General features: G+C 39.6%; 55 protein-coding genes and 1 pseudogene (1 of these 56 running past the window's edge). 17 read left to right on the top strand and 39 right to left on the bottom strand.

Features of this window, described 5'->3' with window-relative positions; all coding sequences use genetic code 11:
• The 3 genes in view from AC07M3_RS00280 to AC07M3_RS00270 are tightly spaced (each overlapping or abutting the next) and all read right to left on the bottom strand, a layout consistent with a single transcriptional unit that may run on beyond the window.
• A protein-coding gene (locus AC07M3_RS00280) for a histidine phosphatase family protein (RefSeq protein WP_494566149.1) crosses the window boundary here: on the bottom strand, window positions 1-182 show its 5' portion. It extends 547 nt beyond the left edge of the window; only the first 182 of its 729 coding nucleotides appear in the window; it begins with the start codon at window positions 180-182; the stop codon falls past the left edge of the window.
• On the bottom strand, window positions 175-519 hold the full coding sequence (locus tag AC07M3_RS00275) for a hypothetical protein (RefSeq protein WP_494566148.1): 345 nt from the start codon (window positions 517-519) through the stop codon (window positions 175-177). Before AC07M3_RS00275 ends, AC07M3_RS00280 begins: the two co-directional genes overlap by 8 nt.
• Window positions 516-1,505: a phosphotransferase family protein gene (locus AC07M3_RS00270; protein ID WP_494566147.1), complete on the bottom strand. Its 990-nt coding sequence runs from the start codon at window positions 1,503-1,505 to the stop codon at window positions 516-518. The genes AC07M3_RS00275 and AC07M3_RS00270 overlap by 4 nt, the downstream gene beginning before the upstream one ends.
• Before the next feature lie 235 nt (window positions 1,506-1,740).
• Between AC07M3_RS00270 and AC07M3_RS00265 the strand changes: the two genes are divergently transcribed.
• Both AC07M3_RS00265 and AC07M3_RS00260 read left to right on the top strand, forming a co-directional pair.
• Complete coding sequence (locus AC07M3_RS00265) at window positions 1,741-2,547, top strand: type 1 glutamine amidotransferase domain-containing protein (RefSeq protein ID WP_494566146.1); 807 nt, start codon at window positions 1,741-1,743, stop codon at window positions 2,545-2,547.
• 198 nt (window positions 2,548-2,745) lie between these two features.
• Window positions 2,746-3,789 carry an acetoacetate decarboxylase gene (locus AC07M3_RS00260; protein WP_494566145.1) on the top strand — a complete coding sequence of 348 codons (1,044 nt, stop codon included), beginning with the start codon at window positions 2,746-2,748 and terminating at the stop codon, window positions 3,787-3,789.
• 355 nt (window positions 3,790-4,144) lie between these two features.
• Here the strand turns inward: AC07M3_RS00260 and AC07M3_RS00255 are convergent, their stop codons facing one another.
• Both AC07M3_RS00255 and AC07M3_RS00250 read right to left on the bottom strand, forming a co-directional pair.
• Complete coding sequence (locus AC07M3_RS00255; RefSeq protein WP_494566144.1) at window positions 4,145-5,665, bottom strand: catalase; 1,521 nt, start codon at window positions 5,663-5,665, stop codon at window positions 4,145-4,147.
• Between the two features lie 76 nt (window positions 5,666-5,741).
• On the bottom strand, window positions 5,742-6,572 hold the full coding sequence (locus AC07M3_RS00250; RefSeq protein ID WP_272377295.1) for an alpha/beta fold hydrolase: 831 nt from the start codon (window positions 6,570-6,572) through the stop codon (window positions 5,742-5,744).
• Between the two features lie 421 nt (window positions 6,573-6,993).
• On the opposite strand from AC07M3_RS00250, the gene AC07M3_RS00245 reads away from it, so the two are divergent.
• The 3 genes from AC07M3_RS00245 (at window position 6,994) to AC07M3_RS00235 (ending at window position 10,452) form a co-directional block, all read left to right on the top strand.
• Complete coding sequence (locus AC07M3_RS00245; RefSeq protein ID WP_494566143.1) at window positions 6,994-7,887, top strand: acetoacetate decarboxylase family protein; 894 nt, start codon at window positions 6,994-6,996, stop codon at window positions 7,885-7,887.
• A gap of 49 nt (window positions 7,888-7,936) precedes the next feature.
• Window positions 7,937-9,382 (top strand): coniferyl aldehyde dehydrogenase, encoded by a 1,446-nt coding sequence (locus AC07M3_RS00240; RefSeq protein ID WP_494566142.1) that lies wholly within the window; start codon window positions 7,937-7,939, stop codon window positions 9,380-9,382.
• Between the two features lie 83 nt (window positions 9,383-9,465).
• A complete protein-coding gene (locus AC07M3_RS00235; RefSeq protein WP_494566141.1) occupies window positions 9,466-10,452 on the top strand; it encodes an NAD(P)H-quinone oxidoreductase in 987 nt (328 codons plus the stop codon).
• A gap of 56 nt (window positions 10,453-10,508) precedes the next feature.
• On the opposite strand, the gene AC07M3_RS00230 is transcribed toward AC07M3_RS00235, so the two are convergent.
• Complete coding sequence (locus AC07M3_RS00230) at window positions 10,509-11,303, bottom strand: TorF family putative porin (protein ID WP_494566140.1); 795 nt, start codon at window positions 11,301-11,303, stop codon at window positions 10,509-10,511.
• 81 nt (window positions 11,304-11,384) lie between these two features.
• Entirely contained in the window at window positions 11,385-12,299 is a 915-nt protein-coding gene (locus tag AC07M3_RS00225; protein WP_005040228.1) for a LysR family transcriptional regulator, read from the bottom strand.
• A gap of 100 nt (window positions 12,300-12,399) precedes the next feature.
• Between AC07M3_RS00225 and AC07M3_RS00220 the strand changes: the two genes are divergently transcribed.
• The 7 genes from AC07M3_RS00220 to pcaD (AC07M3_RS00190) all read left to right on the top strand — a co-directional run bounded on the left by AC07M3_RS00220 (window position 12,400) and on the right by pcaD (AC07M3_RS00190) (window position 18,774).
• A complete protein-coding gene (locus tag AC07M3_RS00220; protein WP_494566139.1) occupies window positions 12,400-13,506 on the top strand; it encodes a muconate/chloromuconate family cycloisomerase in 1,107 nt (368 codons plus the stop codon).
• Between the two features lie 23 nt (window positions 13,507-13,529).
• Window positions 13,530-13,820, top strand: coding sequence for a muconolactone Delta-isomerase (gene catC, locus AC07M3_RS00215; protein WP_003651954.1), 291 nt, complete (start codon window positions 13,530-13,532; stop codon window positions 13,818-13,820).
• A gap of 162 nt (window positions 13,821-13,982) precedes the next feature.
• Window positions 13,983-14,903, top strand: coding sequence for a catechol 1,2-dioxygenase (gene catA / locus AC07M3_RS00210; RefSeq protein WP_494566138.1), 921 nt, complete (start codon window positions 13,983-13,985; stop codon window positions 14,901-14,903).
• Window positions 14,904-15,037: 134 nt separating this feature from the next.
• Window positions 15,038-15,709: a 3-oxoacid CoA-transferase subunit A gene (locus AC07M3_RS00205; RefSeq protein ID WP_045431259.1), complete on the top strand. Its 672-nt coding sequence runs from the start codon at window positions 15,038-15,040 to the stop codon at window positions 15,707-15,709.
• A gap of 18 nt (window positions 15,710-15,727) precedes the next feature.
• Window positions 15,728-16,378, top strand: a complete 651-nt coding sequence (locus AC07M3_RS00200; RefSeq protein ID WP_494566137.1) for a 3-oxoacid CoA-transferase subunit B — start codon at window positions 15,728-15,730, stop codon at window positions 16,376-16,378.
• Window positions 16,379-16,769: 391 nt separating this feature from the next.
• The gene (pcaF, locus tag AC07M3_RS00195) at window positions 16,770-17,984 is read left to right on the top strand and encodes a 3-oxoadipyl-CoA thiolase (protein ID WP_494599129.1); all 1,215 of its coding nucleotides are present in this window, start codon (window positions 16,770-16,772) and stop codon (window positions 17,982-17,984) included.
• A 10-nt stretch (window positions 17,985-17,994) separates the two neighbouring features.
• Complete coding sequence (gene pcaD / locus AC07M3_RS00190) at window positions 17,995-18,774, top strand: 3-oxoadipate enol-lactonase (RefSeq protein WP_494566135.1); 780 nt, start codon at window positions 17,995-17,997, stop codon at window positions 18,772-18,774.
• Window positions 18,775-18,839: 65 nt separating this feature from the next.
• Here pcaD (AC07M3_RS00190) and AC07M3_RS00185 read toward each other — a convergent pair whose 3' ends face one another.
• The 13 genes from AC07M3_RS00185 to AC07M3_RS00125 form a co-directional block, all read right to left on the bottom strand.
• Window positions 18,840-20,327: an NAD-dependent phenylacetaldehyde dehydrogenase gene (locus AC07M3_RS00185; RefSeq protein ID WP_494566134.1), complete on the bottom strand. Its 1,488-nt coding sequence runs from the start codon at window positions 20,325-20,327 to the stop codon at window positions 18,840-18,842.
• 33 nt (window positions 20,328-20,360) lie between these two features.
• Entirely contained in the window at window positions 20,361-21,638 is a 1,278-nt protein-coding gene (locus tag AC07M3_RS00180; RefSeq protein WP_494566133.1) for a hypothetical protein, read from the bottom strand.
• An 82-nt stretch (window positions 21,639-21,720) separates the two neighbouring features.
• The gene (gene tynA / locus AC07M3_RS00175) at window positions 21,721-24,036 is read right to left on the bottom strand and encodes a primary-amine oxidase (RefSeq protein ID WP_494566132.1); all 2,316 of its coding nucleotides are present in this window, start codon (window positions 24,034-24,036) and stop codon (window positions 21,721-21,723) included.
• A 209-nt stretch (window positions 24,037-24,245) separates the two neighbouring features.
• Window positions 24,246-25,160: a transcriptional regulator FeaR gene (feaR, locus tag AC07M3_RS00170; RefSeq protein WP_005046790.1), complete on the bottom strand. Its 915-nt coding sequence runs from the start codon at window positions 25,158-25,160 to the stop codon at window positions 24,246-24,248.
• Window positions 25,161-25,357: 197 nt separating this feature from the next.
• Window positions 25,358-26,314, bottom strand: coding sequence for a p-hydroxyphenylacetate 3-hydroxylase reductase component (locus AC07M3_RS00165; RefSeq protein ID WP_199989574.1), 957 nt, complete (start codon window positions 26,312-26,314; stop codon window positions 25,358-25,360).
• 45 nt (window positions 26,315-26,359) lie between these two features.
• The gene (locus AC07M3_RS00160) at window positions 26,360-27,313 is read right to left on the bottom strand and encodes a PDR/VanB family oxidoreductase (RefSeq protein WP_092710628.1); all 954 of its coding nucleotides are present in this window, start codon (window positions 27,311-27,313) and stop codon (window positions 26,360-26,362) included.
• A gap of 34 nt (window positions 27,314-27,347) precedes the next feature.
• Entirely contained in the window at window positions 27,348-28,085 is a 738-nt protein-coding gene (locus AC07M3_RS00155) for an SDR family NAD(P)-dependent oxidoreductase (protein WP_494566131.1), read from the bottom strand.
• A 9-nt stretch (window positions 28,086-28,094) separates the two neighbouring features.
• Complete coding sequence (locus AC07M3_RS00150; protein ID WP_016137987.1) at window positions 28,095-28,580, bottom strand: aromatic-ring-hydroxylating dioxygenase subunit beta; 486 nt, start codon at window positions 28,578-28,580, stop codon at window positions 28,095-28,097.
• Window positions 28,581-28,590: 10 nt separating this feature from the next.
• A complete protein-coding gene (locus AC07M3_RS00145) occupies window positions 28,591-29,868 on the bottom strand; it encodes an aromatic ring-hydroxylating oxygenase subunit alpha (protein WP_494566130.1) in 1,278 nt (425 codons plus the stop codon).
• A 29-nt stretch (window positions 29,869-29,897) separates the two neighbouring features.
• Window positions 29,898-30,425 (bottom strand): nuclear transport factor 2 family protein, encoded by a 528-nt coding sequence (locus AC07M3_RS00140; protein ID WP_494566129.1) that lies wholly within the window; start codon window positions 30,423-30,425, stop codon window positions 29,898-29,900.
• Window positions 30,426-30,435: 10 nt separating this feature from the next.
• Window positions 30,436-30,795 carry a hypothetical protein gene (locus AC07M3_RS00135; protein WP_000387554.1) on the bottom strand — a complete coding sequence of 120 codons (360 nt, stop codon included), beginning with the start codon at window positions 30,793-30,795 and terminating at the stop codon, window positions 30,436-30,438.
• 26 nt (window positions 30,796-30,821) lie between these two features.
• Window positions 30,822-31,970: an acyl-CoA dehydrogenase family protein gene (locus AC07M3_RS00130; protein WP_494566895.1), complete on the bottom strand. Its 1,149-nt coding sequence runs from the start codon at window positions 31,968-31,970 to the stop codon at window positions 30,822-30,824.
• Between the two features lie 36 nt (window positions 31,971-32,006).
• Window positions 32,007-33,116, bottom strand: a complete 1,110-nt coding sequence (locus tag AC07M3_RS00125) for an amidase (RefSeq protein ID WP_494566128.1) — start codon at window positions 33,114-33,116, stop codon at window positions 32,007-32,009.
• Window positions 33,117-33,265: 149 nt separating this feature from the next.
• On the opposite strand from AC07M3_RS00125, the gene AC07M3_RS00120 reads away from it, so the two are divergent.
• The 3 genes from AC07M3_RS00120 to AC07M3_RS00110 all read left to right on the top strand — a co-directional run bounded on the left by AC07M3_RS00120 (window position 33,266) and on the right by AC07M3_RS00110 (window position 36,883).
• A complete protein-coding gene (locus AC07M3_RS00120; RefSeq protein WP_004642999.1) occupies window positions 33,266-33,733 on the top strand; it encodes a MarR family winged helix-turn-helix transcriptional regulator in 468 nt (155 codons plus the stop codon).
• A gap of 428 nt (window positions 33,734-34,161) precedes the next feature.
• Complete coding sequence (locus tag AC07M3_RS00115) at window positions 34,162-35,511, top strand: spinster family MFS transporter (RefSeq protein ID WP_092710646.1); 1,350 nt, start codon at window positions 34,162-34,164, stop codon at window positions 35,509-35,511.
• Window positions 35,512-35,626: 115 nt separating this feature from the next.
• Window positions 35,627-36,883, top strand: a complete 1,257-nt coding sequence (locus tag AC07M3_RS00110) for an OprD family outer membrane porin (RefSeq protein WP_494566127.1) — start codon at window positions 35,627-35,629, stop codon at window positions 36,881-36,883.
• Between the two features lie 39 nt (window positions 36,884-36,922).
• Here the strand turns inward: AC07M3_RS00110 and AC07M3_RS00105 are convergent, their stop codons facing one another.
• Genes AC07M3_RS00105 through AC07M3_RS00090 form a run of 4 tightly spaced genes read right to left on the bottom strand, consistent with a single transcriptional unit; the run spans window position 36,923 to window position 40,758 of the window.
• The gene (locus AC07M3_RS00105; protein ID WP_005040180.1) at window positions 36,923-37,666 is read right to left on the bottom strand and encodes an SDR family oxidoreductase; all 744 of its coding nucleotides are present in this window, start codon (window positions 37,664-37,666) and stop codon (window positions 36,923-36,925) included.
• Between the two features lie 16 nt (window positions 37,667-37,682).
• Window positions 37,683-38,381, bottom strand: a complete 699-nt coding sequence (locus tag AC07M3_RS00100; RefSeq protein ID WP_092710652.1) for a histidine phosphatase family protein — start codon at window positions 38,379-38,381, stop codon at window positions 37,683-37,685.
• On the bottom strand, window positions 38,378-39,499 hold the full coding sequence (locus AC07M3_RS00095; RefSeq protein ID WP_494566126.1) for a phosphotransferase family protein: 1,122 nt from the start codon (window positions 39,497-39,499) through the stop codon (window positions 38,378-38,380). The genes AC07M3_RS00100 and AC07M3_RS00095 overlap by 4 nt, the downstream gene beginning before the upstream one ends.
• 17 nt (window positions 39,500-39,516) lie before the next feature.
• Entirely contained in the window at window positions 39,517-40,758 is a 1,242-nt protein-coding gene (locus AC07M3_RS00090) for an acyl-CoA dehydrogenase family protein (protein WP_494566125.1), read from the bottom strand.
• Between the two features lie 89 nt (window positions 40,759-40,847).
• Between AC07M3_RS00090 and AC07M3_RS00085 the strand changes: the two genes are divergently transcribed.
• Window positions 40,848-41,768 carry a LysR family transcriptional regulator gene (locus tag AC07M3_RS00085; protein WP_375038254.1) on the top strand — a complete coding sequence of 307 codons (921 nt, stop codon included), beginning with the start codon at window positions 40,848-40,850 and terminating at the stop codon, window positions 41,766-41,768.
• Window positions 41,769-41,811: 43 nt separating this feature from the next.
• Window positions 41,812-42,624 (top strand): IclR family transcriptional regulator PcaU, encoded by an 813-nt coding sequence (gene pcaU / locus AC07M3_RS00080; protein WP_003652006.1) that lies wholly within the window; start codon window positions 41,812-41,814, stop codon window positions 42,622-42,624.
• Window positions 42,625-42,718: 94 nt separating this feature from the next.
• Here pcaU and AC07M3_RS00075 read toward each other — a convergent pair whose 3' ends face one another.
• The 15 genes and pseudogenes from AC07M3_RS00075 to AC07M3_RS00005 form a co-directional block, all read right to left on the bottom strand.
• A complete protein-coding gene (locus AC07M3_RS00075) occupies window positions 42,719-43,585 on the bottom strand; it encodes an MBL fold metallo-hydrolase (RefSeq protein WP_494566124.1) in 867 nt (288 codons plus the stop codon).
• Window positions 43,586-43,589: 4 nt separating this feature from the next.
• Entirely contained in the window at window positions 43,590-44,003 is a 414-nt protein-coding gene (locus tag AC07M3_RS00070; RefSeq protein ID WP_494566123.1) for a DUF6691 family protein, read from the bottom strand.
• A 4-nt stretch (window positions 44,004-44,007) separates the two neighbouring features.
• A complete protein-coding gene (locus AC07M3_RS00065) occupies window positions 44,008-44,421 on the bottom strand; it encodes a YeeE/YedE family protein (protein ID WP_494566122.1) in 414 nt (137 codons plus the stop codon).
• 134 nt (window positions 44,422-44,555) lie between these two features.
• Window positions 44,556-45,014 carry a DUF6438 domain-containing protein gene (locus AC07M3_RS00060; RefSeq protein ID WP_494566894.1) on the bottom strand — a complete coding sequence of 153 codons (459 nt, stop codon included), beginning with the start codon at window positions 45,012-45,014 and terminating at the stop codon, window positions 44,556-44,558.
• 648 nt (window positions 45,015-45,662) lie between these two features.
• Window positions 45,663-48,092 (bottom strand): glucose/quinate/shikimate family membrane-bound PQQ-dependent dehydrogenase, encoded by a 2,430-nt coding sequence (locus AC07M3_RS00055; protein WP_494566121.1) that lies wholly within the window; start codon window positions 48,090-48,092, stop codon window positions 45,663-45,665.
• 81 nt (window positions 48,093-48,173) lie between these two features.
• Entirely contained in the window at window positions 48,174-49,493 is a 1,320-nt protein-coding gene (locus AC07M3_RS00050) for a carbohydrate porin (protein WP_494566120.1), read from the bottom strand.
• A gap of 66 nt (window positions 49,494-49,559) precedes the next feature.
• The gene (locus tag AC07M3_RS00045) at window positions 49,560-51,011 is read right to left on the bottom strand and encodes a NosD domain-containing protein (RefSeq protein ID WP_005046743.1); all 1,452 of its coding nucleotides are present in this window, start codon (window positions 51,009-51,011) and stop codon (window positions 49,560-49,562) included.
• Between the two features lie 19 nt (window positions 51,012-51,030).
• Complete coding sequence (gene aroD / locus AC07M3_RS00040) at window positions 51,031-51,858, bottom strand: type I 3-dehydroquinate dehydratase (protein ID WP_133748164.1); 828 nt, start codon at window positions 51,856-51,858, stop codon at window positions 51,031-51,033.
• A gap of 70 nt (window positions 51,859-51,928) precedes the next feature.
• Entirely contained in the window at window positions 51,929-52,558 is a 630-nt protein-coding gene (pcaG, locus tag AC07M3_RS00035; protein WP_005040150.1) for a protocatechuate 3,4-dioxygenase subunit alpha, read from the bottom strand.
• Window positions 52,559-52,572: 14 nt separating this feature from the next.
• On the bottom strand, window positions 52,573-53,298 hold the full coding sequence (pcaH, locus tag AC07M3_RS00030) for a protocatechuate 3,4-dioxygenase subunit beta (protein ID WP_003652026.1): 726 nt from the start codon (window positions 53,296-53,298) through the stop codon (window positions 52,573-52,575).
• A gap of 10 nt (window positions 53,299-53,308) precedes the next feature.
• Window positions 53,309-53,722, bottom strand: a complete 414-nt coding sequence (pcaC, locus tag AC07M3_RS00025) for a 4-carboxymuconolactone decarboxylase (RefSeq protein ID WP_005040148.1) — start codon at window positions 53,720-53,722, stop codon at window positions 53,309-53,311.
• A 15-nt stretch (window positions 53,723-53,737) separates the two neighbouring features.
• Window positions 53,738-55,093, bottom strand: a complete 1,356-nt coding sequence (gene pcaK, locus AC07M3_RS00020) for a 4-hydroxybenzoate transporter PcaK (protein WP_005040146.1) — start codon at window positions 55,091-55,093, stop codon at window positions 53,738-53,740.
• 42 nt (window positions 55,094-55,135) lie between these two features.
• Entirely contained in the window at window positions 55,136-55,921 is a 786-nt protein-coding gene (gene pcaD, locus AC07M3_RS00015) for a 3-oxoadipate enol-lactonase (protein ID WP_494566119.1), read from the bottom strand.
• Window positions 55,918-57,273, bottom strand: a complete 1,356-nt coding sequence (gene pcaB / locus AC07M3_RS00010) for a 3-carboxy-cis,cis-muconate cycloisomerase (RefSeq protein ID WP_494566118.1) — start codon at window positions 57,271-57,273, stop codon at window positions 55,918-55,920. Before pcaB ends, pcaD (AC07M3_RS00015) begins: the two co-directional genes overlap by 4 nt.
• Window positions 57,274-57,275: 2 nt before the next feature.
• Window positions 57,276-57,671, bottom strand: a pseudogene (locus AC07M3_RS00005) (acetyl-CoA C-acyltransferase); the annotation flags it as partial.

Genomic DNA, 57,671 nt, shown 5'->3' with positions numbered 1-57,671 from the left:
ATGGTAGATGAGTAAATTTTTTCAAAACTAACATCTTGTAGTTGATGAGCAAGTTGTTGTATTTGCTCTATTCCTCGTTCGGATAACTGCGCAAACTTAGGATTAATCGGGTTCTTATCAGCATCAAAATATGAAACGTGCCCATGTCGAACCAAATAAATTCGTAGCCGATATTTATCCATGTTGTGCTGCCTTTGGTTCAGTAATTTTTAAGTCTTCCGAATTAAGAGCTTTTAATATCTCAAATGTTTGATCCGATTGTTTACCTTCACGGATATCGCTAATAAACAATTGAATTGCCTCATCAACATCTTTAATTGGAAAAGAAAAATAATCTTGCACAATGCCTGAACGATGCAATGTAGAAATATCCTTTTGCAAAATATAAGCCTGCAAAATTTCCAAGCTTCTCATGAGCATTAACAAGTTATATTTCTGACTGCCCAATTGCGGTAAAAGCTCATTCTTAATGACGGCCTGGCTGGCTTTGAGGAGGTCAATTATTTTTTGCTCGCTCATTCTTTTTCTCCCAATATTTCCAAGATATTTTTCTCAAGGCGGGGCACTAAAAATTCCGTTAGGGCTAATTCGAGTGATGGAGTATCCGTCTCGTTATTTCGATCAGATTGCTGCATGGCAATAATTGCCCATCGAACATGAGACAGCACATGCCAAAACTTCATTTCAAATTCAGGAATATAAATATCGGAAATTTCAGCGTAAGCTTTCGCAAAGTCTTTATATGAACCTATTCCCCCCGCTATATTTTCATCTTGACCAAAACGCCAACATTTAGAGGTAAACCACCCTAGGTCTTCTCTACGATCACCCCATTGAGTAAATTCCCAATCTAAGATTCCTGAAATTTGATCGTCATTAACCATGATGTTACCAATGCGGTAATCACCATGGACTAGTACCAAATCATCGACTTTTGGAAGATTGTTAAACATCCATTGAATAGCGTACTCAAGGATTGGACGCTGTCTTTTTAAGTGATCCAGTTGTTCTAGAAAACCTGTAAGCTTATTTTCCAAATACTGATCTTTATCTGGCTTAGGAAGTAGTTTCTCTAATACTTCATCTGATTGAATGGCGTGAATTAAGGCAAGTTGCTTGCCAATGTCTTTAGTAATCTTTTTACGTTTTTCTTCTTCTGTAATTCGTACTAGTTTATGGCCTTCTGTTACACCGTCGATTTTTTTCATAATGAAGAAATCACTATTTAAGAAATTAGGTGACTTTTCAAAATAAAGTGGCTCTGGCACTTTAATGCCAAAGTGATATAACCGATCTAAAAGTAAAAATTCCTGCTCCCGATCTGAACTAGCCTCTACACTAGATTCAGCATTTTTACGCAGTACTAATGCAAAATCTTCAGATTGAACTAACCAATTTTCTTGGATAGCCCCACCACTCATTTTTTTTAATTGAATTTCATGAGGGATTAGCCCTAAATTCTGCTGCAATATTCCACTCAATTGCAGTATATGATTCGCATTCATTATTTACTCCTTGTAGCTAATCAGACTGGAGCAAATTACATGCCATTATTTTTACATTTAAATTCAATAACTTAAAAATTTATTATTATTTCAAATATGAACTCTATTTCATATTTGAAATTTCTTACTATAAAACTCATCATTTTGCCATTCATCGGCGATTTTTGAAAAAACCTTGACCTTAAACCTTACTTTAAGCATAGGATGCTCAATAGGTAAATATGAGGAGCCTACCATGCCTAAAGTTTGGAGTTTTCAGCGTTGGTTCATTGCCATTTTTATGGCTTTTTTATCAGTAAGCTATGCAAATGCATCTGACCAAGTTCAAAATCAAGAAACGGCTAAAAGCAAAGGTAAAATTTTAGTCGTCATGACAAATCATTCAGCCTATCCGACTCGTTCAGATAAAACTGGCTTATGGCTTACTGAATTAACTCATTTTTATGATGTCGCTAAAGCTGCTAGCTATGACATGGATTTTGTCAGTCCTCAAGGTGGAGTTGTACCACTTGATGAACGTAGTATGAAGCCTATTTACGTTGATAAATCAGCTAGAAAACTTTTAGCTGATCGTCAGTTTATGTATCGCTTAAACCACACTTTGGCACCAAGCAGTATCGATCCAACACGCTATAAAGCAATTTATTATACGGGTGGACATGGAACAATGTGGGACTTCCCAGATAATAAAGAACTAAAAAATATTAGTGAAAGCATTTATCGCCAAGGTGGTATCGTTTCAGCGGTTTGTCATGGTGTGGGAGGCTTATTACCTTTGGTAGGTGAAGATGGTAAACCACTCATTTCAGGTAGAACTGTTACTGGGTTCGCTAATAAAGAAGAAACTTTATCTGGAATTAAATCTCAAGTTCCATTTTCCTTACAAAATAGCTTAATTAACCACGGCGCTAAATATAAACAAGGCTTTCTTCCATTTACTTCATATGTAGTATCGGATGACAGAATCATTACTGGACAAAACCCTCAATCTAGTAAAGAAATTGCCGAAGCCGTTGTTAAACGCTTAAGTACTCTTAAGTAATTTATTAAAATAGTTTGAAAAAGAGAATCAGAATTTTATATTCTGATTCTCTTTTTTTAATTCATAAAAAATCATATCTTTTATTTTTAATACTCTAATTTTCTTTTTAATAAAATTTAAAATAATGATAAAAATGCTTGACCTTAAACCTCACTTTAATCTTAGCATTAATACATGGTCTATAGGAGGAACATATCAATGTTCAACAAGCTTAATCTACCTCGAACAGTTACTGCGTTATCCGTAAGTTTATTATTGAGTTTTTCAGCTCAAGCGGTTGAGACTAACTCAAGTTCTGTACAACAACCATCAAACTCAAGCACTTCACAGGAAACAACTGTTGTAGAGTTTGGGCCATATAAAGTTAATGTTCCAAAAGGTGGCTATTACGATCGTTTTCGTATGAACCCGAATCTAGACGAAGTTGCAAAAGATCCGGCAGCTGGAAATATTGACTATTTCCGTACTATTCCCAAAAAGCTTGTAGATACTAGAGTGGGTAAAGTATGGTCTCCGAATTTTTATTACCGTACTAGTAATATCCAACTCTTGATGCTTGCTCCGATTTCTAAAGTAAAAGCAAAACTCCCTGCTCCACTTGAACCATTACAACCTATCCCAGGCTATGGTTTGGTTTCATTAACATTTTTCTCTTATGCAGTTGGTGATGTCGACCCATATGACGAAGTTTCGGTTGCTGTGGTCGTACGCCAACCGGGTGCTCATCATTTCAATACCACAGAATTATTGAGCTCAATGCGTAACCATAAATATTATGGCCATGTACTCGCATTACCAGTAAATACAGAAATTGCTCGTGTTCGTGGTGTGTATGGTTACCAATTACCAAAATGGTTAACACCTATTGATATGAAAATTGGCGATAAATCAGTTCAAGCTCATATTTATAATACTGATGGTAAACCTGATTTAAGTATAGCTGCACCATTGCCAGAAATTAAAACTGTGAAACCACAATCTCATATTGAAACAAAAACCATGTATCAAATGGTAGATGGGAAATGGCACAGCACTTCTGTAGAGTCTAATACTTTGGCATTTGGACAAAAGCTTTTTCCAAAGAACGTTCAAATTGTAAAAAGTGGTGGGCCGCTGAGTAAGTTGCTTGATGAACTAGGAGCCAATAAAGTTTTACGTTTTGATGTAGTGAAAGATGCACAATTGGCATTAAATATGCCTGTTCCATATCCATCACTCGATAAATCGACAGCTAAAAAATAATTTTAAATAGCCCTTTCTACTTATTATGAGAAGAAAGGGCTACGATTATTTCTGTTATATATAATAATAATTTTTATATTTTAATTTATTTATAAAAAATCTAGTTAATTTAAATATATACTATCTGGAAACAATAAATTTCTATTTACTTTTAAATAATATTATTTAAACCGAAGCTTTGAAGATGAATTTTGAGTTAATGTACCAAAATCTAAATCTAGTAAAGGTATGGCTGTTTCAGGTAATGATTGAATACCGAGGCTGAGTGTAAAGATTAATTTTTTCATTAGATGCTATAAAATAGTTAAGTACATAAAGCTATTATTTACATAGCCTTATGTACTAATTTAAAGGTTTAAATAAAACTTGATAAACCACGTGCAGGGTCAGTTTCTCTAGCTGCTTGAGCATTTTCAACTGTCAAACCAAGCGCCTTAGCCACACCTTCGCCATAAGCGGGATGACATGCATAGCAGTTACGAATGTGGCGATATTTAATGAAATCAAGAGCATCACCCATTGCGCGTGCAGTATTATCAAATAAAGCCTGTTGTTGTTCAGGAGTCATAAGTTCAAACAAAGCACGAGGTTGACTGAAATAATCGTTGTCATCTTCACGATAATTCCAGAAATCAGCATCCCCATTGATTTTTAACGGTGGTTCTTTGTACTGCGGCTGTTCTTGCCATTGTCCAAAACTATTTGGCTCGTAATGTGGAAGGCCACCATAATTGGCATCGATGCGTCCTTGACCGTCACGGTGATTACTATGAACTGGGCAACGCGCTGCATTTACAGGTATTTGCTGATAATTCACACCTAAACGATAACGCTGAGCATCAGCATAGTTAAATAAACGGGCTTGCAGCATGCGGTCTGGTGAAGCGCTAATGCCTGGAACCAGATTACTTGGTGCAAAAGCGGATTGTTCCACATCTAGGAAGAAATTTTCAGGGTTTCGATTCAGCTCAAACTCACCCACTTCAATTAATGGATAATCTCCATGAGGCCAGACTTTTGTTAAATCAAATGGATGATATGGAACCTTTTCAGCATCTTGCTCAGGCATTACCTGTACATACAAAGTCCACTTAGGGAAATCTTTTCGTTCAATCGCATCGAATAAATCACGTTGATGACTTTCACGATCATGCCCCACTAATTCACCAGCTTCGGCATCTGTTAAATTTTTAATTCCCTGTTGGGTCCGGAAATGAAATTTCACCCAGAAACGTTCATTTGCACTATTGATGAAACTATAGGTATGGCTACTAAAACCGTGCATATGGCGATAAGAGGCAGGAATACCACGATCAGACATGACGATAGTAACCTGATGTAAAGCTTCAGGTAATAAAGTCCAGAAATCCCAGTTATTCGTTGCGCTACGCAAGTTAGTTTTAGGATCTCGTTTTACTGCTTTATTTAAATCTGGAAATTTACGTGGATCACGTAAGAAGAACACTGGTGTATTGTTACCCACCATGTCCCAGTTACCTTCCTCTGTATAAAATTTTAAAGCAAAGCCGCGAATATCTCGTTCAGCATCTGCGGCTCCACGTTCACCAGCTACTGTGGTAAATCGGGCAAACATTTCCGTTTTTTTACCAATTTCGCTAAATATTTTAGCGCGGGTATATTGAGTAATATCATGTGTCACAGTGAAAGTGCCGAACGCACCTGAACCTTTTGCATGCATACGACGTTCTGGAATTACTTCACGAACAAAGTTAGCTAATTTCTCGTTTAGCCATAGGTCTTGAGCAAGTAGAGGTCCTCTTGCACCTGCCGTCATACTATTCTGGTTATCTACAACTGGAGCCCCAAAATCAGTAGTAAGTTGGGAAAAAGGACATTTTTTAGTATCGTCATTCATTAATATGCACCCGAAAATAATCAATCGATTCAATATAAAAAAGGGCAGTCAATTTTGGCTGCCCTCTTTTTAAAACTTAACTTCTAATAAATGCTAAAAGATCTTTATTAATTGTTTCTGCTTCTGTAGTTGGCATTCCGTGAGGGAATCCTGGGTAACTAATTAATTTACCGTTTTTAACGAGTTCTGCAGATTTTTTACCAGAAATTTCAAAAGGAACTACCTGATCATCTTCACCATGTAAGATGAGAACTGGAACTTCGATCTTTTTGAGATCTTCTGTAAAATCTGTTTGAGAGAAGGCAACAATTCCATCGTAATGAGCTTTTGCTCCGCCCATCATGCCCTGACGCCACCAATTTAACACCACAGGCTCTGATACTTTCGCTCCTGGGCGGTTATATCCATAGAATGGACCTGCTGGTACGTCGTGATAAAATTGTGAACGATTTTTAAAAAGTTGATTTTGAAGATCATCAAAAACTTCTTTTGGTAAACCATCTGGATTACTTTCAGTTTTTACCATGAGTGGAGGAACAGCACTAATTAAAACAGCTTTAGCTACAGGGTCATTAGGATAACGAGCAACATAATGAGCTACTTCACCACCACCTGTTGAATGCCCTACATGTACCGCGCCTTGTACACCTAAATGCTCAACCACAGCAGCAACGTCATCTGCATAATGGTCCATATCATGACCATCCCAGACTTGAGTTGAACGACCATGACCACGGCGGTCATGAGCAACTACACGAAAACCTTCTTTAAGGAAAAAAAGCATCTGCGCATCCCAGTCATCTGAACTGAGTGGCCAACCATGGTGGAAGAAAATTACAGGAGCATCGCGAGGGCCCCAATCTTTATAAAAAATATCTACGCCGTCTTTTGTTGTGACATATCCCATTTTTGTTTCTCCTGTGTAAAAGTTACACTATCGATTTACTATGTATGCTCTAATTAATTCGTAATAAGTACATGTAAATTTTCAATCCTACCCTCATGGATAGTCATAACATAGTAAGGTTAAAGTTCACTTTAAGGTCAATAGATTTTAGTAAAAACAACGTTTAAAAAGTGTAAAAAAATAATTTCTACAATACTAAAAACTAAGGATTTTCTTTAGACAATCTTGAAAATAATCAGCTCTATCTATTCTTATCAAAAGTTATTTTAAATTCGTTACAACCAGTTTTTAATTTTTAGAAAAATAGCATATTGACATTCAAGTGAACTTCAAACTTATAGTAAACCTACAGGCAGAAAGTTGATATCTGCTTTTAAAGATTATCAGCTACTCAGTCGATCAATTTAAAGGTTAACCAATTATGAATACAAATAAAGCGTTCACTGAAGTTGAATTTGGTCAACAGAAAGTTAAAGTTCCAAAAGGTGGTTACTATGACCGCTTTAGAATGAATCCTGATTTAGATGAAGTTGCAAAAGATCCTGCAGCTGGAAATATTGATTTTTTCCGTAGCATTCCTAAAAAATTAGTTGAATCAAGAGTTGGACCTGTCTGGGCTCCCAACTTTTATTATCGTAGCGGCAATGTGCAAGTGTTGATGCTTGCTCCAATTAAGCTGTTAAAGAAAAAATTACCTTCACCTCTGGTACCTTTGGAAGCTTTCCCAGGTTATGGACTAGTTTCTCTCACCTTTTTCACTTATTCAGTTTGTGATAATGATCCATACAATGAAGCGTCTGTCGCTATTGTCGTGCGTAAACCTAAAGCTCATGGTCCGCATGCTTTAGAGCTGATTAACTCGATTCGTAAACGTCACTTTTATGCGCATGTATTGGCTTTACCTGTCGACACTGAAATAGCTCGTGTACGTGGCGTATATGGTTATCAACTTCCAAAATGGCTAGCTGAAATTGATGTAAAAATTGATAAGAAAAAAGTTGAAGCAACACTTTCAACTTACAACAAATTAGATATCAGCCTAACAACCGCAACTCCGTCATTAAAAAGAGTTAAGTCTGAATCACGCATGGGTAAAGCCACGATGTTGCATTTAGTCGATAACGAGTGGCATCAAACTCTAGTGCAAACCAATGTTCTCTCATTTGGTGAAAAACTTTTCCCACGCAAGGTAAAAGTGACACGCCATGGCGGCCATGTAAGCCAGCTTCTAGATCAGTTGGGCGCATCTACTATTCTTCGTCTCGACGTTATTGAAGATGCTCAGGTCGTATTAAATCTACCGACTAAACTTTAATCATCAGTCAGTTAGCTTAGGATCGTTAAGCTATGTTTTGAGGTTTAAGATGAATACTCTCAATGAAGTAAGCAGCACTTTAAATGCATCAGAGATACTCTCTCGACAACGCAAAGCTTTTTTAAAAGCTGAACCTCCAACACTTCAACAGCGTAAAGCAAATCTTGCAAAGCTTCGTGCTGCAGTCATTGAATATCGTAGTGAATTACAAGTTGCTGCAAGTGAAGATTTTGGACACCGTTCATATCATGAAACAGATGTCATGGAGCTTGTTGGTATTGTTCAGTCCATCGATTATTTAACGCGTAATTTACGCCGTTTCATGAAGCCAGAAAAGCGTCATGTCAGCTTATTCTATCGCTCGGCTAGTGCTCACATAGAATATCAGCCTAAAGGGGTTATTGGGGTCATGGCTCCTTGGAACTACCCTATTTCTCTTACGCTTATTCCTCTTGCTACAGCGATTGCTGCCGGCAACAGAGCAATGCTTAAACCATCAGAACTCACCCCTCGAACAAGTGAAGTGATTTCACGCATGCTTGCAGCTAACTTTTCTATAGAAGAAGTTGCGGTTGTTTTAGGCGGACCTGAAGTTGGTGCTGAATTTAGTGCACTGCCTTTCGACCATTTATTGTTTACAGGAAGTACACCTGTAGGCCGTAAAGTCATGAAAGCAGCAAGTGATAACCTCGTTCCGCTCACTCTTGAATTAGGTGGTAAAAGTCCAGTCATCGTGGGACGTGGGCATATAAATTCAAGAACTATGACCAGTATTGCCTATGGAAAATTATCCAATGGTGGACAAACCTGCGTTGCTCCAGATTATGCCCTTGTTCATGAAAACGATTTAGAAGCATTTATTCAAGAATACAACGCGACGGTTTCTCGATTCTATCCAAACGGACCCGATTGCGATGATTACACATCAATTGTAAATGAACGGCATTATGCTCGATTGCAAGGTTTGCTTGAAAATGCAAAACAAAATGGTGCACGAGTAATTGAATTAGGAATCAAACCTGAATCTGCAAAAAATCGTACTCGCAAACTTGTACCTACACTTGTTGTGGGAGCAAAAGATGATGATGCAATTATGAGAGAAGAAATCTTTGGCCCAATTCTACCTGTGCGTACCTACCGTGATATTGATGAAGTAATTAACTACATCAATGAACGAGACCGCCCACTCGCCTTATATTATTTTGGTGAAAAAGATGCAGATTGCAAAAAACTGCTACGACGTACCACTTCAGGTAACGTTGGTATTAACAACACCATAATTCATGTGGCACAAGACGATCTACCGTTTGGAGGCATCGGTCCAAGTGGTATGGGTGCTTATCACGGAATTGAAGGTTTCCGTTCTATGAGCCATGCAAAAGGTGTCTTTGATCAGGGCCGCTGGAATTTCCCAAGCTTCTTACATGCTCCTTTTGGAAAATTCATGGAATTAGCACTTGCCATTACTTTAGGTAAGAAAAAAGCTAAATCTTAATTATTTTTCATCCTAAGCGGGATTGAGCATTAAGTCTAAATTCCGCTTATTTAATAAACAATATCTAATAAGGAAACAACTTTATGAAATGTATTACTTTTAACGGTGCTGGCGGTCCTGAAGTTATTACAGTTAGTGAAAGACCTATGCCTGAATTAACAGATGATGGGATATTAATTGAAGTTGTTGCAGCAGGTATTAACGGTCCAGATGTAATGCAACGAAAAGGTTTGTATGCTCCACCGCCTGGTGTGACGGACATTCCTGGACTCGAAGTTTCCGGAATTGTTAAACAAGTGGGCAAGCAAGTCACTAAGTTTAAAGCTGGCGATGAAGTCTGTGCTTTAGTTCCGGGGGGGGGCTATGCTGAATATGTAGTTGCTCATCAAGACAACGTACTCTTTATTCCTGGAGGTCTGACTTTAGTTGAAGGTGGAATTTTACTAGAAACCTTCATGACAATTTGGTCACACCTTTTCCAGCATGCAAAATTTCGCCCAAACAGTTCAATTTTAATACACGGCGGTACTTCTGGAATTGGTACTACTGCAACAATGTTAACTCGAGCTTTTGGAGCAACCCAAATTTTTACAACCGTATCAAGCAAAGAACATCAAGAAGCGAGTTTAAAAATTGGTGCTGATGTAGCCATAAATTATAATGAAGATGACTTTGTTGAAGTTGTAAAAAAACATACTGATGGTAAAGGTGTGGATTTTGTCTTAGATATTATTGCTGGTGATTACATCCAGCGAAATTATGAAGTCGCTGCAATGAACGGCACAATATTGCAAATAGGTGTGCTTAAAGGGCTAGCTGACAAAGTCAATATTTTTCCGATGCTCGCTAAACGCTTAACTCATACAGGCGCAACACTACGCTCTCAATCTGCAGAAGCTAAAGCTGAAGTGATGGCAGCACTTCAAGAAAAGGTATGGCCTTTAATTTCAAAAGGACAGCTAAAACCATTATTGTATAAAACATTCGATCTTGAAGAAGCTCACCAAGCTCATGAGTTCCTAGATCAAGGGCAACATGTAGGTAAGTTAGCTTTAATTATCAAGAAATAAAAACTGAAAAATAAGGCCAGTAAATACTGGTCTTATTTTTGCTTAATCAATTTAACTTAGAACACCTTTTTTACAGACACTGTAAAAGTCGAATCGATTGGATTTGAAACAGGTGCGCCTGCCTCACCATTGCTATACTTTTTATAATAAGCATTTTTATCCCATGCTTTTGTATAAGCTAGTCCTGTAGTCCAGCCATCACCTAAATCTTTAATAAGTTCAGCTTTAACATCCTGAAAGTTTGACTCTGAAAAGTTTTTGATTCTTTCATAGCCATAGTGGGCGCCAAAAGTCCAAGTCTCATTGATAGGCTGTGTAAAATTAAGGTCTAAATAACTTGATCCTCTTGATCGCTTGCCTGCTGGGCCACCCATGGTATTTGAGTTATAACCCGCATAATCTGGTGTGTAGGTAACAAAGTATTTAAGGGTGAAAGGTCCATAACCAATTTGAGGCACAATTTCGCCATAGCTATAGCTGGTACTACCTGTTTCAGGCGTGCTTTCAGCTCCCGGATAATAGTAATAAAAAACTGTCATTCCAGCCGAAAACTTATCGAAAGTTTTTATATAACCTGCATAAAAATCCCACTCAACTGAAGCATCTCTAAGATAGTTAGAACTCACATTCGATGCCCAAGTACCCACAAATAATCCATTTGGATTTGCATAATCTAAACCAATCTGTAAAGCTGGCTTACCCCATGTTTGTTGGAAACCACGTGATATATATTGACTCGCGAAGGTTACATTTGCACTGTATGGAGAAATTTGTTCTTGTTCATTTAATTGTTCAGCATGTACAACACCAGTAGACATAATGAGAGAAGCTAGTCCTAAAATTTTTCTCATTCAATAATTCCTTTTACATATTACCTATAGGTTTAAAGTTTTAAAATAACATGAAAATTCAATCTTAATCGTATTAAAAATTTATAAATTCAAATTTCTAGACACTTCTTCTTGGCTATAGATCTCTTCAATACAATCTAAAATTTTAGGAATATACGAACTTTGGTCCATGTTACGCATAGATAGAGAAATCGGACTATAGGCTTCTAAGTCTAAGATATTTAAGTAAGTTAGATTCTTCATGCCAATATCACAGGCACTTTCCGGAATAATACAAATACCCTCCCCAGATGCCACCAACCCAAGTGCCATATGGATTTCTCGTACTTCGGTGAGTTTGGCTGGAATTAAACCTAACTTGGTAAATAAAGCTTGAATGGTGGTCGAAAAATTCGGCTTAGGCGTAGTTGGATAAGAAAAAATCGTCTCATTAATGATTTGAGATAAGTAAATTCCTGAATCTTGAAATTCACTTAAGGGATGCTTTTTATGAATCGCTAATTTTAATTTTTCTTTTCTGAGTAAAAGTCTCTTAATGGCCGGATCACTAATAGGTAATCGACCAAAACCTAAATCGATTTTGCCTAACTTTAAAGCTTCAACCTGATCTCGTGTTCCACACTCAATAAGCTCGACATGAATGTCAGGATTTTTTTGTCTAAACAGATAAATGACTTGGGGTAACCGCCCGTAAAGCAGTGAGCTAACATAACCTACTTTGACAATGTTATCGACCAGCTTCATTTTTTTGGCCATAGAAGCCGCTTGAGCAGTATGCGTTAGAATCTGCACAGCATGTTGGTAAAAAAACAGGCCTGCTTCTGTCGCTTTTAATGGACGAGAGCCTTTCACAAACAAATCAATCCCTAACTCTTCCTCTAGTTTCTTGATTTGACGTGTTAAAGGAGGCTGGGCAATAAAAAGCTTTTCTGCAGCCTTAGTCAGACTTTGTTCTTCAACAACGGTAACAAAATAACGTAGATGTCTTAATTCCATTAATATACCTTTTTAGTATCTTAAAATACCGTTCTATATCTATTTTAGGCTATTACATTCTTCTATGGTATGTAAACAAGTTTGAAATAGTTGAAACTTCATGTATAGAACCATAGAAACCATACTTGTGGATATTCCAACTATCCGTCCTCACCAGTTATCTGTGACTACGATGCGTACTCAGACTTTGGTGCTCGTTAAAATTACGACCACGGATGGTATTGTCGGTTGGGGTGAAGCGACCACCATTGGTGGATTGAACTATGGTGAAGAAAGTCCTGAAAGTGTCAAAGCCAATATTGATACTTACTTTGCACCATTACTCGCATCAGTTAAAGATTTAAACGTTGCTCAAACATTAAAACTGATTCGTAAAAATATTAATGGTAACCGCTTTGCGAAATGTGCCATTCAGACTGCCCTACTTGATATTCAGGCAAAACGTTTAGGCGTGCCATTAAGCGAAGTTTTAGGTGGCCGTCTACGTAATAGTTTACCTGTACTTTGGACGCTCGCGTCTGGCGACACAGAAAAAGATATTGCTGAAGCTCGAAAAATGATTGAGTTGAAACGTCATAACACGTTCAAACTCAAAATTGGTGCACGCCCTTTGCAACACGATGTTGATCATGTGATTGCAATAAAAAAAGCACTAGGTGCAGAGATTAGTGTACGTGTCGACGTAAATCGTGCATGGTCAGAGCTGGAATGTATTCAAGGTATTCAACAGCTGCAAGATGGCGGAATTGATTTAATTGAACAACCTTGCGCTATTCAAAATACTGAAGCACTTGCTCGTTTAACACATCGTTTTGATGTCGCAATCATGGCGGATGAAGCTTTAACTGGGCCAGACAGCGCATACCGTATTGCAAAAAGCCATGGGGCTGACGTATTTGCGGTAAAAATTGAACAATCTGGTGGTCTGATCGAAGCATGTGAAGTGGCCAAGGTTGCAGGTTTGGCTGGAATTGATCTTTATGGCGGCACCATGCTTGAAGGCCCTGTAGGTAGCATTGCTTCTGCTCATGCATTTGCGACCTTTGAAACATTAGCCTTTGGCACTGAATTATTTGGTCCGTTATTACTTACTGAAGAAATTTTGAAAGAACCGCTACGCTACGAGAACTTTGAATTGCATTTGCCAACGGCTCCGGGCCTAGGCATTGAAATTGATGAAGATAAAGTTGAGAAGTTACGTCGTTAAGGCAACAGGATAAGGAGTTTCCCATGTTATTTCATGTACGTATGGATGTGCATATTCCACTTGATATGCCAGCCGACAAAGCAAATGAAATTAAGGCCGTTGAAAAAGCCTATTCGCAAGACTTACAACGCCAAGGTAAATGGCGTCACATCTGGCGAGTTACAGGCCAGTATTCAAACATCAGTATTTTTGATGTAGAGAGCAATGAAGAGTTGCACAATATTTTACAGGGATTACCTCTCTATCCTTACATGAACATCGAAGTGATGGCACTTAATCGTCACCCTTCATCTGTTCGTGATGATGATTCGTAATTTAAGAAAATAGTTTGAGTGTGTGGTCTGAAAAGCACATTCAAAAACTAAATACATTTATTCAGAAGGTAACAAGGAACGTGGCAGCAATATTCGCTAGCAAAATAAAATGCCAGCACCACTGCCACCCAAAACCGTATTGCATACTTAAGGAGTTTTAGTATGAACCGTCAACAAATTGATGCGCTTGTAAAACAAATGAATGTCGACACTGCAAAAGGCGAAGTCGATGCACGTGTTCAGCAAATTGTAGTGCGCCTTCTCGGAGATTTATTTCAAGCCATCGAAGATTTAGACATCCAGCCTTCAGAAGTATGGAAAGGTCTGGAATATTTCACAGATGCAGGTCAAGCCAATGAACTTGGACTTTTAGCAGCTGGCTTAGGTTTAGAACACTATCTTGATTTACGTGCAGATGAAGCAGATGCAAAAGCAGGCGTTACTGCTGGCACACCTCGTACCATCGAAGGCCCACTTTATGTCGCTGGTGCACCTGAAACTGTTGGTTTTGCACGTATGGATGATGGTACTGAAACAGGCAAAATCGATACCTTAATTATTGAAGGTACGGTAACCGATACTGATGGCAATATCATTGAAAATGCCAAAGTTGAAGTATGGCATGCCAACAGTTTGGGTAATTACTCATTCTTTGATAAGTCTCAATCTGACTTCAACCTACGCCGTAGTATTTTGACTGATGCTGATGGTAAATATGTTGCATTAACTACGATGCCAGTTGGCTACGGTTGCCCTCCAGAAGGTACAACTCAGGCCCTTCTTAACAAGTTAGGCCGTCATGGTAACCGTCCATCTCACGTTCACTACTTCGTGTCTGCGCCAGGTTTCCGCAAGCTTACAACTCAATTCAATATTGAGGGTGATGAGTACTTATGGGATGACTTTGCTTTCGCAACTCGTGACGGTTTAGTTGCAACAGCAGTTGATGTAACTGACCCATCTGAAATACAACGCCGTGGTTTAGATCACGCTTTCAAACACATCACATTTAACATCGAACTTGTAAAAGATGCCGCTGCTGCACCTTCAACTGAAGTTGAACGTCGTCGCGCTAGTGCTTAATTGAAAGTGTATGTGAGTTAAAAGTTCGCTTTTGACTCACAAAACTTATTCCATATATTACTACCCTTAAGAATTTAGATAAATTTTTAGCGGTAGTAATACATCACGTTACCTCATGCTCTAAGGTTTCTCACATGATTGACAAAAGTAAGTCCTCTCTTAGCGAGGTTCTATCACAGATTAAAGATGGAGCAACCATCCTGATTGGTGGTTTTGGTACCGCAGGACAACCCGCTGAACTCATTGACGGACTGATTGAACTGGGTGTTAAAGGCCTAACCATTGTCAGTAACAATGCCGGTAATGGCGATTACGGTCTGGCTAAACTGCTTAAGGCTGGTTCAGTTAAAAAAGTCATCTGTTCTTTCCCACGTCAGTCAGACTCTTATGTGTTTGATGAACTATACCGTGCCGGAAAGGTCGAGCTTGAAGTGGTACCGCAAGGTAATCTGGCTTGCCGTATTCAGGCAGCGGGTATGGGACTTGGGGCCGTGTTTACCCCAACAGGCTTTGGAACACTTCTAGCTGAAGGTAAAGAAACTCGCCAGATCGATGGTAAAGACTACGTACTCGAATATCCAATTAAAGCAGATTTCGCACTCATTAAAGCCTACAAAGGCGACCGCTGGGGCAATCTGGTTTACCGTAAATCTGCCCGTAACTTTGGTCCGATCATGGCCATGGCGGCTGATGTCACGATTGTTCAGGTCTCTGAGGTAGTTGAGTTAGGTGGATTAGATCCAGAGCACATCATTACCCCAGGTATTTTTGTACAGCATGTTGTTCAAGTACAGCCCGCACAATAAGCAATAAGGAGAAATAACATGAGCTACCAGAAACTCAGCCGTGACCAGATTGCAAAACGTGTGGCACAAGATATTCCAGATGGCGCCTATGTAAACCTAGGCATTGGCTTACCAACCAAGATCGCGAGCTACCTACCTAACGATAAAGATATTTTCCTTCATTCTGAAAATGGTCTGTTGGCTTTTGGCCCACCGCCAGCGGCAGGTGAAGAAGACCCTGAACTGATTAATGCGGGTAAAGAATTTGTGACCATGCTTGAAGGTGGCAGCTTTTTCCATCATGGCGACTCATTTGCCATGATGCGTGGTGGTCATCTTGATATTGCTGTACTGGGTGCTTTTCAGATTGCAGCGAATGGTGACTTGGCGAACTGGCATACCGGTGCGCCAAATGCGATTCCTGCTGTAGGTGGTGCGATGGATTTGGCTGTGGGTGCCAAGAAAGTATTTATCACCACGGACCACGTGACCAAGCAAGGTGAACCGAAGATTGTAGCTGAACTGAGCTATCCGGTTACGGGTAAACACTGTGTTGACCGTATTTACACCGACCTATGTGTGATTGATGTGACTACCGATGGTTTAAAGGTGATTGAGAAAGTAGAAGGTCTTAGCTTTGAAGAGTTACAGGCTTTGACTGGTGCAACTTTGATTGATGCCACGAATTAAGTTTGTAAATGATCTAATCGCTACATTTAATAAATAGCATCACGGCCTTGAATTACATTGATATTCAAAAGCCTTTTGTATAGGCAATACCTTACTTTTCAAAGATGAAAAGTAACAAAAATCTATGTTGAACAGAGGAGGCTTCCTTGCCTCCCTGTCCAACGGGTGACATCCATGTCACCTGTCACGATAGCAAACTGCTAGTGGATACGAGGTGGCGACATGGATGTCGCCTCGTTGCTCAGCACAACAGGGATGTTGTGTCTGAGTAACAAAGGGTTTTGTCACTTTTGCCCTGTCAAAAGTGAGGCATTGCCTATGCAAAGGAAGAATGGATAAACCCATCATTTGTGGCAGTGACAGAAACAGATTTCAAAATGGAAATGTAAGAATGAAAAACGCTTATATCATCGATGCCATCCGTACTCCATTTGGCCGTTATGCCGGTGGTCTTGCACCTGTTCGTGCCGATGACCTTGGTGCTTTACCGATTAAAGCTTTAATCCAGCGTAACCCAAATGTGAATTGGGAACAGGTCGATGATGTGATCTATGGCTGTGCTAACCAAGCCGGTGAAGACAACCGTAATGTTGGCCGTATGTCAGCACTGCTTGCTGGTTTACCGTATCAGGTGCCTGCGACCACTATTAACCGTTTGTGTGGTTCATCACTCGATGCGATTGCCATGGCTGCCCGTGCTATTAAAGCAGGTGAAGCGAATTTGGTGATTGCTGGTGGTGTGGAAAGCATGAGCCGTGCACCCTATGTGATGGGTAAGTCAGACAGTGCTTTTGGCCGTAGCCAGAAGATTGAAGACACCACCATGGGCTGGCGTTTCATTAACCCAAAACTTAAAGAATTGTATGGTGTAGATACCATGCCCCAGACTGCCGAGAACGTGGCTGAACAGTTTAACGTGAATCGTGCAGATCAGGACCAGTTTGCCTTGGTGAGCCAACAACGCACCGCAAGCGCGCAAGCCAAAGGCTTTTTTTCTAAAGAAATCGTGGCAGTTGAAATCCCTCAGCGTAAGGGTGATGCGGTTGTGATTGACACCGATGAACATCCACGTGCATCGACTACTCTTGAAGCTTTAAGTAAGCTTAAACCAGTTGTAAAAGCAGATGGCACAGTCACTGCGGGTAATGCTTCGGGCATTAACGATGGTGCAGCAGCACTACTGATTGCTTCTGATGATGCAGTTCAGGCCTACAACCTAAAACCGCGTGCCAAGATCATTGCTTCAACAGCGGTAGGTGTAGAACCACGCATTATGGGTTTTGCTCCAGCACCTGCAATCAAAAAGCTTCTTAAACAAGCCAATCTGACTTTAGATCAGATGGATGTGATTGAGCTGAATGAAGCTTTTGCTGCGCAAGCATTAGCAGTGACTCGTGATTTAGGTTTGCCAGATGATTCTGACAAGGTCAATCCAAACGGTGGTGCAATTGCATTGGGCCATCCGTTAGGTGCTTCAGGTGCACGCCTAGTGACCACAGCCTTAAACCAGCTTGAGCAAACAGGCGGTCGTTATGCCTTGTGTTCAATGTGTATTGGTGTAGGCCAAGGTATTGCACTTATTATTGAACGTGTTGAAGCACTTTAAGGAGAAACAAATGCCATCTTTTCAATCTGCCGATGCACAAATTAACTATCAAACTTTTGGCGAACCGTCTTCCCCTGCTTTGGTGTTTTCCAACTCTTTGGGCACCAACTATGGCATGTGGCAAAAACAGTTTAACGAGTTAAAAGATCATTCTTTTGTGATCTGCTATGACACCCGTGGTCACGGTTCATCATCTACGCCTAACGGCGCATACACTGTAGAGCAATTAGGTGAAGATGTTGTTCGATTACTGGACCATCTAAATATTACTAAAGCTGCTTTTTGTGGTATTTCAATGGGCGGTTTAACCGGTCAATGGCTTGCGATTCACTACCCTGACCGTTTTAGTCATGTCGTTGTAGCAAATACTGCCGCTAAAATTGGGCAAGAACAGGCATGGCTTGACCGTGCAAAATTAGTACGTGAGCAAGGTTTACAACCGATCGCAGCCACAGCAGCTTCGCGATGGTTTACAGATCCCTTTATCCAAAGTCACGCTTCAATTGTCAACAACCTGTGTAACGACTTAAGTGCTGGCAGCGCAATGGGTTATGCCAATTGTTGTGAGGCTTTGGCTAAAGCGGATGTCCGTGAGCAGTTAAAAGACATCAAAGTTCCAGTATTAGTAATTGCTGGAACTCAAGACCCTGTAACAACCCTTGCAGATGGCCAATTTATGCAGCAACGCATTCCACAATCAAAACTTGCAGAAATAGATGCCTCTCATATTTCCAATGTCGAGCAGCCAGAAGCTTTTAATAAAATTCTAAAGGATTTTTTATTAGGTTAATTTTAATGGCTCAAAAGAAATGGCCTATAACGGCCATTTTTTATATCTGCATTTAGTTTTTAAAATTAATACCGAATCATGACCGATTTTAATTCAGTGTAATCTTCAATAAATGCATCTGAAAACTCTCTGCCAATTCCTGAAGCTTTCACCCCGCCAAATGGAACTGATGGGTCTAAGAAAGTATGCATATTGACCCACAAGGTCCCTGCTTCAATTTTAGGAATTAAACGTAAGGCTTTAGACAAATCATTTGTCCAAATACTTGCGGTTAAACCAAAACGAGATTGATTCATGAGCTGAATAAGCTCTTCATCAGTTTCGAATGGCATTACCCCAACCACTGGACCAAAAGTTTCCTCTGAAAATAAAGGATCATCCGTATTTTTGAAGGAAATTAAAGTCGGCTGTACAAAATATCCTGTCTGATCTAGAGCCTCACCCCCTGCAATAATCTGGTTGTTGGCTTTAGCCATGTCTAAATAATGTTTCACTTTATTAAAATGTGGCTGATTAGAGAGTGGACCAAACATACTTCCTTCATCCATAGCCGATCCAATTTTGAAACCAGAGAGTGCTTTGGATAGCTTTTCGACTAGTTCATCATATTTTGTGTGGTGTACAAAAAACCGCTCTGGAGATGCGCAAACTTGACCTTGATGCACAAAAGTTGCTTGCAACAAAGTTGGTAAAATCTCATCGATATTTGCATCAGCCAAAACGGCTATGGCATTTTTACCACCCAACTCCAGACTGACACGAGTTAAATCACTGCTCATCGCGAGCTTACCAATGGCGATACCTGTTGGTACTGAACCTGTAAATGAGACTTTCTTAACTAACGGCGATTCGATTAAATATTGTCCTGTATCACCCTTACCCGTAACCACATTAATCACCCCAGCTGGAATACCTGCTTCAATTGCAAGTTCGGCTAAACGTAATAAAGATAAACTGGCAAACTCACTTGGTTTAAGCACAATGGTACAGCCAGTTGTTAAAGCTGACCCAATTTTCCAAACACCAATCATCAGTGAAAAATTCCAAGGCACAATACCTGCGACTACACCAATCGGCTGTCTTAAAGTAAAGGCTGTATATTTTTCACCTTGCATTGATGGAATAGAAGGTTGCATGGTTTGACCATTAATTTTGGTTGCCCACCCTGCAAAATATCTTAAGAAAATAACAGATTGTGCTACTTCAAGATGACGAGAAATATTAATGAGTTTTCCGGTAGACAACGACTCGAGCTGGGCAAGCTCTTCACCATATTGCTCAATTAAATCTGCTAACTTGTTTAGTTTAACACCACGTTCATACGGCGTAGTCTCGGCCCAAGCATTTTGAAAAGCATGTTCAGCACTTTTCACGGCGCTTTCGACATCTTGTTGACTACCAATACTAATTTGAGCAACAACCTGTTCAGTCGATGGATTTACAATATCCACTTTATCTAAAAGCTCGGCATCAACTAACTTTCCATCAATAAAATGCCCATGTTGACGCGCCATAAATTGCTGTACGCTTGCTAAAATTTGAACTTCACTCATTTTTATTTCTCTCAATTCATTTAAAAGGATCTATTAATAGATGTATTGCAAAATTAACTGTGCATACACATTGGTTTTGTCATCGTAGTTTTGAGTGCCGCCACTCTGGATATCCTGTTTAGGCTTATAGAGTCCAACCAACGGAATAACGTTAAGTTTTTTATTAACAGACCAAACCGAGAACACATCCAGCTCATGTCCATCCACATTGTTTAAAGATTTATTGACTGTTTTGAACTTATAGGCCAATGCACCTAACATAAAGTTTTCTTTTAAGTTCATCATGTAAGAAACTTGATGGATATCTGCATTCTTATTAAATGGGCCAGCATAATTTCCGGCAACTTCGCCCTGAAACCATGTGCCAAAACCGACCGTATTCCCATAAAACATGGGATCGTATTGGTCTGAAAAATGGCTAAAACGGTAACCTAATGAAGGCGTATATTTTGAAGATAAAAAGTTATAGTTCAGTCCTACGTAACCGGCATTTTCTTGGCCATCTTTTTTATCTTGCACAACAAACTCAGACTTAACTTGTAACTCAGGTAAAGGTTGATAATTCAAACGCAAAGCATAATTTTTAAGGTCTTGTCGTCCTGAAACGTGCTCAGCATCTTCAAGGTCTAATACATTTAAGTAAGTAAACCCAACGCCCTTATCTTTAAGCTGATACATCAGATCAGTTACAAAGAGTTCAGATGAAAATTGTGCCTTATTATTCGATTTTAAATAAGCCAGTTTTAGCGTTGTATTCTCTTGCGGTTTGTATTGAAGCAGACTGGTAAAATCAAAACTTCGACGCGCTGCCAGATAATATGCCCCGCCTCGGTCTAATGCCCCATCTGCTGGCGGTTTACCAAGATTTAATGCATCACCCGCAATGAAAAAACCGTCACCAATCATAATGTTTTGTCGACCAATACTTAAATCATAGGTCGTCAACTCATCTTTATTGGTACCGTCTTTAAAACCAATGATCCATTCATTCACATCTGTTTTGTGTTCTTTGCCATTACTATTTTGGCCTGCATCACCGTCACCAAATGTTGCCGAGCTAATACCACTCAAGCTTGCATAGAGCTGATTGTTCTTAAAGGTATATTGACCTTTAGCACCATATTTAAGATGGCCTTCTTGCCAATTGATTCTTTCATCATCTAGGTTTTCGCCGTTATAGCTTTTACCGCTGCTAAAAGCCCCAAAAGTTGCTTCAAAAGTCGGTTTAATTTCAAGCTCACCAGCATGTACAGTTGAAAAAAATGAGACAAAGAGAGTCCCTCTCATCACTTGAGAAAGTAGAGTTTTCATACAAAATTCCTTTTTGCGAACGGCCTATCAGCGCTCATGAATGGGTAACTTATTCGTTACCCATTCTGGCTCATGCACATTTTTAGTGATGGTCGTGCTGCGTGTTTTGCTCTTCTTCACCCAAGTTTAAAGTCGGGGTGTTGTCAAAGAAGTTCCAAGGTTTGATGAGTGTATTGACCCACTCTGTAGGCATGATTGGCCATTCTTCTGCACGTGCCACATGGGTTGTGCCTGTTGTCATCCAGACCACGAGGTCTTTATTTTCAATATTTTCGTTGTTGCCAATGAATTGTCCTAACCCCGTATCGTGAGTGGAACGGTTTGAATATTTACCTTCAGGATAGCGCTCGTCTGGATTGTACTGAGTCACCCAAATTTGTTTATCCATAAAGTTCAAACGTTTAAATAACCATTCGTCTTTAGAAAAATTAGCACCTTTCGCAACAGGGTGTGTTCCACCCGCAAACGGAATAAGTTGGTAAGAAACCGGATTACCTAATTTATTTTCCTTGTTGAAGTTTGTGAGTAAGCGAATAGTTGATGGATCAAATTTTTCAGCCGCATTTTGCTCATTGGTAATGACTTTACTGTCAATTTGCATAGAACTTGTACGCACACCACCTTTTTCATTGGCTTTCACCACAGGGTCCATATGCATAAAGCTATTATTTTCTCCATCTACATCCATATCTAAACGGAAGTTATAAATGTGTTGATGCGTTGTACCCACAATATTATGGTCAATTAAAGTTCCATATTTAGTGTCTTCTTTAGCGGTACTGTCATGCATAGTGCGTGATTTAACACCTTTAACCGCTTCAATACCCGTTGCACCCGCATTAATTCCAATTACACCATTTTGGGCAAATACCCAATCAAACATGTAATCGTAGTTTCCAACCGTACTAATCCAGCGCACAACAAGTTCACGGCGCGCTTCACTGGCATCTTGGTTACCAAAAATTTCGTGATGTTTATATTCAGGTCCAGCATAACGTTCAAATACAGCAATGGCATTTGGAATTACTTGAGGCTGGCCTTTGTAGTCTGCAATCACAGCATCAAGTAAAACAGCATTGTCGGGTGCATCTGTCCCCGCTAGAATAGATGAGGTAAGTGTACCCATCCCATATTCGCCAGAGTCCAAATAAGATTTGAAGTACCAGCCAATATCAGGGTCGCCATATGGAACCACCATTCCACCCAAGTTACCTTCATACATGACTTTACGCTTAACGCCCTTATCTTTGTAAGTCACTGTTGAAAGCTGTAAGCCAACACGAGAATCTAACGCCACATGGAAACACCAGTTACCCCAGTGTACGGTTTGACCGGTAATGGTAAAGTTCTTACCCTCTGGTTCAGTAATATTGAGTGGTTTCGTCTTGCTTGGGACAGGCTTATCTAACATATAAGGTCGATTTGCCATTGGCACAGGAATGATCGCGCCTTCTTCAATCTTAATAATTTTTTCTTTATCTAAATCAACGACAGCAACTAGATTTTCAATTGGATGTGCCCAATAGTTACCATCTCCAGTGTCAAGGTAAGCGACGACTTTTAATATATTGAGTTGTTTATCAAGTCCATCTTTACCACCAAAATATCCAACGGTCAGTGGTGTAGCAATTACTTTCTTCACATCTGTGATGCCGCGTTTGCGTAAAGCGTCTTGATACTCTTTACTTGTCTCAATTACACGCTGTACAGCCTCAAAATTATCCAGAAGCACCATTCCATGTGTGTCTTTTTGGACATTCCATTTGGTGACTTGTTGAGTGTTAAGATTAACTTCACCTTCAATCGCCTGATTGCCTTTTAACAAAATAAATGAGGCAATACGATCTTCCTTAAATTCTTTGTGATTAATAAAATAATCCCAAACTTTAGCTTTTTCTGGTTCTTTAAGCTTTAACTCGGCAAAACGCATATTTTTATAGGCATATTTCGAGCGGTTAATGACATCAAATGTCTTTTTAATTTCGTCAGAATTTAAACTATTGAGAGGATGAAAGGTATTTTCAATTTTGAAAGTTTGATCTAAACCAGACTGAAATACTTCATTAAAAAAGTCTTTTCCAATAACAGGTTTACCATCTTTAATTAGTAAAGGCACACTGAGCTTGAAAGGTTTGCCATCCACCAAAACCTGATCTGAATTGGGTTTGGCTCTAACCACCATAGAACCCTTGGTAATCATATAAGTATTGGTAAAATCATCTTTTACAACTTTGGCGCCCTGCTCACTCATGTTTTGATAAAGTGACACCAGTTCGGCCTTTTCACCATGAGCATAAGCTTGAGTATTTAATCCCCAAAAGCTAGCAGCTATTGATAAGTTAAGTGCCAATATTTTTTGTATGTCATTCAATAATCGTTGTTTACGCATTGGTTTCATCCTTTTCATCTATCCCTGAACTATCTGAATCAGACAGTTAAAATGCACTTTCTTGTGAGTGAAATTCATTAGACCAACTTAATAGTTCTATAGTTATTAAGCTCATCTAACCTGCTCTAATGAATTTAATTTCAACACAGTTACATAGGGCTAGCTTGTTCAGGAATGACCTAGAACTTGTCTAAAAATGACATCAAAAGATGAAAGGTTTAAGCCGACACACCCTCTCTAAATTCTTTAGGAGAAATACCATAAGTCTTCTTAAAGATTTTTGAAAAATGCGCGCCATCCCAAAAGCCCCATTTCAAAGCAATTTGGGTAATCGAGCTTTGTTTATTTCTTTTATCAAGCAAATCTGCTTTGACTTTTTCTAAGCGTTTGAGCTGTATATATTTGTTAATAGATAAATTTTCTTGAAGAAATAAACGGTAAAGATGACGCAGCGATACCCCAATATGCTCTGCAATTAATTTAGGTGTTAAATCCGGTTTTGCTAAGTTTTCTATAATATAGCGCTCAGCTTTTTCCATCAGGTTATTAGAGCTATTAATATTTTTATAATTGATTGTAGGTTTGATTAAAGCAATTAGAGCATCTTCAAAAGCATTACCATCTTCGGTTGCATACCAAAGTTTGATGTTCTCAGCAGACATATTTTTCAAAATATTCTTGAGTAAAAAACCACTCATATTTTGCGTAATCAGCTTTCCAAAATATTCAGTACTAATATTTTCTTTAAGTAATTTTTCACGCGACAAGTGCACTGAAATCTGGCTTACCAAGCCTTGCGGATACATCGAAATAGTTTCGACCGGATCTACCAACACAATATCGCCTTCATTTAGGCTTAGAGTTTCATTTTTATACTCGAGCAGCATTTTTCCAGAATACTGCAAAATCAAAAAGCAAAAACGATTATTGACTCGATCGATTTCATCGGCTTTTCGGACAATCTTATTTGCATTATTTCTGATAAAAGCAATTTCGGTATCACCCAACAAGAAACATTGAACTTCTCCAATGAATAAATTACGGGTGCCATCAAAATCAGTTTCAAAATTTCCGCAAACATTCTTGATATGATGTGTCCAATTCAACAATGCATCACTTACATATTGGTTCATCCCTTACCTCTCTATACACGTGCCACCGCGAAACATTTTCTTTCGCTGTAGTTCACTGTCTTGGCTTATTTGCAATCATGTTTTATTGATAAACAAATTGTGTGCCAAAAATTCCTTATCCTTGGAATTCTTTTGATTATAGTCAGCTAGATGTAGAAGAGCTGATAAATCAATTCAATTTATCAGCTTAATGAGGCTTATGCTACTCCTGCAAAGTCTCGCAGCATGGTAATAAAAATATCCTTTTGTTCCTCAGAATATTTTTTAAACACTTCATTTTGGTGGCTATCGGCAATATCAAATAAATACTGTGCCGTTTGTTTACCTTTATCAGTCAGTGCGTATAAATTATCGTGATCGACCAGCAATCCTTCAAATTTTAAAATTTCGGCCGATCTTTCAACCTCTTGCATTGGCATGGCAATATCTCGTGGTAAATCTTCTTTACTTGAGGCAGTACCACTTGCCAAAACAAGTAAGAGACGTGATTCACTGGTACGGAACCCAGAAGCCATTTGCTTAGGAATATAGTCGGTTTGATAAGCTTTAAAAGCACGACTCATTAAATAGCAGACATTGTTATATAAATGCCCATAATGTGTTTGGTCTACGCCATTCTCTTCAGTTTGTTTCACTTGAAGGCTTGGATGCGGCATAACACAAGAATATGCGCCTTGATGGTACACCAGCGGGCTTCGACCTTGGTCATGAAAACGGACTACCTTGCCAACAATAATCCAGTGGTCACCACCTTCAATAACTTGATAACGTTCGCACTCAAACACCGCAGAACAATTTTCTAAAATGGGTGCGCGTCCTGCACCAAGTTGAAAGTTCGTGTCTGCAAACTTATCAATATTACGTCTCGAAAACTTATTAGACAGCTCAATTTGGGTGCCTGATAAAATATTGACTGCAAAATGTGTCGCTTCTTCAAATACCGAAAAACTTGAAGACTTTTTATCAATACTCCACAAAATAAGTGGTGGATCGAGCGACACCGAGTTAAAACTATTTGCAGTGACCCCAACTTTCTCGCCTTGTGCATTTTGTGCAGTAATAATGGTAACGCCTGTTGCAAAATTTCCTAATGCTCGTCGGAACTGTAGTGGATCGACCGTAAACTCATCTATTTGTTGTAATACATTCATCATCTTTCTCCTAAACCTTCTCTTACATCCATATAAATCGCGAGAGCATTAGATATCTAAAACTAATCTCGGTGTTTTAGAGCGCGAACAGCACACCAATATTTGTTCATTGCTGGCTTTTTCTTCATCAGTAAAATAAACATCTCGATGGTCAGGTTCGCCTTCAATTACATCGCACATACAGGTTCCGCATACGCCTTGCTCGCAAGACATTTCAATCTCGATGCCTTCTTTAGCCAAAGCCTGCAAAATGGTTTCGCCCACTTCGACCATAATGATTTTTCCACTACGCTCAGCAACGACTTCAAATGAATCTCCAGATGTGTCTGTTTCAACTTGGAAATATTCTTTGTGGATTTGCTGCTCTGGAAAATCATGGGCCGTGGCAAGGTTAATCACCCAGTCCATAAAACCGACCGGCCCGCAGGTATAAATATGGCTTTCAAGATCAATATTTTTAATGGCAGATTCAAAAAATGCGCGGTGGCTTGCACCTTCAGACTTAAAATGGAAAGTTGTATATTTTGCTAACTCACCATTTTTAATTTCATCAACAAAAGCACAGTTTTCAGGGCTAGCGCCACAGTAGTGAAGCTCAACTGATTCGCCTTCAGAGGCAAGTTGATAGGCCATTGTGATTAACGGCGTAATCCCGATTCCACCGCCAATCAATACACTGTGTTTGGCTTTTAAAAGTGGAAACAAATTTTTTGGCTCACTGACCTGAATTTGCATGCCATCTTTGATTTCATCAAAAGCCGATACTGATCCACCACGAGAATCAGGGTCACGCAAAATTCCAAGGCGGAACTTACCTTCGTCATTTGGATTTTGGCAAAGTGAATATTGACGCACCATCCCATTTGGTAAGTGCACATCAATATGTGCACCAGCTTCAACTTTTGGCAATGTTGCAGAAGTTGCAGATTCAAATTCCATGACTGCAATATTTCCGCCTTCAACATGGCGATTTTTAACGACAACATCATAAAGTGTAGTCATGATTCAACTCCCTTTTCATGCGTAAGCTACATGCTTAGCGCATGAATAAACCACCGTTAATATCCCATGTTGCACCAGTCACAAACCCCGCATTTGGACTCGCGAGCAACCCACAAGTTTCAGCAATAAAATGCATACTTCCCAAGGCTTTAACAGGAATATTTTGGATGAACTGTTCAATTTTTTCGTCTGACACCACACTATGAACAATCGGTGATTCCATCGGTCCCGGTGCAACCGCATTAACCGTTACACCTTTTGCAGCAAATTCTTTAGCAAAAATTTTGGTTAAAGTCACAATCGCACCTTTGGTTGCCGCATAGTGTGCACCCGTTGCAGTGCCACCGTTTTGGCCCGCTAAAGACGCCATATTAATGATGCGTCCATAGCCTTTTTTAGCCATATATTGACCAATAATTTGACAAGCCTGAAAAGTGCCACGTTGGTTGACTTGAGTCACCCAATCAAAATCAGCTGCGGTAATTTCTAATACTGGAGTTGCCTTGGTGACAGTTGCATTGTTAATCAACACATCAAGTTTAGAAAACTTCTCTTCAATCCACTGCACCACGGCATGAAAATCTGCTTCGACTGAAATATCTAGTTTCACAGGAAACATATTTTGTGCATATTGACTTTGTGCCTTTGCATTTTCGGCCTTTTCAAGCGTACTGGCTGACAAAATCACTTGATGGCCTTGGCTCGCAAAATACTCTGCAATCACATTACCGAGTCCAGAAGCAGCCCCTGTCACTAAAACAACTTGTTTCATTTGCTGCTCCTAAAGAATATAGCTAATACCAGCTAAGGTATCGGTTGAATTAACCAAGTTAATGATTTTACGATTAATTTTAAAACCTGTAGCCGCATCTCGAACCAAATGGTAAGTAATATCTGCGGTGTAATGCTTGAGGTTTTCTTTACGAAACTCACGTAAGTTTTGAGCACAGCGTAAAACGATTTCATTATCTTGGTCTTGAATAACTCGTACACGAGAAACACTACGTACCGTATTTGCCTTAGGTGCAGTTGAAATTGCTTCACCATTTTCAAGACGCTCTACACGTAAAGTACGCATATGGTTATCGTCATAGGCATAATTTAAGTTGTTTTCGTAGTCGGTTAAGTTTGGGTCAATTGGAATGATATAAACACCCTTTTCATTCCATAAATTGAGCCATTCACGGTATTCACTGTGGTCTAACATGTCTGCTTCAGCCCAGATGAAAGCAGTGACTTCATTTAATAATTGCAGATTCATATTCATTGCTCTCTCCTTAAGCCTTCATCATCTTTTTCCACTGCTGATATGCTGCACGCATACCTGTTTCAGCACTGACATCACTTTTTAAGCCGTCTTCAGTTTTGACTTCGCCCGGTAAACCGCGGTTTAACATGATCCATAAATCATTGCCTGCATTGGCGCCGTGTTGTACGCGTTCCCAAGCTTCAGAGTCATCTGGTGTACCAAAACCAAATGGACCTTGGAAATGTTCATGCAAACGCAAGCGATACTGATTGGCAATTTGCGGACCACCGTCCATCGTAATTACCGAGTGATGAATTTCTGTTTCAGCAACTGAAATTGGCTGTAAAACACGGAAGAACGCCATTGAACATGCAATATTCGGGAATAAATTTAAGTTAAAGCCAGAACCACCAACTGCACGCACAATACGGCGTACTTCTAACTCTTCATGGCCTTCGTCGCGCAAAGCTTGAGCTAAGTCTTCAAAACGTTCTTGAATTGGACGTTCCATTAATTCTTCATCTAGATCGACCAGTTCAGGAATCATCACCATGACACTGTGACCATTACCTAAGTCTTCAACAAAGCCCGGCTGGTTTTCGAAGTTAAAGAGTTCTTCGGTTTTTTCATCAACAGAACTTAAGAATGACTTGTGTACCAATGGGAAGTGATAAGCATCGGTGGTGTTTTCAAGCTGAATTTTCCAGTTACCCGGGAAGCGGAAACGGTGTTCACCCAACACTTTAATTGGATAACCCGCCCCTTGTTTCATAAACAGGTCAATCCATTTTTTTGCAGGTCCAAGGAACTCTTCAAGCGGCTGAATGTCTTCTTTAAATGAAGCGAAGATCATGCCGTTATATTCTTCTACACGTAGACTAACTAGCGGTAATTCAGACTTATCTAAACAATCGCCGTAGCTTTCCGGAGATGGCACACCACGTAAACTACCGTCAAGTGCATAACTCCAACCGTGGTACGGACATACAAAACTATTGGTTTTTCCTTTTTTATGTTCGCATACGGTTGCGGCACGGTGACGACAACGGTTCAAAAGTACATGGACTTTCTTTTTACGGTCACGCACCACAACCACAGGTTGTTTACCAATATTAATGGTTTTATAGCTTCCACCCTCTGGAATTTCGCTGGCATGTGCAACCCACACCCAAGTGCTATAAAAGATTTTTTCCATTTCTTCATCAAAAATGCGTTCATCTTTATAAAGAGAAGTATGGGCACGGTCACTTTTAACTAAAGTTTCGTAATCAGTGCCAATGTTATGCGTTGGGATAATACTGTTCATATCAATAGTCCTTTTAAATATGTCCTGGGTCATTCCTGGGAAGGTATCGGCAATTCGGCTTCACTGTGCCAATGCGATACGGGACGACTGAAAATATTCTGTGTCTGGAAATGTTTAATCTTCCATGTTCCATCTGCTTGCTTTTGAAACTTCACGTTGAGCTTTGCTGCATTCAGATGACTAGGGCCATCTTTAAAAGTTGAAGTTTGCAACATGAGCCAAGAAGCATTTGCATGGTGCTGATTTACATAGATTTGCTCTGAATTTACAAAGTGTGCATTCATGACAAAGTGAGACTCTTTTTGGGTATAGCTTTTAAACATGTCGTAAATCGACTGCCAAGAGTCATATCGACCAAACGATTTGGCATATTTCTCGCCAATACCTTCCCAAATACAGTCTTGATCAAAAAGATTCATTAACTCATCAAGATCGGTATTTGCATTGAGCTCATCACAGATTTCCATATAACGGTTCAGGCAATTACGAATCGCGTTGTGCGCTTCTAACTGCTCTAGCCGCTCCATGATTTCTGCAATATTCACTTTGTCATTCATTGCGGTCGCCTTAACGTTGGATAATCAATTCGCGCCCAACACGAGCTTCAACTTTGCAATATTTCCAAAGCTTGTATGGCCCTTCACCCACCACGGTCGTTCTAAACAAATTACAAGCCGCATGTACTGTCTCAATATCTGGAACATCTGCAAGCAAGTATGTCGTCCATGGCCAACCTGCACTTGGACCAACCATGCTTTGGTCATCATCAAGATTTCCAAAAACATGCACACCCGGTAAGTCATGAATACCATTCCACATTTCACCAAATGCTGCCCAAACTGCTTTTGCTTCAGCAGGTTCTGCATCAAAAAAGTTTTGGTTAATACCCATGCAGAACAAAACACGTAATGATTTTTTAGCTTCCATCTCAATATCCTTTTAAAAATTAAAACTTATAAATAACCTGGGGTTGGCTTTAACCCGAAACTGATTGAGCCTGCATTTTGTAAGGTCGCATCGCCCATAAAGGCATGCTGGGTCACCACGTTGGTGTCGTTTACAAAACGGCTAAATGGATTGTTGGTATAAATCGCTGTCATGCCCGCGAGCATTTGCATTTTTCGGGTCACTTTGGCGCAAACTCGAGCTGCATGGGTACATGCCAGACGCATATCGCTAATTTGTTCAGCAGTTGCCTCATGTCCAGCAATAATTTCATTCCAAACAATGTCCATGGTTTGATAAAACCAAGATTTTGCTGCCTGAAACTCTGCGTCTGCTTGAGCGAACTCATATTGAGTCACTGGGCGGTTGGCAATTTCCGACCCGCCTGTAATTGATGCTTTACCGGGTGCCAATTTTTCAAATTCTTCTAAAGCCGCAGCTGCAACACCAATACCAACCACGGTTAACACTTGAGTCGCCAAAGACAGTGAGGGATATTTAAAAAATGGTTCACTTAGTTTTGAAGGTTCACCACGTACAAAGGTCCATTTCTTTTCGACCAATACATCTTCGACTACCAAATCATGGCTTCCCGTACCTTTTAAACCAACGGTGTCCCATGTCATTTCGATTTTGGCTTTTTTTGCAGGCATCACTGCCATGCGTGGTAAACCTTGCATTTCATTGTTTTTAAGCGGTGAAATTCCCACGCCAACAATGTCAGCTCCCATACACCCACTTGAGAATTTCCAGCGTCCACGAACCACTACACCATCATCGGTAATTTCAGCAGGCTGCGGCGGAAAAATACCTCCAGCAAAAACTACATCTGGCCCATTTTGATACAACTCTTTAAGCGTTTCTTCTGGCAAGCTACCTAAATAGGCAGGGCTCATACCGAAACTTGCCACCCAACCCACTGAACCATCAGCTTTAGATAAAGTTTCAATCAATTCACAAAACTGTCGTGGTGACCATTCTTCGCCGCCAAAACGTTTTGGAACTAATGCACGGTAAACACCGATTTGCTTAAGCTTTTCGATAATGTCTTGGCTCACATAAGCCTGATTATCGAATTCACCTGTACAGGCACGCTCACGAATTTCTTGGCACAAAGCATCTAAGTCAATTGCTTTGTCTTGAGAAGCAAACTCCATTTTAGACAACTTATTCATCATCTAACTCCTTGTAATTTATTGCATTGCATCAACACAAAATTTAGCTATTGCACATAATTGCTCATCTTTTTGATGCTTCGATACGATCTGTAAGCCCACAGGTAAACCTTCACTGGTTTCAAGTGGCACTGAAATGGCGGGATGCCCTGATAAGTTAAATGGACGAACTAAAGCCGTAAGATTCAGAAAAGCGACTGTATTTTCAGCTTCAGCAACTTTTGGTGGAATTTGCGGAAGTGTCGGTAAGATCAATGCATCATATTTTTCTAATAAAGCATCAAGTTCTTGAGTCAGCTGCTGCTTCACAACTTCGGCTTGTTTTACTTGCTCAAAGGTAGTTTCAGCAGCTTTTAACAGGCGATTATTTACATCGGTACCGATTAAACCTGTTTTGGTTAACTCACCAAAAGCTTGCCAATTTTCATAATTAATAATCTGCATGCCTGCATTATAAGCAGCTTCAAAATGTTCAACTTTTTCTAAAGTCGTCGGTAAATTCGCTTTTTGAAGGGCTTGTTGAATGCAATTCCAAATAACTTCATCTGCTTTTACATCTAAAACAGCAAGTTTTGGTGCATTAGTACATTGAGTAGGTTTGAAAGTTGGATCAATAATTTGCATGGCTTTTTCAATCATCTCGACTGAATTTGCAAAGGGGCCAACGCAATCTAAAGAACTTGACGGCGGATATACGCCTTTTCGACTTACACGACCAAAAGTCGGTTTTAAACCAAAAACTCCACAGCATGCAGCAGGCATACGAATAGAACCACCTGTGTCAGTGCCTAGAGTAAAGTCAGCTTGTTTAGCAGCAACCGCTGCAGCCGAACCACTTGAAGACCCACCAGGAATAAGTCCAGGATATTTTGGATTAATGGGTGTACCAAAAGCGTGATTAATGCCCGTAATTCCAAAAGCCAATTCGTGCAAATTTGTTTTTGCAATAATTTCACAATCTGCTTTTAAAATGTTTTTAACCACCTCGGCATCATCTTGAGCAGGTTCAACATTTAATAAAGCTCGACTGCCAGCAATGGTTTTTAGACCCTGAATATCAATCGTATCTTTGACCATCACCTTGAGCTTGCCACTTCCTTTGTGCACGCTTTGGCTAACAATATTCATTCACTTTTCCATGTATTTTTATCCATTAACTAAAATATGAGAAAATTTAATGGAATTGTCAAGTATTTTTTATAATTTGTACTCAAGGAAATATGCAAAATTTTGTTTATAATAGGATTACCCTTTTTTCACTAAGTTATTGCTTAGCTATGCTTGATCATTTAGAACAATTTCTTCCTAATAAAGAACCGTCGAGTATTCAAAACTTCCCTTTTTTTTGGATTTCCCAAGTTAATGGAAAATATTCTCAACTTATTGAAAAATCAATAAAAAAACTAGGTATTGATAATACACGCCGTAAAATTATTTTAAGTACCAATGCCCTTGGAGAAGCAAGTATTACCGATATTGCTAATCTTTCGACTTTAAAATTAACCACTGCAACCAAGGCTGTATATCGGTTAGTTGAAGATGAAATCGTTGAAGTCTACTCTTCTACTTCAGATGAACGGATCTCAATGGTGAAATTAACTGCCAAAGGTGTTGAGCTGGTTGAACAGATTAATCAGATTAGTGTTGTGACCTTGGCTGGTATTTTGAATGCTTTTTCAGAAGATGAACTCCATAATCTAAATAACCAGTTGAAGAAATTATTTGATCTTATGCCTTCAAGCTAACTTAGATTCATCTTGTTTAAACATGAAAGAGTGAGCAGAAAACCGATATGGCTTTCTGCTCACTCTTTTTTAAAATATCAATATTTATCAAAAACCTAAAATCATAAAACATCATTTCCTTCCTACAAATCATAATAATTTCTAAATTTTCCGATTGTTTAAATACCTATTAGGTATCCAAACATACTCAATAAGTAATGGAATTTTACATATAAAAAGAAAATAATATTTCCATCATATAGAAATTCTCACCTTCTTCTTTAACTATCTTTGTCTGTATATGCAGTTTGTATATAAGGCAATTCTTCAATCAAACAGGTTATTTATTTTTCAAAAGTTATTGGGGGGACACCAAACTATCTTTTAGGAAACATAGATAGCCGAGATTCAACTTCTCTAAAAGAGTTTTATACATAAGGATTAAGTGTATGAACCAAAGTAATATCGCTGTTGAAAGGACACAGAAGAAAAGCAATGCCTATGCATGGTATGTGGTCATACTTTGTATGCTGGCATATATATTTTCATTTATTGATCGCCAAATTCTCGCTCTCATGATCGAGCCGATTAAAGCCGATCTTCAACTTTCAGATACCCAGTTTAGTCTATTACATGGCCTTGCCTTTTCACTGTTTTACGCCGTCATGGGTTTACCTTTAGCCTATATTGCCGACCGTTTTTCACGCCCAAAGCTTATTTCAATCGGTATTATTGTCTGGAGTTTGGCAACAGCCACTTGTGGTTTAAGTAAAAACTTCATTCAACTATTTTTAAGTCGTATGGCTGTTGGTGTAGGCGAAGCTGCTCTATCTCCTGCTGCATATTCAATGTTTAGCGATATGTTCAGTAAGGACAAACTCGGTCGCGCCGTTGGAATCTATTCTGTTGGAGCTTTTTTAGGTGGCGGTATTGCCTTTTTAGTCGGCGGTTATGTCATTAATTTACTTAAAGGCGTGACTTTAATTCAAGTTCCTTTATTAGGCGCACTTAAGGCATGGCAAATCGCTTTTTTAGTAGTAGGTTTACCCGGCATCATTATTGGTTTGCTATTTATCCTGACAGTTAAAGACCCAGCACGTAAAGGTCAGCAGCTCAACCCAAACGGGCAAGTTGACCAAGTTAAATTCACACAATGTCTTCAGTTTATTAAAAAGCATTCGAAAACCTTTGCCTGTCACTATTTAGGTTTTACCTTCTATGCTATGGCGCTCTACAGTCTTACTAGTTGGACACCCGCATTTTATATCCGAAAGTTTCAACTCGCTCCAACAGAAACAGGTTACATGCTTGGTACCATTCTGTTAATTGCAAATACATTAGGGGTGTTTTGTGCAGGTTGGTTAAATGATTGGTTTATCAAAAAAGGACGCCAAGATGCTCCGATGATTACAGGTGTGATTGGTATTGTTGGTCTGATTATTCCAATTTCGTTTTTTACCCAAACAGACCAACTCTGGCTTTCAGTGAGCCTACTCATTCCAGCAATGTTCTTTGCATCGTTCCCTCTAGTAATTTCGGCAACAGCCTTACAAATGTTAGCACCAAATCAATTTAGAGCACGCCTTTCAGCTCTCTTCCTTTTGATCAGTAACTTAATTGGGCTTGGTATTGGCACAACACTGGTCGCAATCATTACAGATAAAGTTTTTGCTAACCCCTTAATGGTTGGCTCATCTCTATCTATTGTTGGTGGGTTGTCTTGTGTACTGGCTTTAATTTTACTTTTCAAAGGCTGCAAATTCTTTAGTGAAAGTATGAAGCTTGAAAAATTAAATTAATTGCAGCAATCACCTTCTATTTAACAGTGCTCCCTTGAAGAACTTAGGGAGTACTACACAAATATTTCACAATACGTAATGCCTAGGACTGGCGCATAGATTTTGGAAATGGATTATGGAATTATTTCAACGCTTTAAACCGCAGCCTTTAGCCATAGCAACTTTAGTATTGATGTGTGGCAATTCATGGGCTGCAAACCCAAATCAGCAAACTGAAGATGAATGGAAATTCACTTTAAAAAATGCCTACATTAATCGTAATTTTGATAATGACGCCCTTAAAGATACGGGAAGTTGGTCTCAGGCAGCATCGTTATTTTATAAATCGAAAATGCATGACACCCCACTGCAAATTGCAGATAAGCCAATCACCATTGGTGCCAATGCTTCTGTGCAATACGCCGTACGTTTAAGTTCAGACAAACATGTCGCCGACACCGTTTTACCTTTTAATAAAGAAACACAATCTCAAGCATCAGACTATCTAAAATACGGTGCAACCTTAAAGCTGGGCTATGACAAAACACTTTTAAGTGTCGGTGAACTCTGGCTAGATTTACCTGTAACTGCCGTAGATGCTAGCCGTCAGTTACTCACTTCGTATTGGGGAACCAATTTGAAGTCTCAACTTTCGGATCAGCTTTATGCCGAAATTGGTCGAGTTGAAAAAGTGTCACCGCGAAATGAAGAAGACTTTAAAAAGTTTTCTTTTACGGCCAATGGAATTACCAAAGAATCGGATGGCTTAAACTATCTGGACTTACGTTATCAATTTACGCCGTCTTTAAAGGGTGAATACTATTTTGGTAATTTAGAAGATCTGTATAACAAGCATTATGTAGGACTTGAGCATACATGGAAGCAGCCAACTTTTGCCCTCACCTCTAAGTTTAAATACTTCAATGCAAAAGATGATGGCAATACTTTTGATATTGATGCTCAAAACATCGGCCTACTTGAAACTGTAAAAGTGAAAAACCATACCTTTGGTTTAGGTTATCAACAAATTATTGGTGAATCAGCTTATCCACTACCAGATGGCTTCTTACCAGAAACCTATTTTATTAACTGGAACGCAACCGGATTCTTTAAAGAAGATGAAAAATCTTACCATGTGATGTACGGCTACGACTTTAAAGACTATGTACCAGGCTTAAATGCGATGGTGAAATATGTTTATGGCCATGACTTCAAGGCAGCCAATGGCGAAAAAAACCATGAGACTGAATCGAATGTGATTTTAAACTATGCATTTCAGCAGCCGTTCTTAAAAGGCATTGCCCTGCAATATATTCGTATTGATTACAACGTCAAACACGGTAATGACTTTGGTGAAGACCGTCTATTCGTCAATTACACCAAGAAGTTCTAAATATAAAAAATTACCCCCTAAAATTTAGGGGGTAATTTTTTATCCTAATTTATTGACCAACCTTAAAGGCAAAACCTTCATTGCAATACTCATCGGCAACCATGGCCACTGCGGTACATAAGCTTTCACGGGTTGTTTTTCGATAGCTTTGACTAGTGCTTTGCACCCTGTTTTAGCATCGACTTCAAATGGCAAATGTTTAGCACCTTCATTCATTTCAGTGCGAATGTAACCTGGGAAAATTGTTGAAACTTTAATTGGCGTATCCAGTAATTCAGCGCGAATACCTTCAGCCAAGTGAGCAACCGCAGCTTTGCTTGCCGCATAGGTCGATAAATGTTTTGGTAATCCACGCATGGCACTCATGGATGACATCACCACCAAATGGCCTGCGTTTTGCTCTCTAAAAATTTCAACCGCCGCTTCACACTGCGCTAAGGCAGAGATAAAGTTGGTTTCAGCGGTGGCTTTGTTAATTTCAAAATTGCCTTTGCCAATACGACGACCATTTCCGACTCCAGCATTGACAATAATTCGGTCTAAATAACCAAACTCTTGCTTAAATGCACGAAAAACTTCGAAAACCTGATCGTAATGAGTCACATCTAGACTTTTTGCAATCACCTGAATGCCATATTCATTTTCAAGTTCGGTTTTTAAAGTCTCTAATCGATCTAAACGGCGTGCACAAATCGCCAAGTTATAGCCTTTCGCTGCAAATTCATGAGCCATACCCGCACCCAACCCAGAACTTGCACCTGTAATTAAAATTGTCTTTGCCATGCTTTTATCCTTATTTTTAAATCCATGTCAGTAAATCTGGACGCTCAGCTTTTATAAAATGATGTTCATTTAAACTTAAAACCTGAGCTTCATTTCCAACTAAACGTAAAGTGGTGAGACTTGTATTGGTAATTGCCCAGTTCAAGGCAAAAGTTCGATTTGGACTCAGTTCAAGTAATTTGCCAATTGCGACAGAAATCACACCACCAGAGGTAAAAACGACTGCATAACGAGGTTTGGTTTTTGCCAATTCATCACAAAGTTGTTGTAGTGCTGTTTCAACTCTGTCTTTAAAATGCGGCCATGACTCATCATATTCATGATGAAAATCACCATCGGTCCAGCGTCCAATTGCGCCTTCAAATATTTTGGCAAGATAGGCACGCGGATTATTATCTTGTGCTACGTCAGCTTTTAACAATTCCGGTTGTTCAAAACGCGGTTCATAACGTGCAAAAACCTGCTGATGATTAAACTCGTTCCATAAACTATTGTGATTAATCACCGCATCAGGAAAACATTCATTTAATGCGAGTTGTGCGGTTTGTTGATGGCGCTGCATGGTACCCGCCACAACATAAGGTTGCTCTTTCAATATTCGCTTAAAGTATTGCCCTAATAAAGTCGCTTGAGCTTCACCATTTTCAGACAGCTCATCATAGTTGCTTTTACCAAATGATGCCTGACCGTGTCTTACCAGATAAATTGTGGTCATTTTCTTAAAATACCCTGTATTTTCTGTAGAGATTGCTGAGCAAATTTCGATTCTTGAATTTTTTGCTGGCCAATAAGTTTTAAAGCTCTGATATGTAGCGCATGAATGACGATCCAGAAATCTTTAAAAGCAGGGTTTCGGGTTTGTTTATGGTAATAGCGGTAGTAAATTTGCTGAGCGATCACTGCTAAACGGAATACGCCAAAGACTTCATAAAAAGCCCAGTTTTCAGGCTTCAGTCCTGTTTTTTGCAGGTAATAATCAACAACTTCTTTGCGAGAAAACATTCCCTTTAAATGGGTAGGCTGACGGCGTGTCGATCTGAAAATCATATTATCCGTAGGCTCAACCCAATAGGCCAAAGCACTGCCTAAATCCATTAATGGATCACCCAAGGTTGCCATTTCCCAATCCAGCACGCCAATCACTTCAGTTGGATGCTCTGGATCTAAAATCACATTATCAAAACGCCAATCATTATGAATAATGCAAGTCGTGGAATCTTGAGGAATATTATCGTTCAACCATTTCCGGACATATTTAAATGAAGGAACATTGAGCGTTTTAACTTTTTCATATCGCTTATCCCAACCTTCAACTTGTCTACGGCAATATCCTCCCCCTTTGCCTAGTTCAGCTAAAGGCGTGTTTTCATAAGGAACTTGATGTAACTCGATTAGCTTATCAAGCACATTTACACAAAGTTGGTGAACATCATCTTCATTAAATCTAAGCTCGGGCGGCAATTTTGCACGAGGAATAATTCCCGCAATGCGTTCCATGACATAAAAATCACAGCCAATAACCGTTTCATCCTGACAAAGTGCCACCATTTTAGGAAGTACCGGATAATAAGGCGCAAGGTTTTTCTGCACCATATATTCACGGGCCATATCGTGAGCAGACTTCGCTTTTGTTCCTTTTGGAGGACGTCGTAAAATTAAATCGGTATTTTCATACTTTAAACGATAAGTCCAATTTGAAGCACCACCTGTATATTGGGTCACGATTGCTGGGCCAACCAACTCAACGCCTTGGTTCTTTAACCAGCTTTCAACTGCTCCAATATCAAGTTCTTCACCTTCACGTACTTCACCGCCTATATCAATTACCGACATTCTAATTTCCTTTAAACTTATACTTTCTTATGACGACCATAACCACGTTTGGCTAATTCTAATTTGGCAATCATGCCTTTATGTACTTCATCTGGACCATCAGCTAAACGTAAACTACGCGCTTGAGCAAAGAAACCTGTTAATGGTGTATCTCTTGAAACGCCCGCACCACCATGTAGCTGAATTGCCATGTCGACTACTTTTTCTAAAACACTTGGAGCCACCACTTTAATTGCAGATATTTCTGTTAAAGCGGCCATATTCCCTAAAGTATCCATTTTATAGGCTGCATACAAGGTTAAAAGCCGAGCTTGGTCTATCGCTACCCGCGCATCGGCTACTCGTTCGAGGTTCCCACCGAGTTTTAAAATTTCTTTGCCAAACGCCGTTCTAGACATACCACGGTCAATCATCAGTTCTAAAGCTTTTTCAGCAGCACCAATACAGCGCATACAATGATGAATACGCCCAGGTCCTAAACGGCCTTGAGCAATTTCAAAACCTTGACCTGCACCACCAATAAAGTTTTCGACAGGTACTCGAACATTATTAAAATGAACTTCACCATGTCCATGCGGCGCATCGTAGTCTCCAAACACTGGTAACATACGCTGAATTTCAACACCCACCGTATCAATAGGCACTAAAACCATGGAGTGTTGATGATGACGGTCTTTGCTTTCATCGGGGGTATGAGCCATAAAAATAATGACTTTGGCATTTGGGTCACCTAAACCAGACGACCACCATTTTTTGCCATTTAAAACAATTTCATTACCATCGATGAGTGCAGTAGCTTGCATATTTGTTGCATCACTTGAAGCAACGTCTGGTTCGGTCATACAAAAAACCGAGCGAATTTTTCCGTCCAGTAAAGGCTGTAACCATTGTTGTTTTTGTTGCTCACTGCCATAGCGCCATAACAATTCCATATTTCCTGTATCTGGTGCATTGCAGTTAAAAACGGTTGGTGCCAATAAACTACGGCCAGTTAATTCAGCTATGTGCGCATATTCTTGAACACTTAGTCCTGCACCGAGTTTTTCATCGGGTAAAAACATATTCCAAAGGCCAGCTTGTTTCGCTTTTGATTTCAGCGTTTCTAGAAGTTCAGGCCACTGCCATTTTTTCCAGTTTCCATCCGGATTTAGCTCATGAACTTCTTCCCAAAATTTTGCTTCAACAGGTTCTATTTCTTCTTGAATAAATTTTCTTGTTCGCTCGACAAAATCTTGAGCTGTTTTTGAAAGTTCAAACATTATTTTTTCCTTTACATCATTATCTTGTCTTTACATCAACATAACTTGAAACTTAATATGAATGAAATGATTTTATTAAATAAGACATCATGAATAATATTCATAACCTGCATGGGCTCGATTTAAGCTTTTTCCATCGAATAGATATCAATTTATATCCTCTTTTTATCGCGATTTATGAGCAAAAAAGTATTTCAAATGCTGCAAGTAGCCTCAACATTACACAATCGGCAGCAAGCCATGCTCTGCAACGGTTACGCCAACAACTCGAAGATGATGTATTTATACGTGTAGGCAATAAAATGTCTGCAACGCCTTTTGCAGAACAGATTTACCCCACTGTGAAGCAAGCGCTTTTAACCATTCAAAATATTAGCCTGCAGAAACACGTCTTTGACCCAACCAGTTTAAAAAACTTAAAAATCGCCGTGCATGATGAAATTGAGCCTATTATTCTTCCAAGACTTGTTCAACATTTTCAAAATCTTAATTTAGATTTGCAGTTTGTGAGTATGAAGCTAGATCGAAAACATATTACGGCCGACTTGGCGACGCAGCAGCTCGACTTCGTGATTGATTTGGAACAATACTTATCTCCAAAAATTACCTTTGACCACCTTGTAACAGACGAGTTCGTCATTTGCAGTCAACTTAAAGAAGTCGATTTATCGAGTTATATCAGTGGCCGACACATCGGTGTTTCGTCACGCCGTACGGGTGCTTTACTTGAAGATATTTATTTAAACCAACATCAAAAAATTTCAAGAAATGTATTCATGCGCTGTCAAAACTACTCAACAGCATTACAAGTTTTGGAGGCTCAAGCTGACGCAATATTGACTATGCCCCGAATGATTTTGCAGCATTTATCCTATAGTTCGGACATTCGTTTGCATTCACTCCCATTTGAGATAACCAATATCAAAATGGGGATGTTTTGGCATGAAGATTTAAGGGATAATTTAAGGCATCAATTTTTGCGACATGAAATTATTAAACTTTTTCTGTAAAGCAAATTGATCTACTAACGCCTACATCGTACAAGGACCTGTCATGAGTAAAGATGAACGAATAATCCAGAATCAGGACAACAAGAAAACTATTCGTCATGAAGATTACATTGCTGGCATTGGTAAAGGCATGGCAATTTTAGATAGCTTTAGTAGCAATCAACATCGTTTAAATATTTCTATGGCTGCTGAAAAAACTGGACTCACCCGAGCGGCGGCTAGACGTCATTTATTAACTTTAGAATATTTAGGTTATCTTGAGTCTGATGGACACTATTACTATTTAACTCCTAAAGTTCTTAAATTTTCGGGGGCTTATTTAGGTGCCGCTCAACTTCCAAAAGTATCGCAGCCTTTATTAAATCTTTTAACCAATCAAACCTCTCTGATTTATTCTGTGATGGTACTTGACGGTTATGAAGCCATTACCATTGCACGTAGTGCCGCACACCAACAGACTGACCGTGTAAATCCATACGGCTTACACTTAGGTAACCGCTTGCCTGCTCATGCGACCTCGGCGGGTAAAATTTTACTGGCACATTTAAGCCAAGAAGAACAATTGGACTGGCTTCAAAAATACCCACTACAGCGTTTAACCAAATATACGCATATTGAAAACGATAAATTTTTAGAGTTACTACAAGAGATTCGAGAACAAGATTGGTGTTATTCACGTGAAGAACATGAATTAGGGGTTCACGCACTCGCCGTACCTATTTATGGGCAAGACTTTAAAGTCGTTGCGGCTTTAAACATTGTTTCTCCAACCATGAAAACAACTGAAGAGTATTTAATTCAACACATTTTGCCTTTATTGCAAGAGACTTCGCGGGATTTGAGACAAGTTCTTTAAATCTTACTTAGGCTATTTTCATGGGATAAATTTTATTATTTGCTTAGGCTATTTGTTGAGTGGTGATGACTGGATGGATATGCTTAGGCTATTTCTAAAAATAATTAAATGGTATTTTTAAATAACGGACGCCATTCGCTTCAGGTTCCGGAGAATTTCCTGCGTTCATATTAATTTGAATTGAAGGCAAGATTAATTTTGGCATTGCTAAAGTTGCATCTCTTTCTTGGCGCATTTTTATGAATGACTCTTTAGAAATTTGTCGGTTTAAATGAATATTGCTTTGCTTTTGAGTTTTTATATCTGTTTGACAGATGTATTCATCACGACCTTCTGGCTTATAGTCATGGCACAAGAACATACGCATATCGTCAGGAAGTACATAAAGCTGTTGTACCGAGTCATAGAGCACCGCAGCACTCCCTTTGGGAAAGTCACATCTAGCTGAACCATAATCAGGCATAAATAAAGTATCACCCACAAAAACGGCATCAGCAATCACATAGCTTAAGCAAGCAGGTGTATGCCCTGGTGTAGGAATGTTAAAGGCTTCTATATCCCCTATTTTAAAATGTTCATGATCTTCAAATAAATAATCAAAAGGCTGATTTTCATTAAATTTTTTAAAATCAAAATTATAGATAGCTGAAAATGTTTCTTGTACGATTGAAATTTTTTGACTAATGGCAATTGTGCCACCCAATTTAGATTTTAAATATTGGGCAGCAGTCATATGGTCTGCATGTACGTGTGTTTCTAAAATCCATTGCACTTTGAAGTTTTGAGCCAAGACATAATCGATAATTAAATCAGCATTGGTTGTTTTCGTAGTCGCTGAAGCTGCATCGTAGTCAAGTACACTGTCAATAATGGCGCATTGACGCGTAACCAAATCCGCAACAACATAGCTAAAAGTATTGGTATTTTCATCAAAAAAATCTTTTACTAGAGGTTGTTGCATAGGTTTAATTTCCTTTATTTAAAACTCGGTAAATAAACATTCCTAATAACATTGCGACAATAAAATAAAGCGCTTCAAAATGTCCTAACCCAATAAGCGTTAAGGCGGGCGCTGGACATATGCCCGCTATTCCCCAGCCTATACCAAAAATAAAAGCACCAACAATTAACCTTTGGTCAATCTGTGTAGTCATTGGTAATTGAATTTGTTCATTAAAAAGTGTTTTTGGATTTTTGATCGTTTTTTGAAACGGAATAAATGCCACAGCAATAGCACCTAACATTACAAACATTAAGCTGATATCCCACTGTCCAAATATATCTAGAAAACCTAAAACTTTTTCAGGATTAGACATGCCAGACATCATTAAACCCAATGAAAACAAGCTACCAAATATAAAAGCAAAGATATTTTTCATAGGATTACCCCAACACATGACGAATGATATAAACAGTTAACATGCCAGCAAACATAAAAACTGCTGTCGCTATCATCGAGCGTTTTGATAACCTGCTCATGCCACAAATACCATGGCCACTTGTACAACCAGATCCTAGTCGTGTTCCAAAGCCAACAAGTACGCCTGCTAAAATAAGTGCATATGTGTTGGCTTTAATTTCAATTTCAGGCTGATAAAAATAACCATATATAAAAGGTGTAATCACCAGTCCAGCAATGAACCAGAATGCAGAACTTTTAAAGGTGTCCTTAGTGGGATTTATGATTTGAGCAAGCAATCCACTAATTCCAGCTACACGACCATTTATATATAAATATCCAACTGTTGCGATGCCGAGTAGTAAACCACCCAAAAAGGCATGGATAATATTTGACATAGATTTACCCAAATAATATATGTTTTTATAATATGTATTATACGCTGAGTCTTTTAGAAATACTTAAAACAAAACTCGCAGGTATATAATTTTTCTTAACAAGAAAAAGCCCCAAGATTTTGGGGCTTTTATCATTAAATTAGATCTTTAATGCCTAATTGTTCAGGCAACTTTTCCATGACTTTATTCAATCTATTATTCGCAGGAGACATGCAACCTGTGTAATGGCTTAATTTTGTTTCCGTGCCATTTGGTTGAATCCATGAAATGTAATAGCTAGACATATCGGTAGCTGTTTGCTGACATCCACCAGTTTTCGCTTGTGTGCCTGTTTCTGGGCGATAAGTTTTTAAATCATCTGCAAGTTTTTGATAGTCTTTTACACTGCCTTGAATTTCTTTAACGCCTATAGCTTTAGTATATTGTTTGCCTTCAAAGCGAATTAAGCCCGTAGGTGCTACTTCTACTGAATAGATTGGGCATGCACCAAAGCATGGGCTAGAAGCATAACGAATAGTTTCTTGTGTATTCGGTGCTTGCTGAACAGAAGCACAACCCATCAAAGCTAAACCAGATAAAGTTGCAAGAACCAAAAATCTCATCGTATCACCTATTATTATCAAGTAGCTTTAATTTATCAAATCATACACTTCTTGTCATTAAAGACTATTTTTTGTGATAGTTTTCTTTAATTGACATATTCTTACTTAGGCTATTTTATAATAGTGAAATATTATGATCAAAATCGCATAAAAAAAGGCCCATCTTGCGATGAGCCTTAAGCCAATAAAAGCTTAAAATCCTGAAATACAAATTATTACTGGGTAGTAATAACCTGCGACGACCATTCTAACGTAATGCTACAAATTATATAAATATAATATAAATATATATTTACGCTTGTTTTTCCAGCAAAAAAGTCCCACTTTTTAGAACTAAAAAGTCAATAATGTTTATTTCTAATTAAAATTCACATCTTTAAGTTAAACAAAACTTAATAAACAAATAAGATTTATTTATAGGTAAAACATTGTGAAAAAATATCTAATCGTTCGGCTATATCTAGTGTTTAAGCATTATCAATCTGAGGAATATTTTAGGTTTTGCAACAAGTTAAAGCACTTTTTTACTATTTGGTAAAGCTATCTAGTTAAAACAATAGAATTTACTCAACCACTTTAATAGAAAAAATATATTAAAGTTAAAGGCAAAAGAAGAATGCTCTTCTTTTGCCCATTCAGTTACTTCTCTAAACTATAAGCGATTACATAATCACCATGATCAGGAGACTGGCGAGCTCCGCCTGCCGTAACAATCACATATTGTTTACCTGTTTTCGGTGAAACATAGCTGATTGGGGTTCCTTGGCTACCCACTGGCATGCGTGATTTCCACAGTTCTTTACCTGTAGATGAATCAAAAGCACGTAAGTAGTAATCTTGTGTTGCTGCAAAGAAAACCAATCCGCCTTGTGTTGCCATTGGCCCACCAATAGTTGGCATACCAATTGGTGCTTTTAAGCCCATTTTGATACCCATAGGTCCAGTATCCTGTACTGTACCAAGCGGTACTTGCCATGCAATCTGACGAGTTTTTAAGTCAATCGCAGTCATGGTACCAAATGGTGGTTTTTGACAGGGAATGCTAAGAGCTGACATAAAGCGGTTTTTATTCACTTTATATGGTGTACCTTTCATTGGCACAGCGCCCATACCCGTATTTACTTTCTCTCCACCACTCGCCTGAATCTTAATATCTTCAGGGGTCTGTTCCATTAACTGAATCCATAACCCAAGACGCATATCATTCACGAACATATAGCGATGTGTCGGATCAAATGCAATGCTACCCCAGTTCATACCACCCAAAGAGCCTGGGAAGCTTAGTGAAACATCAGTACCTGGTGCAGTAAATAAACCTTCGTAACGCATTGACTTGAAGTTAATACGACACATGAGCTGATCAAACGGCGTTGCACCCCACATATCTGATTCAGTTAAAGTCTGATTACCAATTTGAGGCATTTCAATTGAACGTGGTTGAGTTGCACTGTATTGCTCACCCGGAATATTTGCAGGCTTAACTGGCTGTTCAATCACTTTGGTAAGTGGTTGACCCGTTACACGGTCAAGCACAAAGAATTGACCTGATTTGGTTCCAATAACAACAGCTGGTTTCGTCGTACCATCTTTTAATGGGAAGTCGACTAGACTCGGCTGCATTGGCAAGTCAAAGTCCCATAAATCATTATGAACAGTTTGATATACCCACTTTTCTTTACCTGTTGTCGCATCAAGTGCTAAAACAGAAGTGTTATATTTATGATCTAAGGGATTACGGTTACCACCCCAAATGTCGACAGATGAGCTACCCATAGGTAAAAACACCGTATTCATTTGCGGATCATAAGACATTGCAGCCCAAGAGTTTGCCGAACTACGTTTATAAGTTTCACCCGGTTTAAGAACATAGTTAGGATCTGGATTACGTGCGTCAAATGCCCAGCGAAGTTTACCGGTAATCACGTCATAACCACGGATAACACCACCTGGCATATCTGCTGCTACGTTATCGGCAATACGGCTACCTACTACAATGGTTGTTCCAGCAATAGTCGGTGCAGAAGTCACTTCAAAACGTGGAGCTTTAGTTCCAGCTCCTAGACCTTCTAACAAGTCAACTGTTCCATTTACACCAAAATCAGCACAGCGCTGACCATTATCTGCATTGACTGCAATTAAACGACCATCAGGTGTATTGGTATATAAACGGCGTGGACATGCGGTATTGGTTGCAACTGGAGTTATTGCATTTGCACCAGCCAAAGTTGGTTGTACCAGTGGCTTAGTCGAATCAAAGTATGCAACGCCACGGCAGCGCTCCCAAGCATCAGCTTTAGAATTCACTTCAGCTTTCCAGAGCTGTTTGCCTGAATCAGCATCGATCGCAAAAATATTATTATGCGGTGTACATAAAAAGACTTTATTCCCAACTTGTAGTGGAGTCATTTGGTCTTCAGCACCATTACCGCTACCCGTGGTAAAATCACCTGTTCTAAAACGCCAAGCTTCTTTTAGTTTATGAACGTTATCTCGGTTAATTTGATCGAGAGCAACGAAACGACTACCACCTGCATCATTCCCATAGTTTTCCCAATTCACCTGTTTTTTAGCAGGATCTACTGGTACTAAAGGTAATTTTTCACCTGAACTTGCTACTGTTGGATGAGGCTGGAACATTTGATAGAGTGCAATCAACATACCAACAACAACTAATCCACCTACCGCATAGGATGAAGATGCCAAACCGCTTTGGAATTGGTAACGTCGAATTGCAGGTAAGGTAAATAACAATGCAGCAAAAAGACCAGCAGGAAACATTAACCGCGAGAATAACGGCCAGAATTCCCAACCTGCATCAATCAGCGACCAAATTACGGTGCCAACAAAAACAGCCGCAAATATCCAGACACCAAGTGCCTTTTTACGAAAAATACTAAATGCAGAAATGGTAATAAACAGCCCTGCGACTAGGAAATACCAAGATCCACCTAATGACACTAGCTTTCCACCACCTACGATGTAAAAAACACCAGTAGCCAATAAAACTAGGCCTAATAGAAAACACCATATTTTGAATAAGATATGAAACTTAGAATCTGACTCAGACATAGATCCTACTCCACATATACTGAACACAATAGTTCAAGCATTTGGGCCAGTTAAACTATGTCTAACCAGCCATCAACATTGTTAAAAATTGACTTTCACGCTAAGACCAGCCACCCAAGCATCATCGACCGCTTTTACACCAGCAGGTTGATGGATATATTGAATGTTTGGACGTAACATAACGGCCGGAGACCATTGATAGGTATAGTTCAACTCGACATTTAGTTCGTCGTCTTGAATTGGAATATAGTCAGATGCAATCGCATCATAGCTATAGTATCCACGGCTTTCGTTTGTCGCGATCTGCTTATCTTTAGCACGATCATTGACCACATAATTGGCAATACCAAAACCAATCGAATCGTTTGGACGGCTATCAAACGGTCCTTTATACCAAAGTGCAATTTGTTGTGTACTTTGAACAAAGGTGGTTGCTTTATCATTTACAACACCGTTCAAGCTTACGTATAAACCACGTTTAGGGTCTTCACCTTTATGGGTAAGTTGTTGCTGAGCATTAATCCAGAAACTTTGTTTCCCATCATGAACTTTGCCCGCAGTTTTAATGTCATTCGCTTCTGCGGTTGAATACAACGCCCCTACTTTATATTCACCCGGTAAGCCATTGAAAGTAGAAAGTTTTGGTTTCCAAGCAAGTTCAACTGGTATGGTCGCACCCTTCACGTTGTTCATATCCAGATTAAAGCCATCACTATTTGATTCGGTTTTAATATTGTCCGGATTGACTTCATAAACACCGACACCCAAAGTCCACTCAGGCGCAAACTGATATTTAACGTTTGTAGCCCAAATACCGACTGGCGAGTTATACCAAATTGAACCAATTGATTTTCCTAGCTGTCCACCGCAAAGCAATAAGTTCTGAAACTCACATTGAGAACTATTAAAATCCTCTGACATACCCATACGACCGAATTTGACCTGTACTGTATTATCAGCAAAACCCTTTTTCACCCATGCCTGAGATAAACGCCAGATTTTACCGCGACCATAAATCTCTTGAGCATTGCCCAATTGGCTAGAACGCGGGTCTTTAATACGCTCGAGAGTTAATGCATTCCCGTCACGTTTAGTCACGACTAGGCTCGCTGTTGTATCTTTCCATCCAGCAATTTTTTCTAAGTCGAAGTTTGCACCTAAAGAAAGTTGTGCAGCATTTTCAAAAGTATTGCTGTCGTTGTAACCACCATCTAAATTTGTGGCAGCTTGGCTCATGATAGAAGCTGTAAATTTATAGCCCTGTTGTTCTAGTTGCTGACGTTCACCATTCCAGTCGCCAAGCAACCATTGACGGTCTTGTGACCACGGCTCATTCGCAAGCGTAAATTGGCTGCCCAATACAGCGATTGTTAATACACTCAGTTTCATTAAATTCGGCATTTTAAGTCCCTTTTCTCATTTCTATATTTCTATGCTGCGCCTCAGTTTGAGGCGCTTTCCTTATTGTTATTTAACACTTGTAAAACCAAGCTCAGAAGTTGCACCAAAACGATCAGTGATATTCGCTGTAATTGAGGCAACTTTTACAGTTGGCTTCCAATTCGCTTTTGCAATTCCTTGCGCATCTGTAGCAACTGTTATTGCCCCTAAATATTGCTCAGCTTCTTTTGATGCCGCATTTTGATTACCAAAAAATTCAACTTGGTAACGTTGATTTGGTAAACCATTAACTTCTACCGCAACTGAACCTTTATTCGCAGTTAATTTAGGAGCTTTAATACCCTGATTAGGTTGAGCATTACAGCCTTGTTGATTTGGTTGAGTACATGTTTTTTGTTGTTTAGATGGATCAACAACTACACCACCACCACGAGAACCTACAAATCCTTCGTGCTCAAGTGCAGGTACACCAAATACAATTGCACCTAAACGCTGATTAGGTACACATGAACCACCCGCTTCACAGCGCTTAATATCTTTACCATTGTCCCAAATCAGGTTTTTAGTCAATGTAATTTTTGCAGTTGCATCTTTTTCAGAGCGAATTGCGACACCAATACGGTTACCATGAACTTTGTTGCTATCGAGAATGTTGCCATCACCTGTCATATTGAAACCAATCGAGTTATTGGTCATTTCATTGTAGGCAATATAGTTACGCTTACCCCAGTTAATCTGTAAACCATCCGAGTAGTTTTCGAATTTATTACCGACTACGGCATTGTCATTACCCCACAAAATTTCAATACCTTGTGATGGCTCTGGGTTTGCTTTAGTTGAAACAAAATGGTTATTTGCAATCAGGTTAAAAGCAGCACCGCGGGTTAGTTCTAAACCATCGCCATTATCTTGGAAGATGTTGTCTAAAACTTTATTGTTATTGGTCGTGGTTGCCGTTGGGTTACCTTGTCCATCATCACCAGTTAGCATGACACCCGCACCACCATAGTTATTGCTAATACGGTTGTGCTGAATGAGATTATTGCTTGAACGGTTGATCAATACACCAATACAGAAACGATGAATATCTAGACCTTTTAACGTGACGTTATTTACATCGCGTAGTACTAAGCCCGGTAAAGTCATCGTACGCACATTGGTCCCATACTGTTCAGGGTTTGCGCCTGGGCAAGCTTTCGCACCTTCGCCTTTAATATAGTTTGAACCATCGATCGCAATATATTCACCAGTTTTATCCCACTGGGTACCAATGATTTTGACCGGTGCTTTAATCTCAGGAAGCGCGCTGTTTAATTTGATTGCATAAGGTGCTTTGCCCACTGCCTGAATCAAGATTTCGCTCGCATCGGCTGGGTTAGCATTGGCTTGCTCAATTGCCCAACGTAAAGAACCTTTATTGCTGTCGTCCTGATAACGGTCAACAACATAAGTTTGAGCCGCGGCTACACCTGAAACCATCAAACCTAATGCAAGAGTAGTTAAACGTAATGTATTCATTTCATCATGTCCTTATGATTTATGGATTTGTTGGTTGAACGGTTTTTAAAATCTGTTTGAGCTTAGTCACATCAATTTGCCCCGGTGCAGAAGCCTCACCAATCATGCCAAAGCTATAACTTCCGCCCATATTGGCTGTCGCAACACGAGAAATCGTACCTAGTTGGCCCATTGACATGGTCAATAAAGGTTTAGTGGTTTGCTGACTTACTTTTAAAGTCGCGTTCATTAGAGTGAAAACGTCTTGTTTAGATTTTGGCATTACTGCAATTTTGAGAACATCTGCGCCCATCTGATCTTGTTTTAACAAGCGCTTTTCAATTTCATCTTGGCTTGGTGTTTTCTGAAAGTCGTGATTAGACATTACAACCAGCACTTTCTTTTGATGTGCTTTTTGAACAATTTCTGAAACTACTTTTTGATCACGGAACATTTCAACGTCTAACCAGTCCATGAAAGGATTTTTTAAATAAGCCTGATAGGTCTTACCATAATCCGCATCACTAATTTCAAGTTGACCACCTTCGTTTTTAGTACGAATTGTGGCAATCATTGGCTTATTGCCTAAGATCTTTTTTAATTCGTGACCTAACGCAATCACTTGTTTTGTATCACTAGCAAAACTGAGTAAATCAATACGGAATTCTGCCAAATCAGCATCTGCTGTATTTGCAATGACTTGAGCTTGTGCCAAAGCTTGTTCTTTAGTTTTTGCAGTAATCGGAACAATCGTTTTAACAGCTGTAGTAGCAGCCTGAGTTTGAGCAGCTAAAGCGACAGGTTCAGCATTCACCTGTGCTGTAAAAAATGGAAGTGCAAGCAAACTTAAGCTTAATAATGTTTTCATGTTCATATCATTCATCCTTGAAAAAGGCTACACGCATCCATGGGCGATCATGTGTAGCCTTAGGTGTTTCTTAAATATCAAAAAATACGGTTTCGTCATCGCCTTGAATACGAATATCAAAGCGGTAAACAACTTCACCGTTTTCTTCAAAACGCTTTGCAATAAGAGTTTCGCGACGTGGTGCCCATTCAATGCTATTTAAAATCGGGTCATTGGCATTTGCTTCTGCTTCATCTTCAAAATAAACACGCGTATTAAGACCTAAATTAATACCACGAGCGAAAATCACTAAAGCAATATGAGGTGCCTGAGTTGAACCTTTACGCCCCGCAGTTGCGCCCGGTTTAATTGTATTGAAACTCCAAATACCCGTTTCAAAGTCTGCACCAGTACGGCCCCAACCTTGAAAAGCTGGGTCAGCTTTTTGCTCACGTGTATCAGCCTGACTTGGGTAAATACCATTTGCATCGGCCTGCCAAATTTCGATAAGCACATCTCGTAGAGGTAAACCTAACCCGTCAAATACTTGCCCTTCAAGACGGATACGCTGGCCTTGGGTCTGGTCTTGTACAAGCTGGTTATTAAAGTTGTTTTCAAAAACTTCGATATTTGCTTGTTGTGGTAACAAACCAATGTGAACGTAAGGACCACCCGTTTGAGATGCAGTTTCTTTTAATTCCTGAAAATTCCAGTTATTCATGCTAAGGCTCCTGATTAAGTCAATTCGTTTTCGAAGTAAGTCGCTCGACGTCCACGTAAAGTGATGTCAAAACGGTAACAACGGCTATCAGCTTCGATAAAGTTGTTTTTATCTTCTAGTGCAATTAGTGCACGACGTTGATCTTCAGAAGGAATGGTTTTTAAAATCGGACAAGAGTCGATTAAAGTATCACCTTCAAAATAGAACTGTGAAATCAGGCGCTGAGCCCAACCATCAGCAATTAAAGAGAAATGAATATGAGCCGGACGCCATTCATTAATACGGTTACGCCATGGGTACGGACCCGGTTTAATGGTACGGAAAATATAAAAACCATTTTCATCCGTTAATGTGCGACCACAACCACCGAAGTTAGGATCCATGGCACCAATAAATTTATCATTTGGATGACGATAACGACCAGAAGCATTGGCTTGCCATACTTCTAAAAGCGCATTTTTTACAGGACGACCAAATTGATCACGAACATAACCATGAACAATGACACGCTCACCAATTGGCAAACCATCTTTGGCATAGTTCAAAATCAAATCGTTATCTTTTGGGCCAAACAGATTTGAAGAAAAATGCGGTGCAGTGACTTCAGTTAAAGTCTCGTTAATAGAGATCAATGCATTTTTTGGCGAACGTAATACACTTGTTTTATAACCTGGCGTATACGCTGGTGGATGATCATCTGTATTACGTTGGGCGTAAGCACCCCAGCTATGTTGTGACATCTTTATCTCCTTAATCCTGTTCTTTCGCTGCAACTGGGCTTACTTCTATCCCCAATTCTTTAAAGACTTCTTCAGCCATATGCATTGCAGCGTTTGCAGCAGGTAAACCTGCATAGAGTGAGCTATGTAAGATCAACTCTTTTAAATCTTCTTTAGTTACACCATTGTTGAAGCAAGCACGTAAATGCATGCGTAGTTCATCTTCACGACCAAGCGCCAATAAAATTGCGATCGTCACTAAACTACGTGTGTGACGTGGCAAGCCTGGACGAGACCACACCTCACCCCATGCGTAACGGCTAATAAAATTTTGAAAATCTTGGTTAAAGTCATTCAAGTTCTGCAAAGACCGACCAACATGCTTTTCACCTAAAACTTCAGTCCGCACTTCAATGCCTTGTTTATAGCGTTCTTCATCATTCATTGTGATAGACCTCCATTAAGTTGCATCGGTATGCGCAACAAGTGATTTAACAAATACAGCAACAGCAGCAGCAGTCGCTGGAATCAGTAATAAACTGAGAATGGCAGTAAATGACCAATCATTACCGAGTAATACGGCACCAATCCAAGCACCAAATACTGCACCGAAACGTCCAATACCCGTCATCCAAGACACACCTGTTGCACGGCACTGCGTTGGATAAAAACGTGCACTTAAAGCTGGCATTGAAGATTGCGCACCATTAATTGCGATACCTGCACAAAGCACCAATACAGCAAGTAAAGTTGAATTTCCTAAGCTTTGACCGACAGCAATCGCAAATAGACCTGCGGCGAAGTAGAAAATAGCAATCACTCGGTTCGGGTTGAATTTGTCCATCGCCCAACCAATGAATAATGCACTCACCACACCACCAAACTGGAACAATCCACCAATAAATGCAGCACGCTCCATCGAAGCACCTGTTTCACGCATGAGTGTTGGTAACCAGCTTGTAAGCAAGTAAACAACAACTAAGCCCATGAAATAAGTCAACCAAAGCAAAAGTGTTCCTTTCGCATATGGTTTAGAAAACATAATTCCAAAAACATTTTTCTTTTGAGCTGTTTCAGTTTTCTCTTCAGGAACATAAAAAGTGCTAACGTCTTTAACTTGAGTTGGTGCAATATGATTTAAAATTTTGCGTACTTTCTCTGGGTCTTTACCTTTAACAATTAAAAAGCGGTAAGACTCAGGTAAAACGAAAATCACTAAAATCATTAAAATCAAAGGTGACCAGCCACCCAGTAAAAATAGACTGTGCCAACCGTAAGTCGGAATGAGCCAGCTACTAATAAAGCCACCTGTTGCCATACCTAAGTTGTAGCCACAGAACATACATGTCACCAGTAGTGAACGAATGCGTGTTGGACAATATTCAGAAAATAATGTTGTGGCATTTGGCATAGCTGCACCCAGCCCAATACCTGTCAAAAAGCGCAATACAACAAGGCTATCCAGATTTGTTGCATAGGCAGATGCCAAGGTAAAACCACCAAAAATCAGCATTGATACTGCCAAAACAATTTTGCGACCAAAACGGTCAGCTGTCGGGCCAGAAACCAAAGCTCCAATAATCATTCCACCAAGTGCAGCACTCATCACTGGGCCTAACTGAGAACGGTCAACGCCCCAGTCCTGAGCCAAAGCTGGAGCAATAAAACCCATTGCAGCTGTGTCGATCCCATCAGTAAAAATAATTAAGAAACAGATGATTGCGATCATCCATTGATACTTACTGAGTGGAGCATCATTAATCAGTGCTTGAGCATCGATACTTTTGTTTGGTGCAGCGTAATCCTGAGACGCCATATTTGCCTCCTTAAGGCCAATTCCTTTTAAATCACTAAGCTATTAGATTTGCTGAATAAACCTAGTCAATTCCTGAGTAAATCTTTGTGGTTGTTCAATATTAGAAAGATGAGATGCTTCCAGTTTTGCAAGTTGGCTATTGTTGATAGCACGCTGCATAAACTCAGCATCTGCTACGGTAGTTACCGGATCATATGTCCCTGCAATCAGCAGTACCGGAATCTGGATTTGTGCAATTTCATCTCTTAAATCAGCATGTGCTAAAGCACGACATGCATTGGCATAACCTTGTGCTGGTGTGTTTGCGAGACTTTGAATCGTCGTTTGTGCAACCACATTATGTTGATAGTCGAATTTGTCACTGAACCAACGGGTATGCGTGGTTTTAACCAATTCAGCCAGTCCATTTTGTTCTACTGATTCTGCACGACTCAACCAAGCCTCAGCCTGTCCAATTTTAGCTGCCGAGTTCGCAACGGTGATGCTGTGAAAATGCTGTGGATAATGAATACCTAACCAAAGCCCTGTAATTCCGCCCATTGAAATGCCACAAAAATGAGCTTTTTCAACGTTTAAAGCATCTAAAATATCAACAACATCTTCTGCTAAGTTTTGCAATGTCGTGTCGCTAACTACATCACTTTCACCATGGCCACGTGTGTCATATGTAATGACATTAAAATGACTTTTTAATTCATTTAACTGTGGTTGCCACATACCATGGTCTGTTCCTAGCGAATTAGAAAACATAAGCACAGGAGCATCTTTTAAGCCTTCACTGTAAACAGCTAACTGTTTACCTTGTCGATTGCTAATAGTCTGTTTCACTTTGACTCTCCTTGTGCTTCTTGCAAAACTGCATCTATCTGTTGTTGAATATTGCCTAAATAGTTTTCCGGTTTAAAAATATCCAGTATCTCTGTTCGGCTAAACTGTTCTTTTACTTCATCTAACTCGCTAACGACATCGCATAAATGCTGCTTTTGTGCCACTGCTGTTTTACACGCAGCTTCAACAACATGATGAGCAGTTAAACGACCAATTTTTGGAGCAAGTGCCATCATGACAGCTTCCGCCATAATCAGACCGTTCGTACATTCAAGGTTTCGTTGCATATGCTCAGCATTAACTTCAAAACCTTGTAAAACTTCACCAGTACGGCTTAATGCTCCAGCACAAAGCTGAAAAATTTCAGGGATTGCCAGCCATTCTGCATGCCACGCGCCTAAGCTACGCTCATGTTCCTGCACCATACTTTGATAGATGCTAGACATAAGTGCTGGTACGCGATTCGCTGCTGCAAGTACTGAAGCTGCTGCAACTGGATTACGTTTGTGTGGCATGGTTGATGAACCACCACGACCTTTTGCAGTTGGTTCAAACAATTCTGCAATTTCGGTTTGCATCATGAGTGACCAGTCACGCGCCATCTTGCCTGTGTTACCAACAATCATGCCGAGCACACTTGCGATTTCTACAATACGGTCACGCTCACCATGCCATGTGCTTGTGGGTCCCGTCAGATTCAACTGCTTAGCAAATGCATTTACCACAAGTGAACCTTGATCTTGCAAAGAAGCTAATGAACCCACAGCACCACCTAACTGAGCAGTAAGTACACGTGGTTTCATTGCTTGTATACGGTCCAAATCACGTTTAAATGCAGAAGCCCAACGTGCAAGCTTATGTCCTAAAGTAATTGGCAAAGCTTGCTGTAACCATGTACGCCCAATCATGACCTGATGACGATATTGTTTCGCTTGTTGTAATGCAGTGGTGTAGCACTGTTGAAGTTGTGCTTCCACAATGTTTAACGCATCGCGGCATTGCAAAATACAAGCTGTGTCTAAAATATCCTGACTTGTTGCGCCCCAATGCACATAACGTGAAGCATCTTCATCTACATCTTTAACAATTGCCGTAAGCTGCTTTACAAATGGAATTGCAATATTCCCAGCTAGGCCAGTTGCCACAGCCAAAGCTGGAAAATCAAACTTTTCTAGTGCTTGCTCAGCCACTTGTGCAATTGTATTAGCCGCATTTTGAGGAATCACGCCAACTTGTGCCTGTGCTTGGGCTAGCGCAACTTCAACCTGAATCATGTATGTGATTAAAGATGAGTCACTAAAGATGTCAGTGACGTCTTTTTGATAAAACAAGCTGGCATATAACTGACTCATGATTAGACTCTCTCAATAATGAGTGCAATACCTTGGCCCACACCAATACACATTGAACACAAAGCGTAACGACCACCTGTTTGTTCAAGCTGGTTTAAGGCTGTGGTCACCAGGCGTGCACCTGATGCACCCAATGGATGACCCAATGCAATTGCACCACCGTTTGGATTGACCTTGTCAGAACCATCTGGCAAGCCTAAATCACGGGTAACCGCTAAAGCCTGTGCAGCAAAGGCTTCATTCAGCTCAATCACATCCATCTGATCTAAAGTCAAGTTGGCTTGTTTAAGTAATTTTTTAATCGCTGGCGCCGGAGCAAAGCCCATAATGCGTGGTTCTACACCCACCGCTGTTGAAGCAATGATCTTGGCACGCGGTTTTAGGTTATAAGTTTGAAC

Source organism: Acinetobacter sp. GW821-FHT09D10 (genome assembly GCF_059416285.1).
Note: the sequence above shows the minus strand (reverse complement) of the source record. Positions and strands in the feature narration are given on the sequence as shown.

Excerpts from the sequence above, each read along its gene's own strand:
- pcaC (WP_005040148.1), bottom strand. The coding sequence starts at position 53,722 with ATGAATGATGAAGAACGCTATAAACAAGGCATTGAAGTGCGGACTGAA.
- AC07M3_RS00070 (WP_494566123.1), bottom strand. The coding sequence starts at position 44,003 with ATGAAAAATATCTTTGCTTTTATATTTGGTAGCTTGTTTTCATTGGGT.
- AC07M3_RS00185 (WP_494566134.1), bottom strand. The coding sequence starts at position 20,327 with ATGAGTGAAGTTCAAATTTTAGCAAGCGTACAGCAATTTATGGCGCGT.
- AC07M3_RS00115 (WP_092710646.1), top strand. The coding sequence starts at position 34,162 with ATGAACCAAAGTAATATCGCTGTTGAAAGGACACAGAAGAAAAGCAAT.
- catC (WP_003651954.1), top strand. The coding sequence starts at position 13,530 with ATGTTATTTCATGTACGTATGGATGTGCATATTCCACTTGATATGCCA.
- AC07M3_RS00065 (WP_494566122.1), bottom strand. The coding sequence starts at position 44,421 with ATGTCAAATATTATCCATGCCTTTTTGGGTGGTTTACTACTCGGCATC.
- pcaF (WP_494599129.1), top strand. The coding sequence starts at position 16,770 with ATGAAAAACGCTTATATCATCGATGCCATCCGTACTCCATTTGGCCGT.
- pcaH (WP_003652026.1), bottom strand. The coding sequence starts at position 53,298 with ATGTCACAACATAGCTGGGGTGCTTACGCCCAACGTAATACAGATGAT.
- pcaG (WP_005040150.1), bottom strand. The coding sequence starts at position 52,558 with ATGAATAACTGGAATTTTCAGGAATTAAAAGAAACTGCATCTCAAACG.
- AC07M3_RS00095 (WP_494566126.1), bottom strand. The coding sequence starts at position 39,499 with ATGTCGGTAATTGATATAGGCGGTGAAGTACGTGAAGGTGAAGAACTT.
- AC07M3_RS00275 (WP_494566148.1), bottom strand. The coding sequence starts at position 519 with ATGAGCGAGCAAAAAATAATTGACCTCCTCAAAGCCAGCCAGGCCGTC.
- AC07M3_RS00240 (WP_494566142.1), top strand. The coding sequence starts at position 7,937 with ATGAATACTCTCAATGAAGTAAGCAGCACTTTAAATGCATCAGAGATA.
- AC07M3_RS00085 (WP_375038254.1), top strand. The coding sequence starts at position 40,848 with ATGAATAATATTCATAACCTGCATGGGCTCGATTTAAGCTTTTTCCAT.
- AC07M3_RS00220 (WP_494566139.1), top strand. The coding sequence starts at position 12,400 with ATGTATAGAACCATAGAAACCATACTTGTGGATATTCCAACTATCCGT.
- AC07M3_RS00140 (WP_494566129.1), bottom strand. The coding sequence starts at position 30,425 with ATGAATGACAAAGTGAATATTGCAGAAATCATGGAGCGGCTAGAGCAG.
- pcaU (WP_003652006.1), top strand. The coding sequence starts at position 41,812 with ATGAGTAAAGATGAACGAATAATCCAGAATCAGGACAACAAGAAAACT.
- AC07M3_RS00100 (WP_092710652.1), bottom strand. The coding sequence starts at position 38,381 with ATGACCACAATTTATCTGGTAAGACACGGTCAGGCATCATTTGGTAAA.
- AC07M3_RS00125 (WP_494566128.1), bottom strand. The coding sequence starts at position 33,116 with ATGAATATTGTTAGCCAAAGCGTGCACAAAGGAAGTGGCAAGCTCAAG.
- AC07M3_RS00135 (WP_000387554.1), bottom strand. The coding sequence starts at position 30,795 with ATGGAAGCTAAAAAATCATTACGTGTTTTGTTCTGCATGGGTATTAAC.
- pcaK (WP_005040146.1), bottom strand. The coding sequence starts at position 55,093 with ATGGCGTCTCAGGATTACGCTGCACCAAACAAAAGTATCGATGCTCAA.
- AC07M3_RS00270 (WP_494566147.1), bottom strand. The coding sequence starts at position 1,505 with ATGAATGCGAATCATATACTGCAATTGAGTGGAATATTGCAGCAGAAT.
- AC07M3_RS00090 (WP_494566125.1), bottom strand. The coding sequence starts at position 40,758 with ATGTTTGAACTTTCAAAAACAGCTCAAGATTTTGTCGAGCGAACAAGA.
- AC07M3_RS00050 (WP_494566120.1), bottom strand. The coding sequence starts at position 49,493 with ATGCCGAATTTAATGAAACTGAGTGTATTAACAATCGCTGTATTGGGC.
- AC07M3_RS00180 (WP_494566133.1), bottom strand. The coding sequence starts at position 21,638 with ATGAAAACTCTACTTTCTCAAGTGATGAGAGGGACTCTCTTTGTCTCA.
- AC07M3_RS00130 (WP_494566895.1), bottom strand. The coding sequence starts at position 31,970 with ATGGAGTTTGCTTCTCAAGACAAAGCAATTGACTTAGATGCTTTGTGC.
- AC07M3_RS00245 (WP_494566143.1), top strand. The coding sequence starts at position 6,994 with ATGAATACAAATAAAGCGTTCACTGAAGTTGAATTTGGTCAACAGAAA.
- aroD (WP_133748164.1), bottom strand. The coding sequence starts at position 51,858 with ATGAAAACATTATTAAGCTTAAGTTTGCTTGCACTTCCATTTTTTACA.
- AC07M3_RS00165 (WP_199989574.1), bottom strand. The coding sequence starts at position 26,314 with ATGATGAATGTATTACAACAAATAGATGAGTTTACGGTCGATCCACTA.
- pcaB (WP_494566118.1), bottom strand. The coding sequence starts at position 57,273 with ATGAGTCAGTTATATGCCAGCTTGTTTTATCAAAAAGACGTCACTGAC.
- AC07M3_RS00055 (WP_494566121.1), bottom strand. The coding sequence starts at position 48,092 with ATGTCTGAGTCAGATTCTAAGTTTCATATCTTATTCAAAATATGGTGT.
- feaR (WP_005046790.1), bottom strand. The coding sequence starts at position 25,160 with ATGAACCAATATGTAAGTGATGCATTGTTGAATTGGACACATCATATC.
- AC07M3_RS00150 (WP_016137987.1), bottom strand. The coding sequence starts at position 28,580 with ATGAATATGAATCTGCAATTATTAAATGAAGTCACTGCTTTCATCTGG.
- AC07M3_RS00075 (WP_494566124.1), bottom strand. The coding sequence starts at position 43,585 with ATGCAACAACCTCTAGTAAAAGATTTTTTTGATGAAAATACCAATACT.
- AC07M3_RS00105 (WP_005040180.1), bottom strand. The coding sequence starts at position 37,666 with ATGGCAAAGACAATTTTAATTACAGGTGCAAGTTCTGGGTTGGGTGCG.
- AC07M3_RS00155 (WP_494566131.1), bottom strand. The coding sequence starts at position 28,085 with ATGAAACAAGTTGTTTTAGTGACAGGGGCTGCTTCTGGACTCGGTAAT.
- AC07M3_RS00230 (WP_494566140.1), bottom strand. The coding sequence starts at position 11,303 with ATGAGAAAAATTTTAGGACTAGCTTCTCTCATTATGTCTACTGGTGTT.
- AC07M3_RS00145 (WP_494566130.1), bottom strand. The coding sequence starts at position 29,868 with ATGAACAGTATTATCCCAACGCATAACATTGGCACTGATTACGAAACT.
- AC07M3_RS00205 (WP_045431259.1), top strand. The coding sequence starts at position 15,038 with ATGATTGACAAAAGTAAGTCCTCTCTTAGCGAGGTTCTATCACAGATT.
- pcaD (WP_494566135.1), top strand. The coding sequence starts at position 17,995 with ATGCCATCTTTTCAATCTGCCGATGCACAAATTAACTATCAAACTTTT.
- catA (WP_494566138.1), top strand. The coding sequence starts at position 13,983 with ATGAACCGTCAACAAATTGATGCGCTTGTAAAACAAATGAATGTCGAC.
- AC07M3_RS00255 (WP_494566144.1), bottom strand. The coding sequence starts at position 5,665 with ATGAATGACGATACTAAAAAATGTCCTTTTTCCCAACTTACTACTGAT.
- AC07M3_RS00260 (WP_494566145.1), top strand. The coding sequence starts at position 2,746 with ATGTTCAACAAGCTTAATCTACCTCGAACAGTTACTGCGTTATCCGTA.
- AC07M3_RS00250 (WP_272377295.1), bottom strand. The coding sequence starts at position 6,572 with ATGGGATATGTCACAACAAAAGACGGCGTAGATATTTTTTATAAAGAT.
- tynA (WP_494566132.1), bottom strand. The coding sequence starts at position 24,036 with ATGAAACCAATGCGTAAACAACGATTATTGAATGACATACAAAAAATA.
- AC07M3_RS00045 (WP_005046743.1), bottom strand. The coding sequence starts at position 51,011 with ATGAATACATTACGTTTAACTACTCTTGCATTAGGTTTGATGGTTTCA.
- AC07M3_RS00235 (WP_494566141.1), top strand. The coding sequence starts at position 9,466 with ATGAAATGTATTACTTTTAACGGTGCTGGCGGTCCTGAAGTTATTACA.
- AC07M3_RS00120 (WP_004642999.1), top strand. The coding sequence starts at position 33,266 with ATGCTTGATCATTTAGAACAATTTCTTCCTAATAAAGAACCGTCGAGT.
- AC07M3_RS00110 (WP_494566127.1), top strand. The coding sequence starts at position 35,627 with ATGGAATTATTTCAACGCTTTAAACCGCAGCCTTTAGCCATAGCAACT.
- AC07M3_RS00160 (WP_092710628.1), bottom strand. The coding sequence starts at position 27,313 with ATGACTACACTTTATGATGTTGTCGTTAAAAATCGCCATGTTGAAGGC.
- AC07M3_RS00200 (WP_494566137.1), top strand. The coding sequence starts at position 15,728 with ATGAGCTACCAGAAACTCAGCCGTGACCAGATTGCAAAACGTGTGGCA.
- AC07M3_RS00225 (WP_005040228.1), bottom strand. The coding sequence starts at position 12,299 with ATGGAATTAAGACATCTACGTTATTTTGTTACCGTTGTTGAAGAACAA.
- AC07M3_RS00265 (WP_494566146.1), top strand. The coding sequence starts at position 1,741 with ATGCCTAAAGTTTGGAGTTTTCAGCGTTGGTTCATTGCCATTTTTATG.